A 57,671-nucleotide genomic window follows, 5' to 3' on the forward strand; every position below is an offset into this window, starting at 1 on the left:
AAGTATATTAATCGATAGGTGGGCTACAGATAAAAAGTTATGTATTGTCTAGGGTGTGTATTATAAGGGGCTATTTACAAATAATTAAGGGTTTATGCTATACTCATTGTTTTCAGAACAATAGATACTAAACTTTAGTATAGTGTCGATTTTATACCTTTGTACTAAAAGCTGGGGACACCTGTTTCGAATAAGAAGATATTAAAGCGAATGCTAAAATAAATCAGCTTTATTAAGAAGAATTACTTGGAAAGTGGGAATTATAATTTGAGAATAATCGTGAGGAAATTACAGCACATAGTTTGTTATGGTATAAGAAATGATCGCTCAAAAAACATGACTAATCATTTCTTATACCAGATTTTTTCAAACTATGTTATTCGTGGTTGCTCACATTTGATTTGGGTGAACAAATTTCCTTACAGTGAGTGTTTTTCATTTTATTTTACATCTAACTGAAATTTTAGATCATAAAAGGAGAATTATTAAATTGCCCAATTCCCATTACGAAACAGTGGTTCTTTTGTTCCGTCAGGTAATATACCGTCAATATCCATATCAGCGGTACCTACCATAAAGTCTTCGTGAAGTACACTTGTATTTACTCCGTTTTTCTCTAGCTCTTCTTTATCCATCGTAGTGCCAGCCTCGATACATGTTGGGTATGCACTGCCAATAGCTAAATGATTAGAGGCATTTTCATCAAATAATGTATTATAAAAAATAATATTAGAATTTGAAATTGGAGAGTCATGTGGAACTAATGCGACTTCCCCTAAATAATGAGACCCTTCGTCTGTTTCAATAAGACGTTTTAATGTTTCTCCACCTTTTTCAGCTTTGCAGTCAACAATCTTGCCATTCTCAAAGGTTAATGTAAAGTTTTCAATCAAACTACCACGGTAATTAAACGGTTTGGAACTCGATACATAGCCATTTACACCAGTTTTTAGTGGCATAGTAAATACTTCTTCTGTCGGGATATTCGCAATGAAATACGTACCATCTTCATTTTTGCCTCCACCCCCAAGCCAAATATGGTTCGTAGGTAGTTCTATGGTGAGGTCTGTATTAGATGCTGTATAATGTAACGCTTTATATTTCTTTTCATTTAGAAACTTTACACGAGCTTGTAAAGTTTCGTCATGCTCTTGCCATTGTTGAACTGGGTCTTCTAAATCAACACGTGTTGCTTTAAAAATGGCATCCCAAAGCAAGTCTACCTGCTCTTCCTCTTTTGCATCAGGAAATACTTTTGCCGCCCATTCTTTCGACGGAACAGCGATAACAGTCCAACTAACTTTATCTGATTGGATATAGTTTCTGAACTTTTCTAATGCTTTACCTTGTGCTTTTTGTGCAGCAGCGACTCTATCAGGGTTAACACCTTGTAATAAGTCTGGATTTGTAGAAGTAATCGATAAGAATGCTGCTCCATCTTCAGCCATCTCTTCTCGTCCTTGAGCTTTCCAAAGTGGAAACTCTTTAAAAGCTTCATCTGGAGCGAGGTCGTATTTCATTCTTGTAATCGTATCGTCTCCCCATTCAACATGAACATTTTTTGCACCAGCTTCATAGGCTTTTTTAGTAACAAGACGAACAAACTCAACTGTTGAAATTGATGCTGATATATATAGGGATTGTTTTTCTTGAATATTCACACCAATTTTCACAGCTAATTCTGCATATTTTTCTAAATTACGCTGAAAATTTGCCATCATTAGATTCTCCTTTGTCATAATATTTTTTTGGTATGTGAGGACATGATATACTTATGTAAGAAAATGATCCTTTCATCATTGTACACTAACTAAGTTGGGTACGCATAATGAATAGATCGAAGGAAATACAGTTAAGTACTACTGTTTTATTTTCACGAATATTTTCTTATTATATCATTATCTTCCTATAAATTTTCAAATGTCTAAACATATAAAAGTCTGTTTTACATACTAAACAATAATCTCGTATTCAAGCCCTTAAATGATGAAAGCTCGATACAAGTCATCTGTTTTTTTAATATATTTACAATAGCAACAAAGTATACAAAAAAGCTAATAGAAATAAAGAGGTGTCAAATGGTCGGTGTAATGGCTACAACAAAAAGAGAACTAAATAAAAGACTGATGAACAGTCCTGTTGGACCAATTTTATTAATAGCATCTGAAGAGTTTTTATATGAAATTATCTTTGTTTCGTCAAGTACCTTCAATGAAGAGCATTATGATTCAATGAGTAACAATGAAAATAATGATATTTTAAATGAATCTGTAAAGCAACTAGAAGAATATTTTCGTGGACAAAGAATACAATTTGATCTTCCGTTGAAAGTGGAAGGAACTTCATTCCAAAAACAGGCATGGGAAGCACTAACAACGATTCCTTTTGGACATAAGATAAGCTACCAAGAACAAGCTCAAGTGTTAGGTGATCCGAAAAAAGCTAGGGCGATAGGTGGAGCTAATAGTAAAAATTCATTACCTATCATTATCCCTTGTCATCGAGTGATTGGGAAAAATGGTAAACTAACAGGGTTTGCTGGTGGGATTGATATTAAAGAGGCATTACTAAAGCATGAAGAAAAATATAAGAACGTAACTCATCCTTAAGATGGGGAGTTACGTTCTTAGCTATATCCTAACTTTTTTCAGCTACTAAATTTTCTAACGTTTCGATCATATCTTCTAATTTCTTAAAACTTGAAACGATATTTTTAATACGATTATTTTGTTCTTCCATATGTGCCAGTATCTCTTGAGATGAAGCAGAGCTTTGTTGTGTAATGCTTGAGATTGACAAGATTTCATTTGAAATACGGTGACTATCCCCTAAGATTTCGGCAAGCATGTCATTAACTTTCCCAGATTGTTCTTCTACTTCTTCACTCGTATTTTTAATTGTTCTGAAAGTCTCTTGGACGACCTTCATTACTTGCTCACTTTGTAAAATTGCATTTTCTCCGAGATTTGTTTGTTCTGCAGCATGCAGTGTTTTCTCTTGTATACCATTTAAAATAGAAGTAATTTCTGCGGTCGAGTGTCGAGAGTCCTCCGCAAGCTTTCTCACTTCATCAGCAACGACGGCAAAGCCTTTTCCGTGCTCCCCTGCACGAGCTGCTTCTATTGCCGCATTGAGAGCTAGCAGGTTTGTCTGCTCAGAGATACCAGTTATTTTATTTACAATCCCTTCTATCTTATGATTTTGATTGCTTAAGTCATTCATAACAGCTACCGTCGCATTTATTATTGTGTGAACTTTCTCTATTTCTCCGATTAAAACTTCAACATTGTTGTTGCCATTTTGTATCGTTTTCAGTGTCTCTTCTGATAGGTTATTCATATGGTTGGAGACGGATGTTACATTCTCTATAGAGCTATCTGCTGATTGGATAGCTTCATTTATATCAACAACACTAGCAGCTTGACTTTCTATCCCTTTAGTTACCTCTAAAAATGAAACAGTTATTTCTTCAGAAATTCCTTCTGTTTTTTTGGAGTGATTTTCTAAGTCAGTTTCAAATCTATGTAAAAATTCAACTGTAGATTTAATGTTCCTAAGTAAAGAGTCAGTATGTTCCTTCGCTTGTAAAACTTGTTCATAAGTTTCTTGATTTTCTAAGCGCATATGTTTACTAAATACACCTTGAATAATATTTACCAATATAATAAGTATAATCATCGCATCGATACCGATAATATCTGTTTTATTAATTGCAGCAAAAGCAGTAGAATCATGATTCGTCAAAAAGAAATAATTGGATATCGCAATATTTGAAATAGCGGTTAAAATAATAGGTATATAATTTTCATATAGTGAGATCACTGTTACGTATAGAACAACTAGGAAAAACATAATAATTGATGGATCTACACTAAAAACGACATATGTAGTAATAACAGAAGAAAGAACGACTAGATACATCGTATAAAAGATGAATTTCCTTTTTAAAATTAATACAGTGATAATCGTGTTAATAATTAGATCAGGTATGGATTGTATAAGACTTAAGCGTAATCCAGCATGAAAAAAGTTCCATAAAAAAACACATGTAAATGTAAACCATAGTATTGAAATAAGTAGTTTATTTCTTTTTTCAACTAATTCTATGTTTGTCATATGTATGAACCCCCTTACCTAAAATGCCTCTAGGGCTCTTTGATTTTACCATTTTTTATATAATTAATTCATTAAGATATAAATCGGTTTTTGACATATTTGTGACAATAGAATTTCCACTTCATATATTGAGAAGGCTATTTGATATAATAACAATATAAATAACTAGGCTCTTTTTTAAAGTAATGTTGCTATTTATTCTAAACTAGAAGATAATGAAGTTGTTTTACTCAACAGTCATTCTTTTTTAGAGAAAAAGATGCCATTTAATCTATTGATATACCGTATTATTTTTTTGTATGAAAAAACAATCTATGCGAAAGCAGCCAAAAATTATTACAGCGTCCAACCAGAGGTGATCATAGTGGATGTTGGGGCTATTATCTTAGCAGGTGGCCAATCTAAGAGGATGGGCACAAATAAAGCATTACTAAGGATTGAAGGAAAATACAATATTGTGAGAATGAAAGAAGCGTTACAATTGATGTTTGAAGAAATCATCCTTGTAACAAATCAAGAACAACAATACAAGTTTTTAGAGATTCCCATTGTCCCTGATCTTGTAGATGCAAAAGGACCTCTTGCTGGGTTGCAAGCTGGTTTACAAGCGGCCAAAAATGATAAAAATGTTGTTGTGGCTTGTGATATGCCATTTATATCGACATCGGTTACATCATATTTACTTTCGCAAGCGCATGGTTGTGACGCAGTCGTCCCTATTATTGATGGCAAAATCCACCCATTGTATGCAGTATATAGTAAAAGTGCATTGCCAATTATTCATTCGAGCTTAAAGGAAAACCAATTAAAAGTTGTAGATGTATTATCTCGTCTTCAAGTTCGTTACATTGATGAAAAGGAGTTAATGGCGTTAGAAGACATTGATTTAGGAAAATCATTTTTTAATATGAACTATCCGATGGATTATGAAAAGGTAAAACGTTGGGTAAAGGACAAAGATACTAATAAGTAGTTCGTTTTTTTAGGTGAACATGATAAACTACATTTAGTAGTTATCTCTAACAATATGTGCATGCTCATAAAAAGGAGATGGTATGAATGTTAACAAACATCGGAATACCTGGATTAATATTAATTCTCGTTTTAGCTTTAATAATTTTTGGACCGAAGAAATTACCTGAGATTGGTAGAGCTACTGGGGAAACATTAAAAGAATTCAAAAAATCAGCTCGTGAGCTAACTAGTGACGTAACAGATGAAGTAAAAGAAGTGAATCAAATCGTCAAAAATGAAGAGAAAAAGTAATATTTAGGTTGATCCACCTTTTAAGGAGAGTTGGGTTAACCTTTTTTTTTGCCTTTTTCGCATAAGTTGTTACTTTTTTTAAGATATAAGCACGTTCGTGGCATTTTTTCTAGTTTTACAATTATTTAGCTCTCATAAAACTCTTCAAGTTTATGGAAAGGGACTTTTTTTAGTCTACGCCTTCTCAAATTGGTGATCAGGGTGTCTGCGTCTTTCTTATTTGTTTTGTTATGTTCCCTATTACCGGTAGGCCATATTCAATATGTCATCCTAAGAGGCCCTCACAGATCGAATGACTTTCTTTCTATACCTCGATTAGATAGCTAGTTAGCGTCAATTGACTAACTCTAGCTTCAGGCATTCCACATGAAGGGGGTTGGTACCTTCATGTGGGATAAAACTCTTTATAATGGTCATTTTGCAAATCCTTTGTTGTAAACAAAGCTGCTTTCAACCTAAAAAGATTACTACATATTCAACTGCAGTTCTTGATATAACGATGCGGCCCCGTTAAATCCTCATCCTAACAGTACTTATTAAGTAAAATAACAACCAAGCTTACGAAAAGAAACATTTAAAAACATTGAAATGAAATGATTCTTTGTGCATCAATGCCAAAATAGACCCACCTTACTCCAGTCCATCTATACCCTGACACTGATTTTCTTCCAATAAATGTAGGATAAAACCAAAATGACCTTCTACCTCGAAGCCAAATATACGTGTAGCGATATAAACATCTAACAAGTGCTCGTGGGTCAATAGCTTGTAAGTCAGGTTGATGTTGCTGAGGTACAAAAGAAGGTGGTGGAGCAGAAGGAGCGTGATGTAGAGTTTGGGTGCCATGAAATGGCGTCGATCCTGGGAAGGGTAACATACTTCCTCCTGGATGAATATGAGGGTGGGGACGTGGTGGTGGGAATCTAAAAAAATGCATGATAAATAATCTCCTTTCAACTAGTTAGAATTAGAACAATATATGTATTACATTTTGGATTTGTGCCTACATTATTAGGAAAATTATTTATTAACTCATCCTCTTTTCTCCCTCTTTTTTACGCATGTTATTTTCTAAATAATACCAAATAAAAATATAACAAAAGATACTACAAAACTATAACAGATATAATAATTAATAGATATTTTAAAAAGGAAATTTATTGTATTATTCTGAAAAAATGATAATTATGGTTACGTATTCGTAATAAGGCGAAATATATAAATGAAGAGTGAATTTTATATTATGTAAGCATACTAGAAAATGATTTTGTTTTATAATGAGTAGGAGAATTAAAAATGATACAGAATATAATTATTCAATAATACAGTTTTGGACGGTAGAGATTATACTCATTTTAAGAATGTAATAAACATTTGATATATTTTTCAAACGTTCATTTTTTTGGTAAAATTAATTTCATACAATACTTAAAAAGTACAAAAGGTGAAATTATGGAAAAAAATAAATTAAAAAAAGTAATTGAGGCAGCAAAACTATATTACTTATTAGATTATAATCAAAGCGATATTGCAAAAAAGCTTGGTGTATCAAGGCCGACGGTATCTAGGCTTTTGCAACAAGCAAAAAATGAAGGGATCGTTCAAATAAAAATCAATGACCCTACAGAGGATGTTGAATCTTTATCTGAAGAACTTGAACAAAAGTTCAAATTAAAAAAAGCGGTTGTAACATCTATTCCTCATTATGAAAAAAGCGTCATCCATAACAGTCTAGGTGAACAAGCTGCAATTTATTTACATGAAACAGTCAAAGATGGTGATATTATAGGCCTCACATGGGGTAGAACCTTATATAATATTGCTAATAAGTTAAATCAACAAAACTTAAAAGATGTGCAAGTTGTTCAGCTGAAAGGGGCAGTTGGTCACTCAGAGACAAATACTTACGCAGATGAAATTCTTCATTTATTTGGCAAAGCCTTTAACACTACCCCGCATTATTTACCAGTTCCAGCGATCGTTGACCATGTGGTTGTTAAACAAGCAATGGTTGCAGACCGTCACATCCACCGAATCTTGGAGCTTGGTAAAAATGCTAATATAGCTTTATTTACTGTAGGTCCCATTCGATCGGAATCTTTGTTATTCAGGTTAGGCTATTTTACTGAAGAGGATTTAGACATGATTTTCTCCAATGCAGTAGGAGATATTTGCTCTCGGTTTTTTACAAAAGATGGGAAAATATGTAATGAGAGCTTGAATGCTAGAACTCTAGGTATTGAATTAGACGATTTAAGAAATAAAGAACAGTCCATTCTCGTTGCAGGTGGAGCTGATCGACTAGAAGGAATTTATGGTGCGTTAATGGGAAAATACGCCAATGTGTTAATTACAGATCAAATTACCGCTAAATCTTTGCTGGAAAAGCTATAAATAAACCTCGAATATGGTAAGTTATTCAAATGACACTTGTGTGTTATTTAGCAGGACGTGAATATGATATATCGCAAAAGACTATGAAATATAAAGAGTCACTCGTTTTGACATAGGGACGAGTGACTCTTTTTTTATTGGTCATTATAACATTGTCAAATAATTGACATAACGTTTGTTCAATATTGTGTTTACATTTGTTCAATACCTTGATATAGTAATATCGAAATTAAATTTTGTTCAATTTATTTTAGAGCATGCAGCTATTACAATATGATTCTCTTTTAGTGTAAACCTGTTTTTTTAGAAATGAAAACGGTTTATGTTAATAGAACAAGATTTGTTTTTATCTCGTATTCTTAAATGTTTGTGAACAAATGTTCACAATTGATTCAGTGTTTAACAAGTAATTATAAATCCACTATAGTGATTAAAAAATAATTATTTAAGAATACTAAGCATCGTAAGCATCAAGAAAACTGTCTTAGGGGTGTTCTTCATGAATTTTTTATGGGGTATCATTGGTGTCCTTGTAGTATTAGGAATCGCATTCTTGTTTTCAAGTAGTAAAAAATCAATTAAGATCCAAACTGTTTTGATTGGTTTGTTAATCCAGTTTACATTTGCTTTTGTAGTACTAGAATGGGAAGCTGGAAAAAGAGGTTTGCAAACATTTTCTGAAGGCGTTCAAGCAATCATTAATTACGCTAACGAAGGTGTTAACTTCTTGTTTGGTGGATTATTTGCCGCAGAAGAAATTACATTTGTCTTTGCCTTTAACGTTTTAACAATTGTAATCTTTTTCTCTTCTTTAATATCGGTGCTTTATTATCTAGGTATAATGCAACTCGTGATAAAATTTATTGGTGGGGGACTTTCGAAACTATTAGGAACAAGTAAAGCTGAATCACTCTCAGCAGCTGCCAATATTTTTGTTGGACAAACAGAGGCTCCACTAGTTGTTAGACCGTTTTTAGCGAAGATGACTCAGTCAGAGTTGTTTGCGGTAATGACAGGAGGTCTTGCTTCAGTTGCCGGATCAGTTTTAGTCGGATATTCATTATTAGGTGTTCCGCTAGAGTATTTGCTTGCTGCAAGTTTCATGGCTGCTCCTGCAGGTCTGATCATAGCAAAAATTATGATGCCAGAAACAGAAAAATCTGAGACGACTGATGATATTAAGATGGAGAAAGATGTAGAATCCACTAATGTCGTCGATGCAGCAGCACGAGGAGCAAGTGTTGGTCTTCAGCTTGCGTTAAATATTGGTGCAATGCTACTTGCATTTATTGCATTAATTGCGTTACTGAATGGTTTATTAGGTTGGGTAGGAAGTGGCTTAGGCTTTGAAGGTTTGACGATTGAAACAATTTTAGGGTATTTATTTGCACCAATCGCTTTCGCAATAGGTGTACCGTGGGCCGAAGCTGTAACTGCTGGAGGATTTATCGGTCAAAAGTTAGTGTTAAATGAATTTGTGGCATATGCTTCTTTCGCTCCACAAATTGAAGACCTAACTCCGAAAACAGTTGCTGTTATAAGTTTTGCACTTTGTGGATTCGCAAATATATCTTCACTAGGTATTCTATTAGGTGGGCTAGGAAATTTAGCGCCAAATCGTCGTGGAGATATCGCAAGAATGGGATTGAAGGCAGTGTTAGCTGGAATGCTTGCGTCATTGCTTAGTGCCGCTATCGCTGGAATGTTATTATAGATTAGAATATACAAATAGTTAGAGGGCTTAGTACTTTAATAAATGGAGGAAAATATTGTGAATAATAATTTAGCAAAAATGATTGATCATACTTTATTAAAACCTGAAACGCATCGTGAGGATATCGAGAAATTAGTTAATGAAGCGAAGGAATACAAATTTGCTTCAGTATGTGTAAATCCAACGTGGGTAAAGCTATCAGCTGAAATGTTAAATGAAACGCCAGAAGTAAAAGTATGTACAGTTATTGGATTCCCGTTAGGGGCAACTACTCCTGAAGTGAAGGCATTTGAAACGAACAATGCGATTGAAAATGGAGCAACAGAAGTTGATATGGTTATCAATATTGGCGCATTAAAAAGTGGGAACGATGAACTAGTTGAAAAAGATATTAAAGCAGTTGTTGAAGCTGCAAAAGGGAAAGCATTAACAAAGGTTATTATTGAGACATGCTTATTAACTGAAGAAGAGAAAGTCCGTGCTTGTGAATTATCCGTTCGTGCGGGAGCAGATTTTGTGAAAACTTCAACAGGCTTTTCAACAGGAGGCGCAACTGTCGAGGATATCGCACTAATGCGTAAAACGGTTGGACCTAATATCGGTGTGAAAGCATCTGGTGGTGTTCGAAACTTACAAGATGCTGACGCAATGACAGAAGCTGGTGCTACTCGTATCGGAACGAGTTCTGGTGTAAAACTAGTAAAAGGCGAAGAATCAACGACTTCATATTAAGTCTCATTTCTTTAGTGTATGTTCAAAATATTTGAAAAGAAGGGTTAACAATGAAAGAACTAGTCTTAAGTTTATTAGCTGGTATGATAATCGGCATTGTATTTAAAGCATTAAAACTTCCATTACCAGCTCCACCTGTTTTAGCAGGCGTGTTAGGAGTATTCGGTGTGTATCTTGGGGGAATTGTAGCAAACTGGTTATTCGGTATGTTTTTCCAAAGCTAAATCAAATTTAGAAGGTTTATTTCTTATCTAATAGTGGGTGTTCAAAAAGAGTGCAAATGGAAAAGTAAGTCCAACTAAGAGTCGCATCTTTCAATGGCAAAAAAGAATTATACAATTTTGACCATGCTGATCATGTTGCATGACTTTTGAACAAACTCCAAAAAAGGGTTGAAGGGATGAGTCAGATGAACAAAGAAACTCTCATTCAAGAGGCGAAAAAGGCGAGAGAGCGCGCGTATGCGCCTTACTCAAAATTTAAGGTTGGCGCTGCTTTATTAACAAAGGATGACAAAGTCTATCATGGGTGTAACATAGAAAATGCTGCATACAGCATGTGTAATTGTGCTGAAAGAACAGCCCTTTTTAAGGCTTATTCTGATGGTAATAAAGAGTACAAAGCGTTAGTTGTAGTCGCTGATACTGAACGACCTGTTCCACCTTGTGGTGCTTGTCGACAAGTCATATCAGAATTGTGTAACCCAGATATGGAAGTTGTATTAACCAATCTAAATGGTGATGTTCAAGAAACCACTGTACAGGATTTATTGCCAGGTGGATTCTCACCAAAAGATTTAGAAAAACAATAATATGCAACAAAACTAATAGGCAGACCTAATAACAATAGGTCTGCTTTTTGTATGGAAAATGTTAGTTAAGAATTTGAAGAAGTCTTCTTTCGGCATAGATTGTTGATTTTCCCACAAAGAATAAGCAAGCACAACTGTTCATTTGTCCATTTTTAGCGAAAATTGCAACAAGGTTTACGAAAAGAACCTTGATGAATAATTAATTTTACCATCGGTAAAAATGGTTGAAAACTTTTCTCCATGTTTTGAAACTAATTGCCTTAACGATACGTATAAAAGATAACAGGAATAAACTTGTTTACAAAATGTAACAATGCTAATATAAGGGAAAAATAACCTTAATATTCGAATTTTTTATGTGCAGTGTTACATTTTGAACTCTATAGTTAGGAGAAGAGTGAACATGAAAAAATTGATCCTTCATACTATAAGAATAGCTATTTCATTTAGTATAAGTGTTGTTAGTGCGGTTGTGCTTTTCTTTGTGACTGATTATATATGGTGGGCAGCTATTTTAGGTGGGGGTGCCACTTACTTTCTCGTTTCGGCAATATTTCGCAGAAAATTTTTACCGGCTAGTAAGGACGTTGTAAAAGAAGAAAGGGCGTATGTTAAGAAAAACATTCGTGAGATAAAGCCTAAAATTAAAGAAATTGGGAGCTATCGATACAAAGTACGCTCTATTAGAGTATATCAAACAGTGAGTAAGGTTCATAAAATTCTTAAGCAGATTTTAGAGATAGCTGAAAGAGAGCCACAGCGATATAGAAACGTTCAATCTGTTTTTACGACATATGTGGACTCAACATTACTTATTGTAAAAAAATATTCTGAGTTGGCTTCACAACCAGTCAAAAACAAGGAATTGTATATATCGATGAGAGAAGTTGAGGAAACACTTGAAGAGTTAGCAGCATCCATAGAAAAAGAACTCCTACAAATCCTTTCAGAGGACATTACAGACCTTGATATAGAATGTAAACTAGTAAAGCAGTCTCTCCAAGAAACCGGTTATTCATTTGAAGCGCGTACGAAAGAACAGACTGCTTCAGCAAAAAACAACATTATTAAATGAGCGATATTGCTTAGCGCTACTCGCTATAGTAGAAGAAAGGGGAAAAAAGAATGAATGAAAAAGAATTAAACCTTCAAATGAATCGATTAGATACAGCTAATATTGATACACTACTAGAAAATCCATTTGGTGACCCACAGCGTTCATTAATGAATGAACAAAGTACTGAAACAGTAGAACCAACAAAGCTTATTTTAACTTTGAAGCCCGAACATCAAGTAAAGGCCAAATCATTAGCTGAGCAAATAGACCCTACTAACCAGCAAGCAATTGTTCAATACGGTGTAGCGGCTCAGGCAGAGTTATCTAAGTTTTCTCATGATATGTTAAATCATGTTCAAACGAAAGATGCAGGTCCAGTAGGCGAAGTAATAACAGAATTAATGAGTAGAATTAAAGAGGTAAATCCAGAAGACTTCGAAGTACAAAAACGTGGTTTCTTCTCTCGAATATTTGGCTCTTTTGCTCAATCAGTAAATAATATACTGTCGAAGTATCAGAAGATTGGACTTGAAATTGATAAAATAGGCGATAAGCTTGAAAAGAACCGACAAATGCTATTTCGTGATATTATGATGCTTGATACTTTATACGAGAAAAATAAGGAGTATTTTGAAGCATTAAACATATATATTGCCGCTGCTGAAGTGAAGCTAGAAGACCTTCGAACGAATACAATCCCCATCTTGCAACAAAAAGCACAATCATCTGGTAATCAAATGGAGATTCAAGAAATAAATGACCTTATGCAATTTGTTGATCGATTAGAAAAGCGAACTCATGATTTAAAGTTGAGCAGGCAAATTACAATTCAAACTGCTCCACAAATTCGAATGATTCAAAATATGAATCAGACATTAGTTGAACGAATTCAGTCTTCAATACTTACTGCGATTCCACTTTGGAAAAATCAAATTGTTATAGCGATTACTCTTTTCCGCCAAAAGAAAGCTGTTGAGGCACAAAAGCAAGTAACAAAAACAACGAACGAGTTACTATTAAAAAACTCTGATATGCTTAAAGCAAATACAATTGATGTTGCGAAGGAAAATGAAAAGGGAGTAGTAGATATTGAAACACTAAAGCAAACACAAACGAATTTATTAACAACATTAGAAGAAACGTTAAAAATTCAGCAAGAAGGCAGAATGAAGCGCCAACAAATTGAAAAGGATATTACAACGATGGAACAGGATTTAAAAAACAAGTTATTATCGATGAAAAATGCATAATGTGCTTGAAAGGTTCTATTTGTAAACTTTGTTGCTTTAGTTGCAGTATTTGAACAGGCAATGTAAAAATGAAAACTATAAAAGGTCAGCCTATAATAAGGTACAAGCTAGTCGTTGTACCTTATTGTAGGCTGTTTTGTTTTGACCTGCTTTTATATTTAATTCTTACCATATGCACCATCGTGATATCCAAATAAAACCATTATAAGCAAACAATTATGAAAATAGCATTTGTTTATTTTGACTATTGTCGCCTTAATTGTTGATTTACTTATTAAGGTATTGAAAGCAATTGTAGGCAAGTGGATAGAATAACCATTTAGCTGTTCTAATTTAGTTGGAATTTCAACAAATTTTACCAACAGACCCTTTATTTAAGAACTTGTAAAATAAGCTGTAATTTGAATAAGTGAGGGGGAATATATATAAGTAAATAGGACAAGTAAAGGGACTGAATAACAATGAAAAAGGGGATAAGAATAACGCTGTTTGTTATTGTACTATTCGGTTGTATAGGTGGATACTATTATATTAAACTTAAGCCGGTAAATCATTTTGCTGAAAATAACATACCGCAAATAGCAACACCTGAAAAGATAGGCGAATTAAAAGTGCAAGACAGTCTTCAAAGTGAGGAAGAAGGAGAGAAACGAGAAGAAAATGCTGATATCACAAAAGGTAGGAAGGCTATTCACTTACAAAAAAAGAATCTAGATAAGAAATACAAACAAGTTGATAGCTTTAATTTGTTACTTCTAGGCCTTGACGCACGTGAACAAGAAGCATCACGTACAGATGTAATTATGCTTGCAAATATCCATCCCGAACAAGAGAAGATAACGGTTTTATCTATTCCGCGCGATACATTAGTTCAAGTAGAGGGTGTAGGTGCCACTAAGATTAATCACGCTCATTTACTTGGAGAGCTTAAAGGCGGTAATGGATCTGGGACGGAAGCTACAATACAAACGGTAAGTAACTTATGTAAGTGCACAATTAATTATTATGTGAAGACAAATTTTGAAGGCTTTATAGATGTTGTGGATGCCGTGGGTGGTATTGAAATAGAGCTAAAGGAACCTATAACATTGACAGATAAAAATATTACGCTTGATAATAATAATGTTCTTTATCTTGATGGGGATCTAGCTTTGTCACTTGTTAGAGAACGTAAATCATTGTCTGAAGGAGATTTTGGGCGCCAGCAACATCAAGCACTCGTACTAAAATCATTAGTCAAGACAGCCCTCCAGCCAAAGAATATTCCAAAGGTACCCACCATTTATCGAAACGTTAAACAAGCAATAATTGATACAAACGTATCTGAAAGTGATATCTTTAGTATGGCTATGCTTTTTAAAGGTATTACAACCGAAGATATCTCCTATTTTCAATTACCAGGAAATGAAGGATATGCGATGGATCCTTTAGTTAATTCGCGATTGTATTATTGGATACCTGATGTGAATGAGATGAATGAACTATTGAAACATTTCAATAAAGAATAATATATTAGTAGTAATGATATGAAAGTTGATAGGTGGTTTTGTATGATAATACTTAATAATGACTGGTCACAATTATTAGCAGGAGAATTTAACAAGTCGTATTATAAAAAACTACGTCAAACATTGAAACACGAATATAGTACAGAAACGATTTACCCTGATATGTATAGTATATTTAATGCTTTACATCATACGCCTTATCATAAAGTGAAAGTTGTCATTATTGGACAAGACCCTTATCATGGTCCAAATCAGGCACATGGCTTAAGCTTTTCGGTTCAACCTGGTATTCCTGTTCCACCCTCGCTAAAAAATATATATAAAGAATTACATAACGACATAGGGTGTACTATACCGAACCATGGATATTTATTAAAGTGGACACAAGAAGGGGTATTGTTGTTAAATACAACATTAACTGTGAGGAAAGGACAGCCTAGCTCTCATCGAGGACTTGGGTGGGAATTGTTCACAGACAAAGTAATTGAAGTATTAAATGAACGTGAAAAGCCGGTAATTTTTATCCTTTGGGGTAGACATGCTCAAGAAAAACAAAAGCTAGTTTCAAATAGTTATCACTATATAATTGAGTCACCTCATCCAAGTCCTTTTTCTGCTAATCGTGGTTTTTTTGGCAGTAATCCCTTTTCAAAAGCCAATAGTTATTTAAGGCAAATTGGTAGCGAAGAAATTGATTGGCAAATCGACCCGCTAAATGCTTAGGTAAAGGCTGTTTACGCATTGATTGTTGTTTTTCGTACTAAGGGGAAAAACACGCACACAATCTAGCGTTAGCGGCAATTTTTTTTACTATAAAAATTTTGTGGCTTGGATAAAATGTATCTAATTGTAAAAAGTTTAAAATAAATAAAATGAGTTTACGAAAACACCCTAGGTATACTATTAAAGGTATAATTGCTGAACCGTGTAGATGATAGTGATACAATAAAAACACAATATAATTAATGGGGAGCATAAAGGGTGAAATAATATGAGTGACCAAAGAATAAATTGTTTTAATTGTACACATTTTTACACAACGTGGGATCCAAAATTCCCAAGAGGCTGCAAAGCTTTTAATTTTAAAACAGACATTATTCCATCCTTACGTGTATTCCAATCATCAGGGAAGTCGTGCATGAAATTTCAGGAGAAGAGAAAAAGAGGATCTTGAAAAAAGGAGGGGCGTGGTGAAAGTATCCAAACATATCGTTATTTCTTTAATAGGAATGACGATAATTATTATAGTTGGAGGACTTGGGTTTGCCTTTCTTGAAGGGATAAGTTTTTTCGATGCTTTGTGGATGACAGCAATTACCGTATTGACGGTAGGTTACGGTGATATCATACCTCAAACAATAGGTGGGCGTATATTTGGCTTGCTCATTATACCTGTTGGAGTTGGACTAGTAGGGTATACACTAGCAGCAATGTCGGCTGCAATTATTGAAGGAAAGTTATCACAAAGTGTATGGAGGCGGCGTATGCATCAACAAATTGAAAATCTATCAAATCATATGATTATTTGCGGAATAGGTCGTGTAGGTGAACAAGTGCTGCAGAGATTTGTTCAAGAAGGTGTTCAAGTTGTTGTTATTGAACGTGATAAAGAAAGATTGGAACAAATAGAAGAGAATTTCCTATACATAGTAGGTGACGCAACTGAGGATCGGGTTTTATATAATGCAGGGATAGAACGAGCAAAAGGGTTAGTAGCAACGCTACCTGATGATGCTTCAAATGTATTTGTGTCATTAACTGCAAAAGGATTAAACCCAAATATTCAAATTGTGGCTAGAGCAGAAAAAGTTGAATCTGAAGAAAAGCTTCGCATTGCTGGAGCAAGCAAAGTTATTAATCCTTCCTCTCTAGGGGGGAGAAGGATGGCAATGTCAGTTGTAAAACCCATCAGTGTTGACTACATAGATACGATTCTCCAATTAGGTAAAGACGAATACGGGGTCGAAGAAATTATGATCCAACCTAGATCAAAAGTTGTCAATATCTCTTTACGAGATAATAACATTCGCAGTGTGTACGGTGTTACGATTGTAGCGATAAAAAGAAAACATAGGCTAATTAGTAACCCTCACCCGGATGAACTATTAAAAGAAGGCGACTTAACAATTGTGTTTGGTACAGAGGGTCAATTAGTGAAATTTGAAGAAGCTACAAAACCTAGTATATAATAATCATTTATTCTGTACTTTTTGAACTTTCTTAAAGGCTGTTTTCGCATTAATTGTTGCTTTTCGTACTAAGAGCCAAACACGTACATAATTAGTGTTCGTGGCATCTTTTCTTCTGTACAACAATGACTAACCAAGTAAAACCACTTTTTCTTTGTACAAATTGAATAACAATAGCAACAAAGTTTATGAAAAGAGCCTTCTCAAAAAATATAACCACAGGAGGTGGGGAGTTTGGAGGTACCAGTTCAAATGATACTTGATAAAATTGGTGAGGAGCTGTCAAAAGCAAACCAGTCAAATGATGAGGGCAGATTTCGAGAACATATTGCTAGCATCCACTCTTTGTGTGATGTCGTATTATCATCTAATTCTATAGAGGGCAATCGCAAAAAAACGATACCAGAAATACAACAAATGTCAACTAAACAACATAAGAAAGTAAATGTAGAAGAAGCAAATGGAGATTCATTGCTAGATTTTTAAAATAGGGGGACTAACAAACATGAAAATATTGCTAATGATTGGAGCAATTAATGGTTTTTTAGCGGTAGCACTAGGAGCATTTGGTGCACACGGTTTAGAGGGGAAAATTCCAGCAAAGTATATAGAGACATGGAAAACTGGCGTGACTTATCAAATGTTTCATACTACAGCAATCATGATTATCGCTTTGATTGCAGGGAAATTTCCAAATACACCTTCCCTTACGTGGGCTGGTTGGTTTATGTTAATTGGAATTATTTTATTTTCCGGAAGCCTTTACGTTCTAAGTGTTACTCAAGTAAAAGTGTTAGGAGCAATCACACCATTAGGAGGTGTGGCTTTCTTAATTGGATGGGTACTGCTCGGATATGCAGTCATGAAACATATATAAAAAAGGGGGGTGTCTTAGTCGAATTTCGACAAATAGACTCCCCTTTTCTATTGGTAAAGCACTTTTCATAAGGCTTTTTTCACATTGATTGTTGCTTTTTCGTTCAAAGGTATAAGTACGTATATATTATTTGTGGCATCTTTTCTTCTGTACAAAGATGGCTAACAATAAAATTACTTTTTATGGTGCTAATTTGATAACAATAGTAAAAGAGTCTACGAAAAGAGCCTTTCATAAACTTTATTGCTTTTTTTCACTGCCTAGGGTTACGTGTTTTATGGCTATTTACTCCAACCGTTGTCTTAGCGAAACCTCTCGAGTCCATCAAGGTCACTTCACCATTCCATCCGAAGGCAAAATGCGCCTTCATCTGAAATGTCTAGAATGCTTGTTAGGAGAAGTCGTGGTTGATGACATTTCACCTAGGAGAGTAGCTTACAATTCTATCTGGGTAATATTCTATTTCTTCATCAAAGGTAATATAATCTAGATACACCATCAATAATACATAGCGCTTTTCCGACTCAGTATCGCTAAGTATGATATGGTCACGTCCAGCAGCCTCAATCATTCCTTTAAATATTTGTGTTCTTCCTTCTCGACCATTTTCAAAGGTCATATAAACAGTTGCTACCTTCCCTTTATTTAATCGTAGTATATTTTCAATATAAGATTCTTCAAGTGGTAACATATCTGGTACTTGTGGACCTGTTGTTGGGGCAGAAGTTGGTTGTGGGACTTGTTGTTGTTGTCCATATTGATACGGGTATCTATATGGGTATGATGATTGGGATTGATAAACTCCATAGTTCCCCTGATTATAATTATTTGTCATCAAATTCCTCCTTTACACCAAAATAGGTTTAATACACTTTAGGACATTCCGACTGAGTCGGTGCAAAAAAACAATGGGATTTGAAACGTCCGGTATTCCATTGATTAAACCATTGTGCTGGGCAATCGCCTTCAGGCCTAAAAAACCATAATGTATTTGTTGCAGGGTGAAATCTTTCTCCATTTATGAGTCTTCTAGCTAGCTGTTTGTCAGATTCTCTTGCGCGCTGATAAAAGTATCCTTTTATGGTTGCTTCAAATCCACCTGGGCGCTGAAAGACCATTTTTTGTATTGATGTAATGTCTCTAAAATCTAAACAACTGGCTCTAACTCGGTTCACACTAGTATTACCGGCCATTAACATACCGAGTTTGCCATCTCCCTCTGCCTCTGCACGAATTAAGCGTGCAAGTAAATCTACATCTTTTTCTGTATAAGGAATTACCGCCATCTTCTCACCTCACTTACAAATAGGTATCCACCTACAATTTCGTACAATATTACTCTATTTAAGTAAGAGAAAATGGTTCCTTATTTTTGAAAAATGATGATTTCTATTTAATAGATATGAGTTGAGCATTTTAGATATGCATTAAATTCAAGTAAAAAGAAAATGACCCATATATGTATGTGAGCCATTTTCCTTTTACTTGAGTGATTATAGATATTACACGTGTAGTAGTTGATTTAATTTTTCTTCATTTAAAATGTTACCGACAAAAAACGTTCCAAACTCACCATAACGAGCACTTACTTCATCAAAACGCATTTCGTACACTAACTTTTTAAATTGTAAAACATCATCTGCAAAAAGTGTTACACCCCATTCGTAATCATCGAAGCCGACAGAACCTGAAATTACTTGTTTAACTTTTCCTGCATATTTCCGGCCTATCATGCCATGTGAACGCATTAATGCTCGACGTTCCTCCATCGGAAGCATATACCAATTGTCATTACCTTGACGACGCTTATCCATAGGATAGAAGCAAATATGATTTGCTTTAGGTAAGGTAGGGTATAGCCTTTTTAGGATTTCAGGGTTTTGATACGGGTCTTCATCAGATGGTAAATAGTTACTTAACTCAACCACTGACACATACGAATATGTAGGAATTGTATACTCAGCAAGTTTAGTTTTATTAAATGCATTTTCTATTTCATTAATTTCTTCCATTGTAGGCCTTAAAACCATGAGCATAAAGTCTGCTTTTTGCCCAACAATTGAATAGAATGCATGGCTACCCTGTTGGTTTTCTTCAACAAGACCCCATTTTTCAAGTAAACCAACAAACTCATGAATTGCGGTTTGACGCTCATCACTTGTTAGTCGTTTCCAAGAAGACCAGTCAATTGCACGTAAATCATGTAGACAATACCAGCCATCTAACGTTTTAGCTGCTTCACTCATATTGATACCCATCTCCTTCATTATGTATGATATGACAATTATAGTTTACTCTAATTAGATCATGATATAAAATATATAGCATTTCTAATATACCACAGTTTATACATTACTAAGAAACACGAAACATTTTGTTAATTAGTGTTTCGTACTAACACGTACATTAACTAGAGTTCGTGGCCAGCTATCCTTCTTTAAAACAGCTGACACTTACATGAACTTTCTTTGGTTATTATAATTCAGCAAAATAGTAATAAAGAGCTTTCTGAAAAAGCTAACTCTGTGATATGTGTGAACGAAGTGTGACTACGCATATAGTTTTGACAAATTTACTCCAACATACGTATAAATGTGTTTTTTTTGTGAATTATGAAAAGATAAACTTCTTTCATGTAAGCGTTATTTTAAGATAGATTTATTGATTTTCAGTAATAGTCAAGTATTCTAAATATAACGAGTAATGATGAGAGCAAAGGAGGAAAAACATATGTCACAATTATTCAACATATTAGAAGAGAAAATTAAGGGTGAAAACATCCGTATTGTCTTTCCAGAAGGGAATGATAATCGAATCTTAGAAGCTGTAAGCCGTTTAGCACAAGAGGAAATTATTAAGCCAATCATTATTGGGAATCCAGGTGAACTCCAAGCAAAAGCTGAAGCACTAAAAGTATCGTTAAGTGGGGTAGAAATATACGATCCTAAACAATATGATGAAATGAGCACGTTAGTCGAAGCTTTTGTTGAGAGAAGGAAAGGCAAGGTTACAAAAGAACAAGCTTACAAAATGTTACTAGATGAAAATTATTTTGGAACAATGCTAGTATATACAGAAAAAGCTCATGGGTTAGTAAGTGGTGCAGCCCATTCTACAGCAGATACAGTTCGTCCGGCATTACAAATAATTAAAACAAAAGAAGGTGTTAAGAAGACATCAGGTGTATTCATCATGGTTCGTGATACCGAAAAGTATGTATTTGCTGATTGTGCAATTAATATATCGCCAGACAGTCAAGATTTAGCTGAAATTGCAATAGAGAGCACCCATACAGCGCAAATGTTTAATATTGAACCAAAAGTTGCTATGCTCAGCTTTTCCACAAAAGGTTCAGCTAAATCACCTGAAACCGAAAAGGTAATAGAGGCAGTTCGTTTGGCAAAAGAAAGAAACCCTGAATTAATGGTTGAGGGAGAATTGCAATTTGATGCAGCATTTGTACCTTCTGTTGCACAAAAGAAAGCACCTGATGCACTTATTCAAGGTGATGCTAATGTGTTTATATTCCCGAGCCTTGAAGCAGGGAATATTGGATATAAAATTGCTCAAAGACTAGGGAATTTTGAAGCGGTAGGCCCAATATTGCAAGGGTTAAACAAACCTGTCAACGATTTGTCCCGAGGTTGTAACCAAGAGGATGTTTATAAATTAGCTCTTATTACAGCGGCTCAAGCACTGCAAAAATAATGAAAATATGTTAGGGGACGCATATTATGTATACTCAGTCAAAGAGCTTATTAGAGCAAAACAGATGGAGAATCATTGATCAATCTAGTGTAGGTCCACACTTTAATGCGCTCCAATCCTTTGCTATTGATGATACGTTATGCTCTTCTGTAGGGAAAAATGAATCTGTGACAACAGCACGTACATGGGTTCATCACAATACGATTGTGCTGGGTATTCAAGATACAAAGCTCCCTTTCTTAACTGATGGAGTTCGTTTTTTGCAGTCGCAAGGATATCGAGTGATTGTAAGGAATTCAGGGGGCTTAGCAGTTGTTTTAGATGAAGGAGTTTTGAATATATCTCTCATTTTCCCAGATACAGAAAAAGGGATCGATATAAATAGGGGCTATGATGCCATGGTGGAACTAGTAAAGCATATGCTTTCTCGTTTTTATTTACAGATCGAGGCTAAGGAAATCATCGGTTCATATTGTCCTGGAAGTTACGACCTAAGTGTAGCAGGAAAGAAATTTGCAGGAATTTCTCAACGAAGGGTTAGAGGTGGAGTAGCTGTACAAATTTATCTTTGTGTGACTGGTAGTGGGGGAGTGCGTGCAAATTTGATTAAGGATTTTTATAACAAATCAATCAAAGGCATCGAAACAAAATATGTTTACCCTGACGTAAAGCCTGAAACAATGGCTTCATTAAACGAATTGACAGGCGAATCAAGCACAATTCAAGATATGATGCTAGCATTGTTAACAACACTAAAGAATATGAGTACGTCTATCTATTCTTCTCAATTAACAGCAGATGAATTAGTATTATTTGAACACAATTATAAGAGAGTCATTGAACGCAATGAAAAAGCACTTAACATCTAGGTTAGGTGCTTTTTCATATATCTAGTTCCATTGTATATCCTCTCGAGTCACTTCAGCATTTCACATGAAGTCAAATAACACCTTCAAGTGAAATGCTTCCAGTGCTTGTCGGGGATGACCAAGGCGCTTGCGCTTTTCTACTTGTCTAGCTCCAGGCGCCATCGGCTCGAGGTCATAAGCCAAACCGACGAGAAGGTTAAAGAACAATCTTCTAGTCGGCTCGCCTTATGCTTGTCGCCGATAAGCGGGCACCTTGCGCTTTTCTTTTAGTCCAGCTCCGCCTCCTTGCCTCTCGAGTCGTTTCACCTTTTCAGCAGAAGACATAAAGCGTCTTCAGTTGAAAAGGTTCCAACGCTTGTCGAGGCAGTTCAAGTCGGCTTCGCTTTTCTTCCTACTTCGCCATTTTTTCTAGGTTACCGTTTTTATCCATCTTAAATGCTGTGGTCGGGCTTTGTTCTTCCTCAATTAAAACTAGCTTTCTTGCGCGATTCATGATTTTCATGAGTGTGTCGTAATCTTCTTGTATTGATATAGAACTTTGCTGTAGTTTTGAAATGTTTTCTGAAAATGTTTTATTTTGTTTAGACATTTCTTCATTTTCTTTTCGTAATCTTTCATTTTCTTTATGTAGAAAATCGATATTACTAGTGTTTTGTTGTAATGATTGTAAGAAAGAGACCACCTGATCGAGTGTAACGTCTTTATTACTTTCTATAGCATTTATACCTAAGTCTTTAATAGAAGGAACAGTCGGTTTATATAATAGAGTCTTTTTAACTTGTTGGTGCTTTCCTAAAGAGCGTTGTCGTTGCTTACGTTGTTTTCTTGCTAACTCTAGCGCTTTCTGATAGTTGTTACGTACGACTGCATTCCAACGAAAGCCACAAGCTGCCGATGTGCGGTTTAATTTGTCTCCAACCTCTTCAAAGGCATTTAACTGTGTACTACCTTCACGAACATGTCTTAGTATTGTTTCAGCTAATAATAAATCATCTTCTTCTGTCCATGCATCCTGTCTTTCTTTCATACTCTCAACTCCCAATTTTTATAAAATATTTTATTAATAGCTTTGACAAATTCAAATTTCTTTATACTTACTATTTTATGTTTTGGTTGCTTTCGGGCTGTTTATTTCTTTAGTAAGCTTTATTCGCATTAAATGTCCCTTTACTCAAGAGCTAAGCACTAATATAACAGACGTTGGGGCACCTTTGATTCTATAAAAATCATATTTTACACATCAGCTACTCAAATGTAAGGGAAGAAAATCAATAAAGTTATTGCGAAGTTTATTCTCTATATTCCGAGTAGATTAAGATAATATCTCTGCCAAATGGTGTAATTAAAACTCAGCACTTGCATTACCAATCAATTAAATGTACAATACCCTTTAGCCATTGACGAAATGATATATATTTATATTGTTATTCATGAAGAAGGTTTTAGAAGGGGCTGTACTGTATGGCAAATGAATTTCGTATTTGTGATGATTGTCAAGCAACAAATATTAAAACATTACTACCTCGTTTAAAGAAAATAGATCCAAATGCTAGCATAGATGTAGGTTGTCAGTCCTATTGTGGACCTGGGAGAAAAAAAGCATTTGCATTTGTAAATAATCGTCCTATTTCCGCAAAGGATGAAAATGAGTTGCTCGAGAAGGTAGAGAAAAAAATGAAGAAAAAGTAAAAATCACCTTTGTTTCATGAATAAGGTGATTTTTACTTTTGTAACGGATTATTCCCATGTGCTTATAAATTTCTTTAGTGTGATAAATAATGATAAAATCAAGAGTTTTTTTGTCATTGATTAGGAGATATAATATAAAATATGTCAAACGAAAAGAGGGAATTGGATGACATATGCCAATGAAAAACTGACGGAGGAAAAGGTGTTTAAAGACCCTGTCCACCGATATGTCCATGTACGCGATAAAGTCATCTGGGATTTAATAGGAACTGCAGAGTTCCAGCGTTTGAGGAGAATTAAACAGTTAGGTACAACTTATTTAACTTTTCATGGTGCAGAGCATAGTCGGTTTAGTCATTCACTGGGAGTTTATGAAATTATTCGTAGAATTATAGATGACGTATTTGACGGCCGCCCAGAATGGAATAGTGAAGAGCGGCTACTCTGCTTGTGTTCGGCACTGTTACATGATTTAGGTCATGGTCCATTTTCACATTCTTTTGAAAAGGTTTTTCACCTTGATCATGAAAATTTCACCCAATTAATTATTCGTGAGGATACAGAGGTTAATCGTGTTTTGCGAAAAGTTGGCCAACATTTCCCAAAACAGGTCGCTGAAGTTATAGCTAAAACATACGAAAATAAGTTAGTAGTCGGTTTGATCTCAAGTCAAATAGATGCAGATCGTATGGATTACCTTCAGCGAGATGCATATTATACGGGCGTTAGCTATGGACACTTTGATATGGAACGAATACTTCGTGTGATGCGCCCAAGAGAAGATCAAGTAGTAATTAAACAAAGTGGTATGCATGCTGTAGAAGATTATATTATGAGTCGTTATCAAATGTATTGGCAAGTATATTTTCATCCGGTAACTCGCAGTGCTGAAGTTATTTTAACGAAGATATTGCATCGAGCTATGCACTTATACAAGGACAACTACTCATTTAAAAGTCAACCTGTTCATTTTTACTCATTTTTTGAGAATAAACTTGCGCTTGCTGATTATCTGAAATTGGACGAAGGCGTGATCTTATACTATTTTCAGGCGTGGCAAGAGGAAGATGATGCTATTTTACGTGATTTGTGTCAACGTTTTTTAAATCGAAATTTATTTAAGTATGTCGAGTTCAATCCATCGAATGACGAAATGACTAAATTAATTGAGTTAACAAAACTTTTTAATGAAGCAGGCATTAACGCTGAATATTATTTAGTAGTTGATTCCTCGTCAGACTTACCTTATGATTTTTACCGTCCTGGTGAAGAAGAGGAAAGATTACCTATTCAATTATTAATGGCAAACGAAGAAATTCATGAGCTATCGAGAGAGTCAGAAATTGTTGAAGCGATTTCTGGAAAGCGTAGAACTGACCATAAACTTTATTTCCCTCAGGATTTATTAGAAGATCGTTCATCCAATCCAAACATAAAGAAAAAAATAACAGAATTGCTATATACGAAGGTTAAGTCATAGATGTATTTAAAAGGGACGACAATATTGTCGCGAGTATATCCTATATAAATTTAGCCATTTTTCCATTTTTCCAATCTTTTTTCAAGGTGTGTTAAAAGGGCGTTAGGAGATGAACGGAATTGTTATTAGAACATGCAAAAGTTATGAAAGCATTCTCGGAAGCAGGAGAGATTGTCGGACGTAAAAAGCTTCAAAAGATGATTTTTATCGCAAAAAAAATGAACGATCCATTTTATGAAAAATATAATTTTCATTTTTATGGACCTTATTCGGAAGAGCTTACATTACGAGTTGAAGAGCTTTGTAATTTGGGTTATATTCATGAAGAAATTGAGAAGAAAGCAGGGTACTCTCAGTATCGATATTCACTAACTGAATCAGGAGAACAATTCTTGAATCACTATGAATTGGACATGCCTTTTTTACAAAATTGGATCTGTGATTTAAATGAGCAAAATGCGAGATTTTTGGAGCTTGTCTCTACAATTATTTATTTTGAAGATTTAAGTAAGGATGAAGTGAAGGAAAAGGTATTTACGCTAAAAAGTAAGCAAAACTATTCAGAGGCAGAATTTGAAGAAGCAGTAACATATATTGACGTCTTAAAAAAGTCAGTAACAAGCTAAGGCTGTTTTCGCATTGCTTGTTTCATGACACTTTTCTATTAAAAATAGAATTGACAGAGTTTATGAATAGAGCTTAAAGGAATGGGCTTATAACTCATCCCTTTAATGTCTACCTTTTATTCATCACTTAAACGTTTTCCACCAACAGCATAATGACTTTTAGTCATCTCATCTATAAATACTACAATTTTTTCAGCAGGTGCACCCGTTGTTTCGGAAACAGCAGCAGTTACTTTTTCAACAAGCTGTTTCTTTTGTTCTTCTGAACGTCCCTCAAGCATTTTGACAGTAATATATGGCATTTGATGTCTCTCCTTTTTACAGTTGTAAGGTATATAAAAATTAACATGTAAGTGCTTTGCGGAGGAGCTATATTCATAGTATGGACGCTATCCATAGCGAAGGGCTTTTTTAGTTTAGCTACAGAGCTCAAACCACTCCATGCATAAGGGTTCCGCGGTTTTTAAGAAATTAAGATGTATCCACATTGCTTTAAGCTCCTTATACTTGGGCTCACTTTTCCCTAACGCTCTAAGGTAAAAAGTACACTTATGTATTAAGGCTGTAGTGCTTGTTAGAAATTCTCCGCTTTTTGTTTTAATTCTACCACGTTTAATTTAACAATTCGAATTTTCATAGTCAATTGTGTATACTATTATTGCATGTATAAAAAGTGAACAAAAAGGAGAAACAAAGTGAGCAATTTTTTAGCATTTCCTATTGAACAAATCCCATATGTAGTAATTGCTTTAGTAATAGCATTCACCTTACACGAATTTGCTCATGCTTATGTCGCATATAAATTTGGTGATATGACAGCAAAAAATCAAGGCAGACTTACACTTTCACCACTTTCACATTTGGATCCAATAGGAACTTTATTAATATTTATTGCAGGTTTTGGTTGGGCTAAGCCAGTACCCGTTAATCGTTACTTCTTTAAAAATCCTCGTTTAGCTGGTGTCTTAGTATCAATAGCTGGACCGTTAAGTAATTTGGTAATAGCTTTTGTTGGGCTATTCATTTTGAATGCTATGGTTCATTTTGGTATCATTGGCCTTTTACCAATAGGTTTTGGTGACAGCTTATATTCGTTTTTTATTATACTAATAAATTTAAATGTTCTTCTATTCGTATTTAACTTGTTACCATTTCCACCACTTGATGGATATCGTGTCATTGAAGATTTATCACCACCTGATATTCGGGCAAAATTGACACAGTATGAAAATTATGGAGCGCTCATTTTTTTAATATTAGTTATAACACCTTTAGACAGATATACAATTCAACCGATTTTTAATACGTTTATTCCTTTTGTTAATAACATACTAGCAATCATAATGAATATTATATTTTAGTGTATTTTGCAAGGCATGTTACTACAGTGTAATGAAGTAACTTCAATATAGCAGTTTCGCAAAGGAGGAAGATATGGTATGGAAAAAGATAACAAGAAAAAAGTTGGGTTTACAATTATAAAAAAAAGTGATTCGACAGATGGCCACGGTGGGTTTGGAGTAGGTGTATTAAGCTTAGATAATATATCGCCTGTTATTATTGATGCAGAAGAAAAATCTGCTGTTGTTGATATCGGTGCAATGCATGCACGTAGTGATGTAGAAAGAGGGATAAAATTTCTACCAAACAGAGATGAAGTACCTAATGGAAAACTATATTGGCTCGTTTGGGTTACGATAGAACAAAATGAGGAAGGACCGTTTTATACAGGTGTAACTGCATGTGAAATGACTGTTGATCGTGACATACGCCGTGGGTATAAATCTCTCCCTGAACATGTAAATAATATGGATAAATCGCTTAAGCGCCACATTATTGTTGAACACATGGATGTATCTTCAAAGCAAGTGCTAGCAGAATTTTTACAAGAGCATAATATTGATATGTGGAATAGATCTGGTGAGCAGCTAAAGAATGATTTACAATTATAATGCAATTATATCCTCTTGAGTCATCACAATTTAAGATTGTTTTCTCAGTGATTGGTGTTTCGTATTAAGAAGTAACCATACTACTAGAGTTCGTAGTTTCTTTTTCTGTTATAACGATAGCTGTTACTTACCGTATCTTCTCATCTTGATTAATAAGCGCCAGATTTTATAATGATTAATCTTGATGTTTTAAACGAATCGGAGTAAACTTAGTTTTAATGTTATTCACATGTAAAAACTAGGACAAAAACCCTTAACTATGTATTATTAGTTAAGGGTTTTTTACTTATTTAATAGGTAGGCTTGTTTGTAGGAGTAAGTTTGTTAGCTTACTTATAATTGCCCTTTTCTTAAAGATTGTTGCTATTATCAGCAAGTTGCACATCATTTATAGAAGAAAAGATGCCACGAACCCTAGCTGTTTTTATTTTCTAAAACTTAAAACAACAATTCAAAAAAACAGCCTAATTAAACCAGTCAATAAAACGTTTAAACCAACCTTTATCCTCAATAGGTGTTTGTTTTTTATCAAGTGGCGGCTTATCTGAATGTTCATCACAATATTCCTCTGGTTCAGTTCCTTTAACATAATACATTTGTAATGTAATAGGACAATCTTTTGTGGCTAACTTTCCGTTGTCCGGGTTAATATACACTTTTTTAAGATTCCCAGTTGAGTTTCGAAAAGTGAGCACAGGTTCCTTTATTAATGATTGTTCCATAAAATTAGCCCATATACGTTTTGAATAAGCTCTTTCATCTACTTTGTCGATGGTGTAATCTCTGTCATAACCTGTCCATATGCCAGTTACAATTTGTGGTGAATAACCAATCATCCAGCTATCGGTCTTTGTAGTGCCAGATTTGCCAGCATATAGCTTAGTTAAATCATTTTGAATAATGCTACCTGTTACATTCGTATAATCGTTTAATTTCTCATCAAACATTCCTTTCATTAACTGCGTTGTAACAAATGCTAGGTCTGGATCAAGAACTTGTTCAGATGATGGAGCCTTTTCAAAAATAATATTGCCATGATGATCAATAACCTTTGTGATGTACGTAGGGTGTATCTGCTTTCCATTGTTAGCAATAGTAGCGTACGCTTGAACCATGTCAATCATCCTGACAGGAGAAGTACCAAGAGCTAATGACGGTACATTGTCTAGTTTACTTGTAATACCCAATTTTTTTGCAGTTTCTACAAGAATATTAGTCCCTAAATATAAATTAGTTTTTACTGCATATACATTATCGGACAGAGCCATTGCTTGTGCTAATGTAATCGTATCATCGGCGTAATAATTATTATAATTATGAGGTGTATAAGTTGCTCTTCCTTCATCAAAGATAAAGGTTGTTTGTTCACTTCGTAACTTAGTTGAGGCAGTAAAACCTTTTTCTAAAGCAGCATAATATAAAAAAGGTTTAAAAGTTGACCCTGGCTGCCTTTCTGCTTGAACAGCCCGATTAAAGGGACTTTCATCATAATCTCTTCCTCCAACCAATGCTTTTACTTCACCTGTATATTGATCCAAAGCTACGAAACTCACTTGTATATCAGATGAAGGATTAATGGTGTTAGAAATTGATTCCTCAGCTAACTTCTGTAGCTCTATATCGAGTGTTGTATAAACGTGAAGTCCGCCCATTTCAATAATCCGTTCATCAATGTTTAGTTTGTTCACTAGTTCATTTTTTACAATGTCCTGGAAATAGAGTCCTACTTCTTCATGCTTAACCTTTTGCTGTTCGACATATTGTACTTGTTGATTATAGGCTTTGCTTGCTTCATTTTCTGTAATGTAGTTGTTATTAACCATAGCATTTAATATAGTCCATTGCCGATCTTTTGCTTTTTCTTCGTTAATAAGTGGTGAATAATGTGACGGTCCTTTTGGAATACCCGCTAACATACTTGCTTCACTTAACATTAAATCTTTAGCTGACTTCCCAAAATAGTATTGAGCAGCTGCTTCAATTCCATAAGTCCCATGTCCATAGTATATGGTATTTAAATAACCTTCTAAAATGTCATTTTTGCTATAGTTCATTTCTAAACGAATGGTATAAAGTGCTTCATGGAATTTTCTTTTCCATGTTTTATCATGCTCTAAAAATAAGTTTCTTGCATATTGTTGTGTAATTGTACTTGCTCCCTGAACCTTGGCTAACGCTTTTATATCTGCTATCGCAGCACCTGCAATTCGCTTAAAATCAAATCCAGGGTGTGAAAAAAAACTTTGATCTTCTATAGCAATCGTTGCTGCGATTAAAGAAGGAGAAATATGATCAAGTGAAATCCAGTATCGCTTTTCTTTGCTATGGCTTTCACCTATGATGACATCGTCATTTGCATAGTAAATTGTAGATTGCGGTACTGTTAACGGCGGGGCACCTTTAACGGTTGCATACGTAAAAAGAGAAATTAAAGTTATCGACATTAAGATTAGTAGTATAAGAGTAACAAAAATAAGAGCTCTAAAATATTTAAGCGCTTTTTTAAAACGTTGATTTGTGATGATTTCCAATACTAATCACCTCATCTTTCTATCACAAAAACAGTATGGGGTGGATTTTTCTTTTTTATACCTTGCTAAAAAATTTGCTTGCAATTTTGCTAGATTCATCTATAATTTTTTTAGCTAATATCTTGCTGACGGTATAAAGTGCCTCATAAGATTTGGATGACAACATTCCACCGTTACTCGTAAGGTGTGAGCAACGGTGGTATTGCGCGTTGTGCTTTTCTTATTTACATTTCCTGATCATGTTTGGGAAAACTAATAGAAGCTTAAAGATAGAAAGGAAGAGGAACAAATGGAACTATGGTTTACAGAAAAACAAACTGCGAGTTATGGAATAACAGCGAAAATTAAGCGTACTTTACATACAGAGCAAACTGACTTTCAAAAATTAGATATGATCGAAACTGAACAATTTGGAAATATGCTCGTTCTCGATGGCATGGTTATGACAACTGAAAAGGACGAATTTGTTTATCATGAAATGGTTGCCCATGTACCGTTATTTTCTCACCCTAATCCAGAAAATGTACTAGTTGTAGGGGGTGGAGATGGTGGGGTAATCCGTGAAGTTCTTAAGCACCCAAGTGTCAAAAAAGTCACTTTAGTGGAAATAGATGGTAAAGTTATTGAGTATTCAAAGAAATACTTACCGAGCATTGCGAGCCACTTTGACAATCCACGAGTAGAAGTCATAGTCGGTGATGGCTTCATGCATATTGCCGAAAGTGAAAATGAGTATGATGTTATTATGGTAGACTCAACTGAACCAGTTGGTCCTGCAGTCAATCTATTTTCAAAGGGTTTTTATGCAGGGATTTCAAAAGCCTTAAAAGAGGATGGGATTTTTGTTGCACAGACAGATAATCCATGGTTTAAACCAGAGTTAATTGCAACTGTACAAAAAGATGTGAAAGAAATTTTCCCACTAACTCGTCTATATACTGCAAATATCCCGACTTATCCAAGCGGTCTATGGACATTTACATTAGGTTCAAAGAAATATGATCCACTTCAAGTAGAAGATGGTAGATTTCATGATATTGATACGAAATATTATACGCAAGAGCTTCATAAAGCAGCTTTTGTCCTTCCGAAATTTGTTAGTGACTTAACGAAGTAGTTTACAATATTGAAGTATCTTTAGAATGGGGGAAGCAAAATGCGTTTTGATGAAGCTTATTCAGGAAATGTTTTTATTAACAGCCATCCACTGGTAGAAGAAAGTGATGCTGTGATTTATGGAATGCCGATGGACTGGACAGTTAGCTTCCGACCAGGATCAAGATTTGGTCCTGCTCGTATTCGTGAAGTGTCACTTGGGCTAGAGGAGTATAGTCCGTATGTAGATAGACATTTAGATGAAGTAAAATATTATGATGCTGGAGATATTCCACTTCCATTTGGAAATCCTGCGAGAAGTCTACAAATGATTGAAGAATTTGTAACCAAAGTACTACAAGCTAATAAGTTTCCACTTGGGTTAGGTGGCGAGCATCTTGTTTCGTGGCCGGTTTTTAAAGCGATGTATAACAAATATCAGGATATGGCGATTATTCATATTGATGCACATGCTGATTTACGAGAAGAATATGAAGGTGAGCCTTTATCACATTCGACGCCAATTCGAAAAGCATGTGAACTGATTGGGGCAGAAAATGTATATTCTTTCGGCATTCGTTCAGGAATGAAGGAAGAATTCCAATTTGCAAAGGATTCAGGCATGTATATGGCTAAATTTGATGTGGTTGAGCCATTGAAAGAAGTATTACCTAAACTTGCTGGTCGGAATGTATATGTAACGATAGATATTGACGTCTTAGACCCTGCTCATGCTCCTGGAACAGGTACTGCTGAAGCTGGGGGAATTACTTCAAAAGAGCTATTGAATGCCATTACACTTATTTCAAATTCTAAGCTAAATATTATAGGCACCGATTTAGTTGAGGTAGCACCTGCGTATGATCCGACTGAGCAAACACAAATTGCTGCTAGTAAATTTGTGCGTGAAATTTTACTCGGTTGGGTAAAGAAGTAATGTTTCAAAGACAGTAATTACTTAATCTGCGCTTTGATGTCATTGAATTTAAGTCCATTCAAAATTTGTGTAAAAGACTGAACTATTTGTTAAAAAAGTTCAGTTTTTTCTTTAATATCGAAATGAGGTTTGGACAGTAGAGAAATGAGTTTGGACAGTAAAACGCCGATTTTGGACAGTAGAGAAATGAGTTTGGACAGTAAAGCACTGATTTTGGACAGTAAAGCGCCGATATTGGACAGTAAAGAACTGAATTTGGACAGTAAGAGGTATAATTCAGCTAATAAAAGCATCAGGGATATTTTAGTAAATCAATGACCTGGTATTACTACTAATTTGAAATGATAACATTAAGATTAACTGGAAAAGTTGATAATGGTTATTGAACAATCGTATAGAAACAGCAAATCCGAGTGAAAACTAGCAAATGTATTTGAACTTTTTTTTAAGAATCATTATACTATTTAAGTCAATAACGTACGTTTGAGGAAGTGTATATTTTGGTTCAATCAGATGGAAAAGGTATTCCGATTAAAGTTAATTTTGTTTCTGAAATAAAAGATGGCTCAAAAAGCGATCGTGTTGCTTTTACGACAAATGGTTTATACTACATAAAAGGAAAAACTACATATTTGTCTTTTAATGAAAGTGAAGCACCACATGAAATCAAAACGATTGTTAAAATAAATGAACATGGTGATGTGCTGATTATGCGTAAAGGTGCCGTATCAATGAAGCAGTATTTTCAGCAACATAAGGAAACATACGGAAAGTATCGAAATGAAATCGGCTTATTTGAAATGGTTACGACAACTGAACAAATAAAGTACGAGTGGACTGAAGATAAGAAAAGTGGATACTTGTTGCTAACATATTTGTTACGAATACAAGGAGAATTAGCTGGACGGTACAATGTAACGATACAATTTAGGGAGGAACAAATATGAACATTGTTGAGCAAGTAAAGGATCGATTGAAGGATGAAATATCTGAAGCTGTCGTTAAGGCAGGGTTAGCTACAAGAGAGCAACTTCCAGAGGTTATTCTAGAAATACCTAAAGAGAAGGTACACGGTGATTATTCTACAAATATGGCAATGCAGCTTGCTAGAATCGCTAAAAAAGCTCCTCGAATGATTGCAGAAGAGCTAGTGAATAATTTCGACAAATCAAAGGCATCTATTGAAAAAATTGACATAGCTGGCCCAGGATTTATTAATTTTCACATGAATAACAGCTATTTAACCGAGTTAATTCCAACGATATTAAAGGCTGGTGATTCATATGGAGAGACAAATGTTGGTCGAAAAGAAACCATTCAAGTAGAGTTCGTATCAGCGAATCCAACAGGCGATCTTCATTTAGGTCATGCACGCGGCGCAGCGGTGGGTGATACATTATCTAATGTTTTGGCAAAGGCAGGATATGATGTTAGTAGAGAATATTATATAAATGATGCTGGCAACCAAATCAATAATTTAGCTTACTCTGTAGAAGCACGGTACATGCAGGCACTTGGGATGCAGCAAGACATGCCAGAAGACGGTTATCATGGGGAAGATATTATTGGAATTGGAAAAGAGCTTGCAGAGCAACATGGTGATAAATTTGTTCATATGGATGAAAATGAACGATTTACATATTTTCGCGAGTATGGTTTACAGTTTGAGCTTAGTAAACTGCAAAAGGATCTTGAAGCGTTTAGAGTTTCCTTTAACAAATGGTTCTCAGAAACTTCATTATATGAAAACGGTAAAATCGATACAGCACTTAATTCATTGCGTGAAAATGGACATGTATATGAAGAGGATGGTGCAACATGGTTCCGCTCCACAACTTTTGGTGATGACAAGGATCGCGTGTTAATCAAAAATGATGGCTCATATACGTATCTAACTCCAGATATTGCTTACCATCAAGATAAGTTGGATCGTGGCTTTGAAAAGCTGATTAATATTTGGGGAGCAGATCACCACGGTTATATTCCGAGAATGAAAGCAGCTATACAAGCACTAGGGTATGAAAATGATACACTTGAAGTAGAAATCATACAAATGGTTAACTTATTTAAAAATGGGGAAAAGGTCAAAATGAGTAAACGTACTGGTAAAGCTGTTACAATGCGAGAGCTCATTGATGAGGTTGGTCTTGACGCAGTTCGTTATTTCTTTGCGATGCGCAGTCCAGATTCACACCTTGATTTTGATCTTGATTTAGCGGTATCAAAGTCTAATGAAAATCCCGTATACTATGCCCAATATGCTCATGCACGGATTTGTAGTATGCTACGTCAAGGTGAGGAGCAAGGCTTATTAATTGATGAAGAAATTGCTTTACAACACATTACATCTGAAAAGGAAATTGACCTTCTCAAAAAGTTAGGGGAATATCCGATAGCTGTAAGTGAAGCAGCACAAAAGCGCATTCCACATCGTATAACAAATTATATTTATGAACTCTCTACTGCACTGCATAGTTTTTATAATGCTGAAAAAGTGATAAACATAGAAAATAAAGAACAAAGTAAAGCTCGCCTTGCGCTTATGAAAGCAGTGCAAATAACTTTACGTAGTGCACTATCTATAGTAGGAGTTTCAGCACCTGAGCAAATGTAGTTTATCGCAAGTGGTCAACGATTTTTATAGTATATTATATTAACGAAAGGATAGTAAAAATACTATCCTTTCGTTTGTTTATGCTTCAGTGTCTATTTGCTGGGTTGTCTATGGATTTGTCGCTTCATCATTTCACATGAAGTCATATAGCGCCTTCTTATGAAATGCTTCCAGCGCTTGTCGGGGGAGTCATGGATGGCGACATTCCACCATTGCCCACAAGACGTGGGAGGCTTATAGGTGGAATTGGGTCGGCTTCGCTTTTCTTTCTGTCCAGCTACAGGCGCCATCGGCTCGAGGTCATAAGTCAAACCGACGAGAAGGTTAAATAGCAACCTTCTAGCCGGCTCGCCTTATGCTTGTCGCCGATAAGCAGTCGCCTTTCGCTTTTCTTTCTGTCTAGCTCCAGTGCCTATCCCCTCGAGTCGCTTCACCATTTCTCATGAAGTTAAAAAGCGACTTCTTGAGAAATGCTTCCAGCGCTTGTCGGGGATAAACAAGGCACTTTCGCTTTTCTTTTTGTCCAGCTCCGCCTCCTTGCCTCTCGAGTCGTTTCACCTTTTCACCAGAAGACATAAAGCGCCTTCCATTGAAAAGGTTCCAGCGCTTGTCGAGGCAATACAGTCGGCTTCGCTTTTCTTTCTGTCCAGCTACAGGCGCCATCGGCTCGAGGTCATAAGTCAAACCGACGAGAAGGTTAAATAGCAACCTTCTAGCCGGCTCGCCTTATGCTTGTCGCCGATAAGCAGTCGCCTTTCGCTTTTCTTTCTGTCTAGCTCCAGTGCCTATCCCCTCGAGTCGCTTCACCATTTCTCATGAAGTTAAAAAGCGACTTCTTGAGAAATGCTTCCAGCGCTTGTCGGGGATAAACAAGGCACTTTCGCTTTTCTTATAAAAAACCGTTGATTAATGTTGAAAAAGATTCTTTACCTTGATCTAGTAACGAGCGTTTTGTAAAGTAATCAATCGTTAATGGTTCGGCAAGTTGAATGTCTTCTTTTATTGTCGTCTTCACTTGTTCATTAAATTTCTGATCATAAATAAAACAGTTGATTTCATGATTGATAAAAAAGCTCCTTTTGTCAAAATTTGCAGTCCCGATATCACATATGTCATCATCGATTGCTACGACCTTTGCATGATAGAATCCGTTATAAAAACGATATATATGACAACCAGCAACGAGCAATGGCTTAAAGAATGGATATGCAGCTTCTTTAACAAATGGATGATCAGCTTTCATTGGGACGAGGATATTGATGTTCACACCTCTCTCTGCTGCAGCAAGTAATTCATTGACAATTTCTTTACCAGGAATAAAGTAGGGGGTCCCTATATAAATTTCTCTTTTAGCTTGTTTTATCATTGTAATGAAAGATTCTTTTAGAAATGCACCATCCGAAGGTACGATACGGTGTAATACAATGGAATCATTGTTTAACTTTACCTTCCTTGGTTCGTCTTTAAGCTTTTCTTTTGTTGCTGAATACCAATCTTTATTAAACTGTTTTTGTAAGTCAGCAACTCCTTCCCCGATAATTTTTAAATGGTAATCACGCCAAAATCCCATTTTAGGATCTCTCCCTAAGTATTCTCTTCCGACGTTAAACCCACCTAGATAGCCAACTTTTCCATCTATAATTGTTATTTTTCGATGATTACGTCTATTTAGTGTATAAAAAAAGAATGGGAACTTAGGAGTGTTGCTATAAGAGAAGGAGATTCCATTTTCACGTAAAGACCGTACAATTTGTTTAGAAACTTTAAAACCACCGAGCCAGTCTACTTGTAAACGAACTTCAACGCCTTCCCTTGCTTTTTGCTTTAACAATGAGAAAAATTCTGAACTAATCTCATCATTTTTAATAATAAAAAATAGTACATGAATTTGTGTTTCTGCGTTTCTAATGTATTGAAAATAGTCATTGAAGAATTCATGACCATTTGTAAACAAGCTTAACTCACCTTGATGTAATGGATATGTTTTATCCGTTACTTTTCTCATATACTTATGTCGTCCAAGTTTTAAATCCAAACGTACCCACATAATTAAGAGTAACAACAAAATTGCAAGAAAAAGAACAAATTTCATTCATTTATCCCTCCATCCAATACATCATTGTGTTATTTTTACCGATTTTAGCTGATTTTATTTTTTGTAAAAAATAATAAGAGTATATTATTTATATAAAAAATATTGACTGAATGCTCATTCATTATATAATGGAATTATAATATTAGTCAGAAAATTAATTATTTGAGGGGAGATTACTACCGTGGAGAATCTACTAATTATTAATTTAATAGCATTCCTACTTGTAACCGCTTACGGTTTATATTTATTTGCATACCTTGTGAAAACAAGAATTGCGTATATAAAGCTAGGGAAGAAGGTTGAATTTGATAAAAAATATAAAGAACGCCTGAATAAAATATGGGTAAACGTGTTTGGGCAAAAAAAATTATTGAAGGATAAAAAAAGTGGCGTGATTCATGTCATGTTCTTTTATGGTTTTATCCTCGTTCAATTTGGAGCGATTGACTTTATTTGGAAGGGATTAAAACCGGGTTCTCATTTACCGCTAGGGCCTCTATATCCTGCGTTTACTTTTTTTCAAGAGATTGTTACTTTAGTCATTTTAGTAGCTGTTATTTGGGCATTTTATCGCCGTTATATCGAAAAGCTTGTTCGTTTAAAAAGGGGATTTAAGTCAGGTTTAGTGCTTATTTTTATCGGTGGCTTAATGGTTTCAGTTCTTCTTGGTAATGGCATGGGGTTAGTATGGCATGGTGAAGAGTTATCGTGGAGTGAGCCAATTGCTTCTTCGTTAGCATACCTTTTTGGATGGATTGGTGAAACAGCTTCAATCGTTGTCTTTTATGTGTCATGGTGGATTCATTTACTTATTTTATTAACGTTTTTAGTTTACGTACCACAATCTAAACATGCTCATCTTATTGCAGGTCCTGCCAATGTATTTTTTAATCGTTTATCAAACCCTGGAAAGCTTGAAAAGATCGATTTTGAAGATGAAACGCAAGAAACTTATGGGGTAGGGAAAATTGAAGACTTTACTCAAACACAATTAATTGATTTATACGCATGTGTTGAGTGTGGACGCTGTACGAATATGTGTCCTGCAACAGGGACAGGAAAAATGCTCTCACCGATGGATATCATTTTAAAGCTGCGAGATCATTTAACTGATAAGGGAGCAGCTATTACTTCACAAGCTCCTTGGGTGCCAACATTTGCATTTTCAAATACTCAAGGGAATCAATTAGCTGTATCTGGCGCTGGAAAAGGTGTGAATGAATCTGCAGCAGCTGTAGAGCTTGCATATAACCCGAGCTTAATTGGTGATGTCATTACGGAGGAGGAGTTATGGGCATGTACAACATGTAGGAACTGTGAAGATCAATGTCCTGTAATGAATGAACATGTAGATAAAATTATTGACCTTCGCCGTTATCTCGTTCTTACAGAAGGAAAAATGGATGCAGATGCTCAACGTGCAATGACGAATATTGAGCGACAAGGTAACCCATGGGGATTAAACCGTAAAGAAAAAGACAAATGGCGTGATATTCGTGAAGATGTGAATATCCCAACAGTGAAAGAAATGAAAAAATCTGGTGAACAGTTTGAATATTTATTATGGGTTGGATCGATGGGAGCATTTGATAATCGTAGCCAAAAAATAACACTATCATTCGCTAAGCTATTGAATGAAGCAGGAGTAAAATTTGCTATCCTTGGTAACAAAGAGAAAAACTCAGGTGATACGCCAAGACGCTTAGGTAACGAATTTTTATTCCAAGAACTAGCTACGAATAATATAGCAGAGCTACAAAAACATGATGTGAAGAAGATTGTAACAATCGACCCACATGCTTATAATACTTTCAAAAATGAGTATCCGGACTTCGGGTTAGAAGCTGAAGTATTCCATCATACTGAAGTTCTAGATCAATTAGTAAAAGAAGGTAAGTTAGTTCCTAAGCACGAAGTAAAAGAAACAATTACATTCCATGATTCTTGTTATTTAGGTAGATACAATGAAGTGTATGAACCACCTCGTGATATTTTAAAAGCTATTCCTGGTGTGGAACTTATTGAGATGGAACGTAAGCGTGAAACAGGTATGTGTTGTGGAGCAGGTGGAGGACTGATGTGGATGGAAGAAACGACAGGAAACCGTGTAAATGTTGCTAGAACTGAGCAAGCATTAGCTGTGAATCCAACTGTCATTAGTTCTGGATGTCCATACTGTTTAACAATGTTAAGTGATGGAACGAAGGCGAAGGAAGTTGAAGAGCGTATTGGAACTTATGATGTAGCAGAACTTCTAGAAAAATCAGTCATTGGTAGTGCAGAAGAAGTAGCATCTTAATTTTAGTAATGTGAAACAGATAGAAAATTTAGTAAAGTATTTCTATTTTGACTATTTTTCAGTACAATAGAGTTATAAATTAAGACTCTTTTCGTAGACTTTGTTGCTATTGTTATCAATTTAGTACCACAAAACTGGATTTATTTTGTTAGTCATCTTTGTACAGAAGAAAAGATGCCACGAACACTAGTTGAGTACGGTCTATTTCTTAATACGAATAACAACAATCAATGCGAAAACGGGCTAAATCAAAGTTAGTATTTTAGAGGTGTGCTTAAGTACACCTCCTTAAAATGGAGATGAGTGAGCGAGCGTTCAGTCAGCTATACAGAGCAGCTCTTTTGGCAAGCATATGGTGCTGGTGCATGTGCAAGCTGTACTGAGTCGCTTCACTCTAAAACTCCTAAGTAAAAAGTCGGTGCATAAAAGTAATTATAGTTGACGACATACTACCGTTGCCGACAAGACGTAGGTAGGTTTTAGATAGTATGGGAAGCATTGCGCTTTACTAATTCGGCTCTTTTCGTAGCTTTGTTGCAATGATCATTCATTACGACAGCAAAGCATATTCCATATGATTGACATCGTTATTAGGAAGAAAAGATACTTCGAATTCATGTAAAGACATTGTTAACGCAAAATGAAAACGCTTACTAAATTAATAACAAAATTTGTGGAGGGGATTTACATGGGGAAAACAGTTATTTTAAGTGGGGTACGTACACCTTTTGGAAAATTTGGAGGTAGTTTAAGTTCAAAAAAAGCTGTTGATTTAGGGGCCATAGCTGTCAAGGAAGCACTAGTACGTGCGAATGTGGAAGCTACAGATGTAGATGAAGTAATTCTAGGATCTGTGCTACAAGGGGGACAAGGTCAAATTCCTTCACGCCAAGCTTCTAAATTAGCTGGAATCCCTTGGGAGGTAAAAACTGAGACCATAAATAAAGTTTGTGCTTCAGGGCTGCGCAGTGTTACTTTAGCTGATCAAATTATTCGTACTGGTGATGAAGAAGTGATCGTTGCTGGTGGGATGGAATCGATGAGTAATGCACCTTACATGATGCCAAAAGCTCGGTGGGGTATGAGAATGGGTGATGCGGACGTTAAAGATTTGATGATTCACGACGGCTTAACATGTAGCTTCACTGGAGTGCATATGGGTACATATGGAAATGGTGTAGCTACAGAATTTGAACTTAGCAGAGAAGAGCAAGATCAATGGGCTTTCAGAAGTCATCAACGCGCTATTTCGGCAATTGAATCAGGTAAGCTTGCTGAAGAAATTGTATCTGTTGAAGTACCTCAACGTAGAGGAGAACCTATCATTGTTGAGCTAGATGAAGCACCTAGAAAAGATACATCTATTGAAAAGTTATCAACTTTAAAGCCAGTATTTGACCAAACTGGCACGATTACAGCAGGCAATGCTCCAGGTGTTAATGATGGAGCTGGAGCTCTAGTTCTTATGAGTGAAGAGAGGGCACAACGTGAAGGCAGAGAACCTCTTGCAACAATCGTTGGGCATGCAGCTATCGCTGTTGAAGCTAAAGACTTTCCGAAGACACCTGGTTTAGTCATAAATGAAATCCTTAAGAAAACTGGAAAAATAGTTGACGATATCGATTTATTTGAGATTAATGAAGCATTCGCCGCTGTGGCGTTAGCAAGTGGAAAAATAGCATCACTTGACCAAGAAAAAGTGAACGTAAATGGGGGTGCAGTAGCACTTGGGCATCCAATTGGAGCTAGTGGAGCTAGGATTATTATTACACTCATCCATGAGCTAAAGCGTCGTGGAGGTGGTTTAGGAATTGCTGCTATTTGTAGCGGTGGAGGCCAAGGGGATGCAATCATGGTTGAAGTTAAATAAGGTCAATAAATGCTGTTAACTAAGTTTTAGGTATGGGGGTATAGAAATGAATATAAAAAAAGTTATGGTCATTGGAGCAGGACAGATGGGGTCTGGTATTGCTCAAGTATGTGCGACAGCAGGCTTCTCAGTCATACTCAATGATATTAAAGAAGAATTTGTAAATCGCGGCTTAGCTAATATTTCGAAAAATTTATCGAGACAAGTAGAAAAAGACCGCATGTCGTTAGAACAAAAACAAACGATATTAGATCGAATTACTCCTTCAGAGCAATTACAAGATGCAAAAGACATTGATTTAGTCATTGAAGCAGCAGTTGAAAATATGGAAGTGAAAACACAAATTTTTGCTGAGCTCGATCAAATTGCTCCTGAACATGCTATTTTAGCAACAAATACATCATCACTTCCAATTACTGAAATAGCTGCAGCAACGAAACGCCCAGAACAAGTGATTGGTATGCATTTTATGAATCCTGTACCAGTTATGAAGTTAGTAGAAATTATACGTGGTTTAGCTACAAACGACGAGGTGTACGAAGCGATTGAAGCGATGACACACCAACTTAATAAAGTCCCTGTAGAAGTGAATGATTTTCCAGGGTTTGTTTCAAATAGAATTCTCATGCCTATGATTAATGAGGCGATTTATACGTTATATGAAGGTGTAGCATCCGAAGAGGCAATTGACCAAGTGATGAAGCTAGGGATGAATCATCCGATGGGTCCTTTAACGCTTGCAGATTTCATTGGTTTAGATACTTGCTTGTACATTATGGAGACATTACACGAAGGGTTTGGTGATGATAAATACCGTCCATGCCCATTATTAAGAAAATATGTGAAAGCTGGGTGGTTAGGTAAGAAAACTGGCCGTGGCTTTTATGTGTATGAGTAATTAGTGATAAGGGGGAACAGAAAATGAACCTGAATTTTACAGAAGAACAAGAAATGATGCGGAAGATGGTTCAAGATTTTGCACAAGCAGAAATTACCCCGTCCATTGAACAAATGGAGCAAGGAGTATTTCCTCGCCACATCATAAATAAAATGGCGGATCTTGGTCTCATGGGGATTACTATTCCTGAACAATATGGCGGTGCTGCGATGGATTTTACATCGTATATTATTGCCATTCACGAACTGTCTAAAGTAAGTGCTACGGTTGGAGTCATTTTATCTGTGCATACTTCTGTCGGAACAAATCCGATACTATATTTTGGGAATGAAGAGCAAAAACAAAAATATATACCTAAGCTTGCATCAGGGAAATATTTAGGAGCGTTTTGTTTGACTGAACCGAGTGCAGGGTCTGATGCCGCTAGTTTAAAAACGAGAGCAGAAAAGCAAGATGATTATTATATTATCAATGGTTCGAAAATTTTTATTACAAATGGCGGGGAAGCAGACACGTATATCGTATTTGCCCGCACTAATAAAGATCATATAGGCAGTAAGGGGATTTCAGCGTTTATCGTTGACAAAGATACACCTGGTTTAATAATTGGTAAAGATGAACACAAAATGGGTTTATACGGGTCGAGAACAGTCCAGCTTTCTTTTGAAGATATGAAGGTCCCTGCTGAAAACTTGTTAGGTGAAGAAGGTCAGGGATTTAAGATTGCAATGGCAAACCTTGACGTAGGAAGAATTGGCATTGCTGCTCAATCACTAGGAATTGCAGAAGCAGCTTTAGAACATGCAATTGCTTATGCCAAAGAACGACAACAATTTGGTAAGCCGATAGCTGCCCAGCAAGGGGTCGGATTTAAACTTGCAAATATGGCTACAAATGTTGAAGCTGCAAAACTATTAGTCTATCAAGCTGCATTTTTACGGGAAAATCAGTTGCCATGTAGCAAGGAAGCATCGATTGCTAAGTTGTTCGCTTCCAAAACGGCTATGGAAAATGCAACAGAAGCCATTCAAATATTTGGTGGATATGGATATACGAAGGAGTATCCTGTCGAAAGATTATTTCGTGATGCCAAAGTAACTGAAATTTATGAGGGAACTAGTGAAATACAACGGATTGTAATTAACAAACATTTGTAAACGTTTTCTATTAAATTTAAGGGGGATTTTGATATGCATTTCAAATTATCTGAAGAGCATGAAATGATTCGCAAAATGGTCCGAGACTTCGCAAGAAATGAGGTTGCGCCTACTGCTGCAGAACGTGATGAAGAGGAACGATACGATCATGGTATATTTAAAAAAATGGCAGAGTTAGGTTTGACAGGTATTCCTTGGCCAGAGGAATACGGAGGAATTGGTAGTGACTATTTGGCTTATTGTATCGCGATAGAGGAGCTATCTCGGGTATGTGCTTCTACAGCAGTGACATTATCTGCTCACACATCTTTAGCAGGTTGGCCAATTTTTAAGTTTGGTAATGAAGAGCAAAAACAAAAATACTTAACACCAATGGCGCAAGGAAGTGCGGTAGGTGCTTATGGTTTAACAGAACCAGGATCTGGGTCGGATGCAGGAGGTATGAAAACGACTGCAAGACTTGATGGTGACAGCTATGTACTAAACGGCTCCAAAATTTTCATAACGAATGGTGGAATAGCAGACTATTACGTTGTTTTTGCAATAACTGATCCTTCTCATAAACATAAAGGCACGAGTGCGTTTATTGTTGAAAAAGATTTCCCAGGGTTTTCTATAGGTAAGAAGGAGAGTAAGCTTGGTATTCGTTCCTCACCAACAACTGAAATAATTTTTGAGGAATGTCGTGTACCTAAGGAGAATTTATTAGGTCAAGAGGGAGAAGGCTTCAAAGTTGCTATGATGACACTGGATGGTGGGCGAAATGGCATTGCTGCGCAAGCAGTTGGTATTGCTCAGGGAGCACTTGATGCGGCGACTGAATATGCAAAGGAAAGGTATCAATTTGGTAAACCGATAGCTGCCCAGCAAGGGATAGGCTTTAAGCTAGCGGACATGGCAACAAGTATTGAAGCAGCTAGATTATTGACTTATCAAGCAGCTTGGTTAGAGTCAGAGGGTTTACCATACGGTAAGGAGTCTGCTATGTCTAAGTTATTTGCAGGAGATGCTGCTATGAACGTGACAACTGAAGCTGTACAAGTATTTGGTGGGTATGGTTATACGAAGGAATATCCAGTTGAACGTTTTATGAGAGATGCAAAAATCACCCAAATATATGAAGGAACACAAGAAATACAACGCCTTGTAATATCACGCATGTTAACGAAATAACTAATTAGGTAACTACAATGTAATGGCATAATACCAATTTATGGTGTGAGTAGATTCATCCTCACACCACCTTTTTAAATAATCGTAGTAGAGGTAGGGTATATACTCTTCAAACGATGCTTTAGATATATCTCGGCTGAAGGTTGTGATTCAATGAATAAACGAGAGGTGCTTGCTTCTGTTAAGGATGAGCAACTCGTTAAAAAGAGACGAAGCCAAATGATTAAAGGAGCAGTAACACTTTTCAAGGCGAAAGGCTTTCATAGGACAACTACAAGAGAGATAGCAAAGGCTTCTGGTTTTAGTATCGGAACTTTATATGAATACATCAGAACGAAGGAGGATGTTCTCTATTTAGTATGTGACAGTATTTATGATGAGGTGCATAACCGCTTAGAAGAAAATATCGATACAAAGCAAGGGACCACTGAAAGCTTAAAACTAGCTATTTCATCTTATTTTAAAGTCATGGATGAAATGCAGGATGAAGTGCTCGTTATGTATCAGGAGGCTAAATCACTTTCTAAGGATGCGTTGCCTTATGTGCTAAAAAAAGAAATAGAGATGGTTGGTATGTTTGAAAGTGTTATCAATCGCTGTGTCGAAAACAATGAATTTCATCTAAGTGATAGGGCGATAAAGTTGCTAGCACATAATATCTTTGTGCAAGGCCAAATGTGGGGCTTTCGACGCTGGGCACTTCAGAAATTATATAGTTTAGAGGAGTATATAGAACTTCAGACGGAATTATTACTAAAGGGAATAAGAGGAGGGCACCATGGGTACTGAACAAGTATATCGTCCAACAAACCATATTCGTTTTGTGACAGCCTCCAGTTTGTTTGATGGGCACGATGCATCAATCAACATTATGAGGCGAATTCTCCAAGCGAGTGGCGCAGAGGTCATTCACCTTGGTCATAACAGATCTGTGGAAGAGGTAGTAAATGCTGCTGTTCAAGAGGACGTTCAAGGTATAGCGATATCTTCTTACCAAGGTGGTCACGTTGAGTATTTTAAGTATATGTACGACTTATTGAAAGAAAAAGGAGCTTCACACATCCGTATATACGGGGGTGGTGGCGGAGTAATCATTCCAAGTGAAATAAAAGAGCTACAAGAGTATGGAGTTGCTGGAATATTTTCTCCTGATGATGGGAGGAATTTAGGGTTACAAGGAATGGTTAACAAAATGTTAGCAGAATGTGATTTTCCTACGTTGTCGACTTCATTAGCAGATGAAGTAGAAGAGGTTAAATCAAAAAATAGTAGGTCAATAGCAAAAATGATTTCTGCTGCCGAAATAAATGTAAATGAATCCGAAGAGTTAGTTTCTACTACTCTAGAACGCATAAAGGATTTAGGACAGCATGTACCTGTTATCGGGATAACTGGTACTGGAGGTGCAGGGAAAAGCTCGTTAACCGATGAGCTTATTCGTCGTTTTATAAATGAAATTCCAAATATAAAAGTAGCTGTTTTATCAATAGATCCTACAAAACAAAAAACTGGAGGAGCACTCTTAGGAGATCGTATACGCATGAATGCAATTTTCTCTCCTAATGTCTATATGAGAAGTTTAGCTACAAGAGGTTCAAAATCTGAGCTGTCATTAGCTATTCATGATTCAATAGCTATTGTGAAGGCAGCTGGGTTTGATCTTATCATCGTAGAGACGAGTGGAATAGGTCAAGGAGATGCTGAAATTTCAGAAATTTGTGATCTTAGCATGTACGTAATGACTAGTGAATTTGGCGCACCTTCACAATTAGAAAAAATTGATATGATAGATTTTGCAGACATGGTAGTCATTAATAAATTTGAAAGAAAAGGATCCGAGGATGCTAGACGACAAGTACAAAAGCAATATCAACGTAGTCATATGTTGTATGATAAAGAGCTAGATGAAATGCCAGTTTTTGCTACAATGGCTAGTCAGTTCAATGATCCTGGTACGAATACATTATTTGTTGCTTTAGTTAACAGAATTAATGAAAAATATAGTACCAATTGGACTACTGATTTGCAAATGGTAACAGATATTGAAAAGCAAAATGTAATTATTCCGAATGATAGACGTCATTATTTAAGGGAAGTTTCTGATACAGTGCGAGACTACCATCAAAAGGCTGAACAGCAAGTGCAAATTGCTCGTAAGCTCTATCAACTTGATGGTGCAATAACAAGTGTGAAAGAAAAAGAAGGAAATGAGGCTGTTATTTCCTCGCTAAAAACGATTAAAAATGAATATGATTCTATGCTAACGAAGGAATCAAAGGCTATTTTAGAAGGTTGGGGCGAACGAAAGAAAAAATATTCTTCTAAACAATTTACATCATTGATTAGAGGAAAAGAAATAGTAACTGAGTTAACTACGAAAAGCTTGTCAGGCTTAGATATACCTAAAATTGCTTTGCCGAAATACGAGGATTTTGGAGAGATTTTACGCTGGGTTTACAAAGAGAATGTACCTGGGGCATTTCCATATTCAGCTGGAGTATTTCCTTTTAAGCGTCAAAGTGAAGATCCAAAGCGTCAATTTGCTGGTGAAGGGACACCTGAGCGAACAAATAAAAGGTTCCATTATTTATCAAAGGATGATGCGGCAAAACGGTTAAGTACAGCATTTGATTCAGTTACTTTATATGGGGAGGACCCAGATTATCGCCCAGATATTTATGGGAAAGTCGGAGAAAGTGGTGTAAGCATTTGTACACTTGATGATATGAACAAGCTATATAAAGGGTTTGATCTATGTCATCCTTCCACATCTGTCTCTATGACTATTAATGGCCCTGCTCCAATCATTTTAGCTATGTTTATGAATACTGCAATTAGCCAACAAGTCGAAAAAATTGAACATGAATTATCCAGGAAATTGACAGAACATGAGCTTGAAGAAGTTAAAATGAAAACATTAGCCAATGTCCGTGGAACTGTTCAAGCAGATATTTTAAAAGAAGACCAAGGTCAAAATACGTGTATATTTTCAACAGAGTTTGCTTTACGAATGATGGGAGATATACAAGAGTATTTCATAAATAATAATGTACGAAATTACTATTCTGTTTCAATTTCTGGCTATCATATTGCTGAGGCAGGAGCAAACCCTATTTCACAACTAGCCTTTACGTTATCCAATGGATTTACGTATGTTGAGTATTATTTGAGTCGTGGTATGAATATTGATGACTTTGCACCAAATCTCTCTTTCTTTTTCAGCAATGGTCTCGACGCTGAGTATACTGTAATTGGAAGAGTTGCCCGTCGTATTTGGGCGACTGTTATGCGTGATAAATATGGAGCAAACGAAAGAAGTCAAAAGCTAAAATATCATGTTCAAACATCAGGGCGCTCATTACATGCCCAAGAAATTGACTTTAATGATATCCGGACTACTTTGCAAGCACTGATGGCACTTCATGATAATTGTAATTCATTACACACTAATGCCTATGACGAAGCGATAACAACTCCAACTGAAGAATCTGTACGACGTGCAATGGCGATTCAAATGATAATTACGAAAGAACATGGGTTAACTAAAAATGAAAATCCGATGCAAGGGTCTTTTATTATAGAGGAACTCACAGATTTAGTAGAAGAAGCTGTTCTACAGGAATTTGATCGTATTAACGATCGTGGTGGAGTGTTAGGTGCCATGGAAACACAATATCAGCGAGGTAAAATCCAAGAGGAATCGATGTATTATGAGATGAAAAAGCATTCAGGAGATTTGCCGATCATTGGTGTAAATACGTACGTGAATCCTAATCCTCCATCTGAAGATGATATTAATAATATGGAGCTAGCTCGAGCGACTAAAGAAGAGAAAGAAACGCAGATTCATAATTTAACAAGCTTCCACAAACGGAACGAAAATGCTGTAGATAAAGCGCTGGAAAATTTGAAGTCTACTGCAAAAAACGGAGGAAATATCTTTGAAGAATTAATGACAACCGTAAAAGTAGCAAGTCTAGGCCAAATTACAAAAGCACTCTACGAAGTAGGCGGCCAATACCGTCGTAATATGTAAAAAGAAAAGCGAAGCCGACTGAATTGCCTCGACAAGCGTTGGAACCTTTACAACTGAAGACGCTTTATGTCTTCTGGTGAAAAGGTGAAACGACTCGAGAGGCAAGGAGGCGGAGCTGGACAGGAAGAAAAGCGGAACCGACTGTATTGGCTTGACAAGCGTTGGAGCCTTTACAACTGAAGACGCTTTATGTCTTCTGGTGAAAAGGTGAAACGACTCGAGAGGCAAGGAGGCGTAGCTGGATAAAGAAAAGCGAAGCCGACTGCTAACTCCCGACAAGCACTGGAGTCATTTCATAAAAAGCGCTTTTTGCCTTCAGATGAAATGATGAAGTGACCTCGAGAGGCAAACGCTGGAGCCTCGACACAAAAAGGTGTATTTTACCTTCAGGTTGTATAGCTGAAGCGCCTTCGAGGGAACTGTCTCTATGACTTTTCGTTCTATTAATTAACATTTTTCACAAATACATAGAATTGAGTAGCATAAAGTGGTTGAATTTGTTTATAATGAATGGTATTACTTAGAGTGGAAGCAATGAAAGGAAGTGTCCCTTTTGAGTTTAAAACAATATTCGTTGGACCAATTAAAAGAAATGTCACTTATCGAAATTGCATTTGACATTTTATCAAGCAGAAAGAAGCCTATTACATTTAAAGAGTTAATGGATGAGATTACAGCTTCTCTTCATTTATCCCAAGATGAAATTAACACAAAAATTTCTCAATTTTATACTGATATAAATATTGATGGGCGGTTTATTTGTGTTGGTGAAAATCTATGGGGATTAAGGTCTTGGTACCCTTATGAAAAAATTGAGGAAGAAGTAACTCCTACGGTAAAATCGAAAAAGAAAAAATCGAAAAAAGCAGCTGACAAAGATACTAAAAAAGTAGAAGAAGAGAGTTTTGATGATCCTGACGATTTTGAAGAAGAAGATATCGAACTGGATCTAGATGACATCGATGACATTGATGAGGAAACTGATGAAGATCTAGAAGAAGACTTCGACCTCGAAGATGATGATGAAGATCTTGAATTAGATGAAGAGGAAGATTTATAATACGCTTGACTTTTATAAATGAACTAGGTAGAATCTTTTTTGGGCTCTTTAAAAAAGAACTTATCTTAACTATTAAAATATCCTGCTCCCTTACGAATATTCGTAAGAGGGGCATTTTTTATTTTTTAGGATAAGAAATCCATGGTGCTGTGCACTAAAAATGATTATCCCCTGTTATAAAGGTTTTGCCGTTTTATACAATCTAGCGGACCTATTAAGAAAGGTGAACGAAAAGCAATGATACTAAATAGTAATTTTTATCGTGCTTTTTGAACATCCTCATATATATAGGATTTTGAAAGGGGAAAAACAATGACAAAATATATTTTCGTTACTGGCGGAGTTGTATCATCATTAGGGAAAGGTATTACAGCAGCATCATTGGGAAGATTATTAAAAAATAGAGGATTAAACGTAACGATTCAAAAATTTGATCCATATATTAATGTCGACCCTGGAACGATGAGTCCATATCAACATGGAGAAGTTTTTGTTACTGATGATGGAGCTGAAACAGATTTAGATTTAGGTCATTATGAACGATTCATAGATATAAATTTGAATAAATACAGTAATGTAACAACAGGAAAAATTTATTCAACTGTATTAAAAAAAGAACGACGTGGTGATTATTTAGGTGGAACTGTTCAAGTTATACCACATATCACCAATGAAATTAAAGAACGTGTCTTTAGAGCTGGGCGAGAAACAAACGCTGATGTTGTAATTACAGAAATAGGTGGAACAGTAGGGGACATCGAATCTTTACCATTCTTAGAAGCAATACGACAAATTAAGAGTGATATCGGAAGAGACAATGTAATGTACATTCATTGTACATTAGTTCCATATCTTAAAGCTGCTGGCGAAATGAAAACAAAGCCAACACAACATAGTGTAAAAGAGCTTCGTAGCTTAGGAATTCAACCTAATGTTATCGTTGTTAGAACAGAAATGCCGATATCTGATGATATGAAAGATAAAATTGCATTGTTCTGCGATATTGATTCGAAGGCTGTTGTAGAAATGCGTGATGCGGATACATTGTATTCTGTGCCACTTGCAGTTCAAGAGCAAAAGCTGGATCAAATCACATGTGACCACTTGAAGTTATCTTGTAAACCTGCTGATATGACTGAATGGGAAGATCTTGTTAATAAGGTGAAAAACCTTTCGAATAAAACAACAATTGCCCTTGTTGGTAAGTATGTTGAATTACAGGATGCATATATATCAGTTGTTGAGGCAATGCGCCACGCAGGTTATGCATTTGATACAGATGTCAATATTAAGTGGATTAATTCAGAACATGTGACGAAAGATAATGTTGTTAATCTACTATCAGAAGTAGATGGTATTTTAGTACCTGGCGGTTTCGGTGACCGAGGTATTGAAGGGAAAATTTTAGCAATTCAGTATGCACGTGAAAATAAAGTTCCATTTTTAGGAATATGTTTAGGGATGCAATTAGCTTCTGTTGAATTTGCACGTAATGTTGTTGGCTTGCAAGGTGCTCATTCTGCAGAAATAGATCCTGAAACACCGCATCCTGTCATTGATTTATTGCCTGAGCAAAAAGATATTGAGGATTTAGGTGGCACATTAAGATTAGGTCTTTACCCATGTAAATTATCAGATGGAACAAAAGCCTCTGAGGCCTATAAAGATGAAGTTATTTATGAGCGTCATCGTCATCGCTATGAATTTAACAATCAATATCGCCAAATGCTTGAAGAAAAAGGGTTTGTATTTTCTGGGACAAGTCCTGATGGACGTCTTGTAGAAATAATCGAATTAAAAGATCACCCTTGGTTTGTTGCATCACAATTTCATCCGGAATTTACGTCACGACCAACAAGGCCTCAACGATTATTCCATGACTTCATCCAAGCTTCAATAGTAACAAAAGCGTAGTCGACTGGTAGTCCTGACAAGCGCTGGAAGCATTTCATATGAAGGCGCATTTTGCCTTCGAATGCAATGCTGAAGCGACCTCGAGGGAGTAGGAGGCGAAGCTGGAGGATAAAAGCGTAGCCGACCCGAACACACCGTTGCTTATGTTTAAGCAACGGTGATCAGGGTAAATTGTGACAATCCGTTAGTTTTCGTCGATAATTTCTTCAATTGTATAAGCTAGACCATAGTAAGCAAACAAAGCTGCCATCATTGTAGGTAGACCAAAGCGCGTGCCATCACTATTTGGAATTAATGGTTTGATAAGTTTTGTATCGATGTGTACATCTACTAAATCAGTTAATGAAGTTTCATTTTCTTTTGAAGAGTCTGCTGATATAGCTACAATTGGTATACTAAGGTTCATAAGTGATGATGCACTTTCAATTGCCTTTTCATCAGTCGAATATCTTGTGACTAAGAGTACTCGATCTGTTTGATGAATTGAAGTAAAATCATCATGCATAGACAATCTTTTGATTTTAGGTAAAGGTTCTGTTCCGATAGATGCTTCTATTGCAATAGCTTCCATTTCATGAATTCCGAGCACATATATTGAGCCATCTCCAATAATAGCTTGTGCAAGCAGTCTAGCCCCATCTTCTATGTGATCTTCTTCGTTATCTGTTATTTTTTTGAATAATCCTGTTAGCTGAGTAGTAAATATTTTTAACATGCAGTGTAAATCCTCCAGTGATTTATTAATTCAAGCTTGAAAGTCAATCCGCTAGAAAATTTCGAACTAATCCCTCATTACTTAACTTTTCTTTAGCAAGTTTAACTGTAATAGTAATTAAATTCAAATTCCTAAATTGGTTAGTTTCAGCTATTTAAACATTGCTGTTTTTTCATAAGTTGTTTTATATTAAGAGATAAACTCAAATACAAAACTAACGGTTGAACACCTTTTCTTATTTACAACTGTGTAAATCTTATAAAAGTTCATTCAACAGAGGTAATTTAGTAAAAATAGCGATAAAGTTAACGACAAGAACCTTTGCTTAAAATTGAATAATCTAGGAAGGAATGTAAAATAAAATCAATATAAAGAAGGAAAATGTGAAATTAACGAGAAATAAAAGTAGTTAAGTAGGGAAACTTATTTTGAGGAGTGAAAAAGAATGGGGCACAAAATACTAATTGTCGATGATCAGTATGGCATTCGTATATTACTCAACGAAGTATTTCAAAAAGAAGGTTATGTAACATTTCAAGCTTCTAATGGAGTTGAGGCATTAGATATTGTGAAAAAGCACTCTCCTGACTTAGTATTGCTAGATATGAAAATTCCAGGGATGGATGGAATAGAGATATTAAAGAGAATGAGGGTAGACGATCAAGATATAAAGGTCAAGGTCATTATTATGACAGCGTATGGTGAGTTGGACATGATTCAAGAAGCGAAGGATTTAGGAGCGATTACTCATTTTGCTAAGCCTTTTGATATTGATGAAATTCGTGTAGCTGTGAAAGAACAATTGTCAATTGGTTCTGTTAAACAATGACTTTTTAGTGAAAATTGCTATGTAAGCGATTACTACTCGAACGAAACTATTGAGCTTTGACAAGTAAGTTGGTATGCTATGAAATGTAAATAAGTTATGATCAAATGTGAGTATTCTTCAAACGATAACAATTGCACTGTTCCATAACTTTTGTGAATGTCTCTAATAACATTTGGACAGTACATAGTATTTGATGAATATGGATACTCTACATATGATGAACTTATAGGAAAATATACTAATTAGCTGCCTTAAGGAGGATAATGATATGCCTTTAGTTTCTATGACCGAAATGCTTAACAAAGCAAAAGATGAAGGATATGCAGTTGGACAGTTTAACCTGAACAACTTAGAATTTACACAAGCAATTTTACAAGCTGCTCAAGAAGAAAATTCACCAGTTATTTGTGGTGTTTCTGAAGGTGCTGCTCGTTATATGGGTGGATTTAAAACAGTTGTAAAGATGGTTGAAGGATTAATTGAAGATTATAACATTACAGTTCCTGTGGCGATTCATTTAGACCATGGTTCAAGCTTTGAAAAATGTGCTGAAGCAATCCATGCAGGTTTTACTTCTGTTATGATTGATGGATCTCACCATCCACTTGAAGAAAATATTGCTATTACGCAAAAAGTTGTTGAACTTGCACACATACACGGAGTTTCTGTGGAAGCGGAATTAGGCCGTATTGGTGGTCAAGAAGACGATTTAGTAGTTGATGATGCAGATGCAATGTATGCAATTCCATCTGAATGTGATCAACTTGTTCGTGAAACTGGGGTAGACTGCTTTGCACCAGCTCTAGGATCTGTCCATGGTCCATACAAAGGCGAACCTAATCTTGGCTTTGATCGCATGAAAGAAGTTATGGAATTAACAGGTATTCCTTTAGTGCTTCATGGAGGGACAGGAATTCCTACGAAAGATATTCAAAAGGCTATTTCATTAGGAACATCAAAAATTAATGTAAATACTGAAAACCAAATTGCTTCAGCTAAAGTCGTTCGTGAAGTGTTAGCTGAAAAAACAGAAGAGTATGATCCACGTAAATACTTAGGACCAGCTCGTGAAGCTATTAAAGAGACTGTTAAAGGTAAAATGAAGGAATTTGGTTCATCAAATAAAGCGTAAGTCTTACCAAAGGAATGACACATCAATTCTATATTGCGTGTTTTTCTTAGCTATTAGAACATTTTCATATAGTGATTGTTCATATGATATGGTAGGCTAGCCAAATAATCTCTATACACGGAGAAACCGCCTTTGCACAACTATTGTGCATTATTTCATTATCTTTGTAGATACTTGAAATGAAGGGCGGTTTTGTTTTTTTCTTCGGCTTCTTTTCATAAGATTTGCTGCGATAGCTCCTTATTACGTGTAATATGACCAGAACTCATGTATATTTATTAGTACGAAATACAACGAAAAATGCGAAAAAATTGTTTTATTATATTTATTTAGGAGGAATAATGATAATGAAATTTTTTATTGATACTGCAAACATTGAAGAAATTCGTGAAGCTCATTCAGTTGGGATTTTATCTGGAGTAACGACAAATCCAAGTTTAGTTGCGAAAGAAAAAAATGTTTCCTTTCACGATCGTCTACGTGAAATAACTTCACTCGTACCCGGCTCAGTTAGCGCTGAGGTTATTGCTACAACAGCACCAGAGATGATTGAAGAGGGAAAAGAGCTTGCTAAGATCGCTCCAAATATTACGATTAAAGTTCCGATGACTATTGAAGGCTTAAAAGCTGTGAAAGCTTTTTCCGATGAAGGAATCAAAACGAATGTTACGCTCATTTTTAATGCAAATCAAGCGTTGCTTGCAGCAAGAGCTGGAGCTACTTATGTATCACCTTTTCTTGGCCGTTTAGATGATATAGGCCATAATGGTATGGACTTAATTGCAACGATTGCAGAAATTTTTAATGTGCACGATCTAGAGACGGAAATTATTGCTGCTTCTATTCGTCACCCAATGCATATAACAGAAGCTGCGCTAAATGGAGCTCATATTGCTACTGTCCCTTTTAACGTTATTATGCAACTTTGTAATCATCCATTGACAGATCAAGGTATTGAAAAGTTTCTAGCAGATTGGAATAAAAAAAATGACTAGAAAATATTTTTAAAAGGATCATTTCCATACATTATTTTTGCTTTTTCGTGTAAACTATTAGATAATACTTAATTTATATGGATAAATATACCAATTTATTATAAATCTATATTTAGTTTACTTCGCTATGGTGGATGAAAAGGGAGGCAAAAAATAAGTGTTGGAGGAATATATCGAACCGAGTTTTTTGAGGAACTTTTGATGATCCGCTTAGAAGGGAGAAAAACATGGAAAAGTTAAAAATAGCCGGTGGTTATCCGTTAAAGGGATCAGTAAAAATTAGTGGAGCTAAAAATAGTGTCGTTGCTCTAATTCCAGCAACGATCTTGGCGGATTCACCTGTCACAATTGAAGGTATACCAAATATATCTGATGTGCAAATGTTAGGTGGTTTATTAGAGGAAATCGGTGGTAACGTAGTACTTAATGATAAAGAAATGACTATTGACCCTACTAATATGATTTCTATGCCTTTGCCAAATGGTAAAGTGAAAAAATTACGTGCCTCTTATTATTTAATGGGTGCGATGCTTGGTCGGTTTAAAAAGGCTGTAATTGGCTTGCCTGGAGGGTGTCATTTGGGACCTCGGCCAATTGACCAGCATATTAAAGGCTTTGAAGCACTTGGAGCTCAAGTAACTAACGAACAAGGTGCGATTTATTTACGTGCTAATGAGCTAAGAGGTGCCAGGATATATTTAGATGTAGTAAGTGTTGGTGCAACGATTAATATTATGTTGGCAGCTGTCAGAGCAAAAGGAAGAACGATTATTGAGAATGCAGCAAAAGAACCTGAGATTATTGATGTTGCCACTTTACTCTCTAGTATGGGTGCAAAAATCAAGGGTGCAGGAACGGACGTTATCCGAATTGATGGGGTAGAGCATCTTCGCGGGTGTCGTCACTCAATCATACCAGATAGAATTGAAGCTGGTACATATATTATCATTGCAGCGGCAACTGGAGAACAAGTATTGGTAGATAATGTAATTCCGTTACATCTCGAATCACTTATTGCTAAGCTACGTGAAATGGGTGTTTCAATTGAAACGAGCAATGATCAAGTGCTAATTTCTAGTTCAAATAATTTAAAGGCAGTCGATTTAAAAACACTTGTGTATCCTGGCTTTCCGACAGATCTACAACAACCTTTTACTTCTTTACTAACAAGGGCACAAGGTACAAGTATTGTTACTGATACGATTTATGGAGCACGCTTTAAGCATATTGATGAATTGAGACGTATGAATGCGAATGTCAAAGTAGAAGGTGGCTCCTCCATTATTTCTGGTCCAGCTCGATTACAAGGTGCAAGAGTGCGAGCGAGTGATTTGCGAGCAGGTGCTTCATTGGTTGTAGCTGGTTTAATCGCTAATGGCATAACAGAAATAACTGGATTAGAGCATATTGATCGTGGGTATAGTCACCTTGAAGATAAGCTTTCAGGTCTCGGTGCAACGATATGGAGAGAGAAAATGACCGAAGAAGAAATAGAACAGTTACAGAACCTATAATTACAGTGTTTACATTATTTGATTATTGCTAAGACAAAAACAAATGATCATCAATAAAAGTTATAGCCACTATATAAAACGTAACTAACTGTTTAAAAGTAGGAAAAAATAGCTACAAGCTGTACGAAAAGAATCTTTGATAAAGTTTAATATATGCTCACTGCTTTTCAACTTACGTTTTTTAAAGTAAACTGTAAAGTTGAAAGGCAATTTTTTGGGGGGAAGCACGTATGGAACGAAGTTTATCTATGGAGCTTGTTCGGGTAACTGAAGCAGCTGCTTTAGCATCAGCACGATGGATGGGTCGTGGGAAAAAAGATGAAGCAGATGATGCTGCAACTTCTGCAATGAGAGACGTATTTGACACTGTACCAATGAAAGGTACTGTTGTAATTGGAGAAGGTGAAATGGACGAAGCACCGATGTTATACATTGGTGAAAAGCTTGGAACTGGTTATGGACAACGTGTCGATGTTGCTGTTGATCCACTCGAAGGCACTAACATTGTTGCTTCAGGTGGATGGAACGCGCTTGCAGTATTAGCTGTTGCTGATAATGGAAACCTATTG

The 57,671-nt window shown here is 35.8% G+C and carries 51 protein-coding genes and 1 pseudogene (2 of these 52 running past the window's edge); 41 read left to right on the top strand and 11 right to left on the bottom strand.

The window, feature by feature from the left end; translation table 11 throughout:
- A protein-coding gene (locus SLH52_RS00480) for a hypothetical protein (RefSeq protein WP_320207349.1) crosses the window boundary here: on the top strand, nt 1–18 show its 3' portion. It extends 771 nt beyond the left edge of the window; only the last 18 of its 789 coding nucleotides appear in the window; the start codon falls outside the window, past its left edge; its stop codon occupies nt 16–18.
- A 467-nt stretch (nt 19–485) separates the two neighbouring features.
- Here SLH52_RS00480 and SLH52_RS00485 read toward each other — a convergent pair whose 3' ends face one another.
- Complete coding sequence (locus SLH52_RS00485) at nt 486–1,718, bottom strand: aminopeptidase (protein WP_320207350.1); 1,233 nt, start codon at nt 1,716–1,718, stop codon at nt 486–488.
- A 360-nt stretch (nt 1,719–2,078) separates the two neighbouring features.
- Between SLH52_RS00485 and SLH52_RS00490 the strand changes: the two genes are divergently transcribed.
- Entirely contained in the window at nt 2,079–2,609 is a 531-nt protein-coding gene (locus SLH52_RS00490; protein WP_320207351.1) for a methylated-DNA--[protein]-cysteine S-methyltransferase, read from the top strand.
- Nucleotides 2,610–2,637: 28 nt separating this feature from the next.
- Here the strand turns inward: SLH52_RS00490 and SLH52_RS00495 are convergent, their stop codons facing one another.
- On the bottom strand, nt 2,638–4,116 hold the full coding sequence (locus SLH52_RS00495; RefSeq protein WP_320207352.1) for a methyl-accepting chemotaxis protein: 1,479 nt from the start codon (nt 4,114–4,116) through the stop codon (nt 2,638–2,640).
- Between the two features lie 259 nt (nt 4,117–4,375).
- On the opposite strand from SLH52_RS00495, the gene SLH52_RS00500 reads away from it, so the two are divergent.
- Both SLH52_RS00500 and tatA read left to right on the top strand, forming a co-directional pair.
- Nucleotides 4,376–5,089, top strand: coding sequence for a molybdenum cofactor guanylyltransferase (locus tag SLH52_RS00500; RefSeq protein ID WP_320207353.1), 714 nt, complete (start codon nt 4,376–4,378; stop codon nt 5,087–5,089).
- Between the two features lie 86 nt (nt 5,090–5,175).
- Nucleotides 5,176–5,382 (top strand): twin-arginine translocase TatA/TatE family subunit, encoded by a 207-nt coding sequence (tatA, locus tag SLH52_RS00505; RefSeq protein ID WP_320207354.1) that lies wholly within the window; start codon nt 5,176–5,178, stop codon nt 5,380–5,382.
- 574 nt (nt 5,383–5,956) lie between these two features.
- On the opposite strand, the gene SLH52_RS00510 is transcribed toward tatA, so the two are convergent.
- The gene (locus SLH52_RS00510) at nt 5,957–6,319 is read right to left on the bottom strand and encodes a hypothetical protein (protein WP_320207355.1); all 363 of its coding nucleotides are present in this window, start codon (nt 6,317–6,319) and stop codon (nt 5,957–5,959) included.
- A gap of 515 nt (nt 6,320–6,834) precedes the next feature.
- Between SLH52_RS00510 and SLH52_RS00515 the strand changes: the two genes are divergently transcribed.
- From SLH52_RS00515 to SLH52_RS00570, 12 genes are all read left to right on the top strand, one after another.
- Entirely contained in the window at nt 6,835–7,776 is a 942-nt protein-coding gene (locus SLH52_RS00515) for a sugar-binding transcriptional regulator (protein ID WP_320207356.1), read from the top strand.
- 499 nt (nt 7,777–8,275) lie between these two features.
- On the top strand, nt 8,276–9,490 hold the full coding sequence (locus SLH52_RS00520) for a NupC/NupG family nucleoside CNT transporter (protein WP_320207357.1): 1,215 nt from the start codon (nt 8,276–8,278) through the stop codon (nt 9,488–9,490).
- 42 nt (nt 9,491–9,532) lie between these two features.
- Complete coding sequence (deoC, locus tag SLH52_RS00525; protein ID WP_320207358.1) at nt 9,533–10,222, top strand: deoxyribose-phosphate aldolase; 690 nt, start codon at nt 9,533–9,535, stop codon at nt 10,220–10,222.
- A 50-nt stretch (nt 10,223–10,272) separates the two neighbouring features.
- Entirely contained in the window at nt 10,273–10,446 is a 174-nt protein-coding gene (locus SLH52_RS00530; protein ID WP_214480932.1) for a XapX domain-containing protein, read from the top strand.
- A 185-nt stretch (nt 10,447–10,631) separates the two neighbouring features.
- Complete coding sequence (locus tag SLH52_RS00535; protein WP_320207359.1) at nt 10,632–11,033, top strand: cytidine deaminase; 402 nt, start codon at nt 10,632–10,634, stop codon at nt 11,031–11,033.
- Between the two features lie 403 nt (nt 11,034–11,436).
- Nucleotides 11,437–12,108, top strand: a complete 672-nt coding sequence (locus tag SLH52_RS00540) for a 5-bromo-4-chloroindolyl phosphate hydrolysis family protein (protein ID WP_320207360.1) — start codon at nt 11,437–11,439, stop codon at nt 12,106–12,108.
- Nucleotides 12,109–12,158: 50 nt separating this feature from the next.
- On the top strand, nt 12,159–13,340 hold the full coding sequence (locus SLH52_RS00545) for a toxic anion resistance protein (RefSeq protein WP_320207361.1): 1,182 nt from the start codon (nt 12,159–12,161) through the stop codon (nt 13,338–13,340).
- A gap of 461 nt (nt 13,341–13,801) precedes the next feature.
- Nucleotides 13,802–14,848 carry an LCP family protein gene (locus SLH52_RS00550; protein WP_320207362.1) on the top strand — a complete coding sequence of 349 codons (1,047 nt, stop codon included), beginning with the start codon at nt 13,802–13,804 and terminating at the stop codon, nt 14,846–14,848.
- 42 nt (nt 14,849–14,890) lie between these two features.
- Nucleotides 14,891–15,571 carry a uracil-DNA glycosylase gene (locus SLH52_RS00555; RefSeq protein ID WP_320207363.1) on the top strand — a complete coding sequence of 227 codons (681 nt, stop codon included), beginning with the start codon at nt 14,891–14,893 and terminating at the stop codon, nt 15,569–15,571.
- A gap of 506 nt (nt 15,572–16,077) precedes the next feature.
- Nucleotides 16,078–17,037, top strand: coding sequence for a potassium channel family protein (locus tag SLH52_RS00560; protein ID WP_413785481.1), 960 nt, complete (start codon nt 16,078–16,080; stop codon nt 17,035–17,037).
- A gap of 234 nt (nt 17,038–17,271) precedes the next feature.
- The gene (locus tag SLH52_RS00565) at nt 17,272–17,523 is read left to right on the top strand and encodes a YwdI family protein (RefSeq protein WP_320207365.1); all 252 of its coding nucleotides are present in this window, start codon (nt 17,272–17,274) and stop codon (nt 17,521–17,523) included.
- A 19-nt stretch (nt 17,524–17,542) separates the two neighbouring features.
- Entirely contained in the window at nt 17,543–17,914 is a 372-nt protein-coding gene (locus SLH52_RS00570) for a DUF423 domain-containing protein (RefSeq protein WP_320207366.1), read from the top strand.
- 418 nt (nt 17,915–18,332) lie between these two features.
- On the opposite strand, the gene gerQ is transcribed toward SLH52_RS00570, so the two are convergent.
- From gerQ to hemQ, 3 genes are all read right to left on the bottom strand, one after another.
- Nucleotides 18,333–18,749, bottom strand: a complete 417-nt coding sequence (gene gerQ / locus SLH52_RS00575; RefSeq protein ID WP_320207367.1) for a spore coat protein GerQ — start codon at nt 18,747–18,749, stop codon at nt 18,333–18,335.
- 28 nt (nt 18,750–18,777) lie between these two features.
- Entirely contained in the window at nt 18,778–19,200 is a 423-nt protein-coding gene (locus tag SLH52_RS00580) for a cell wall hydrolase (protein WP_214480922.1), read from the bottom strand.
- A gap of 216 nt (nt 19,201–19,416) precedes the next feature.
- The gene (hemQ, locus tag SLH52_RS00585) at nt 19,417–20,160 is read right to left on the bottom strand and encodes a hydrogen peroxide-dependent heme synthase (protein WP_320207368.1); all 744 of its coding nucleotides are present in this window, start codon (nt 20,158–20,160) and stop codon (nt 19,417–19,419) included.
- Between the two features lie 484 nt (nt 20,161–20,644).
- Here hemQ and pta point away from each other — a divergent pair, with 484 nt between their 5' ends.
- Nucleotides 20,645–21,622, top strand: a complete 978-nt coding sequence (gene pta, locus SLH52_RS00590; RefSeq protein WP_320207369.1) for a phosphate acetyltransferase — start codon at nt 20,645–20,647, stop codon at nt 21,620–21,622.
- A 26-nt stretch (nt 21,623–21,648) separates the two neighbouring features.
- Nucleotides 21,649–22,491, top strand: a complete 843-nt coding sequence (locus SLH52_RS00595; protein WP_320207370.1) for a biotin/lipoate A/B protein ligase family protein — start codon at nt 21,649–21,651, stop codon at nt 22,489–22,491.
- A 391-nt stretch (nt 22,492–22,882) separates the two neighbouring features.
- Here the strand turns inward: SLH52_RS00595 and SLH52_RS00600 are convergent, their stop codons facing one another.
- A complete protein-coding gene (locus SLH52_RS00600; protein WP_320207371.1) occupies nt 22,883–23,518 on the bottom strand; it encodes an RsfA family transcriptional regulator in 636 nt (211 codons plus the stop codon).
- A 434-nt stretch (nt 23,519–23,952) separates the two neighbouring features.
- Here SLH52_RS00600 and SLH52_RS00605 point away from each other — a divergent pair, with 434 nt between their 5' ends.
- The 3 genes from SLH52_RS00605 (at nt 23,953) to SLH52_RS00615 (ending at nt 26,286) form a co-directional block, all read left to right on the top strand.
- A complete protein-coding gene (locus tag SLH52_RS00605; protein ID WP_320207372.1) occupies nt 23,953–24,180 on the top strand; it encodes a DUF1450 domain-containing protein in 228 nt (75 codons plus the stop codon).
- 166 nt (nt 24,181–24,346) lie between these two features.
- Nucleotides 24,347–25,660, top strand: a complete 1,314-nt coding sequence (locus SLH52_RS00610) for an HD domain-containing protein (RefSeq protein ID WP_320207373.1) — start codon at nt 24,347–24,349, stop codon at nt 25,658–25,660.
- Between the two features lie 119 nt (nt 25,661–25,779).
- Nucleotides 25,780–26,286 carry a YwgA family protein gene (locus SLH52_RS00615; RefSeq protein WP_320207374.1) on the top strand — a complete coding sequence of 169 codons (507 nt, stop codon included), beginning with the start codon at nt 25,780–25,782 and terminating at the stop codon, nt 26,284–26,286.
- Nucleotides 26,287–26,402: 116 nt separating this feature from the next.
- On the opposite strand, the pseudogene SLH52_RS00620 reads toward SLH52_RS00615, so the two are convergent.
- Nucleotides 26,403–26,630, bottom strand: a pseudogene (locus tag SLH52_RS00620) (2-hydroxymuconate tautomerase); the annotation flags it as partial.
- Between the two features lie 351 nt (nt 26,631–26,981).
- On the opposite strand from SLH52_RS00620, the gene SLH52_RS00625 reads away from it, so the two are divergent.
- Both SLH52_RS00625 and SLH52_RS00630 read left to right on the top strand, forming a co-directional pair.
- Nucleotides 26,982–27,647, top strand: a complete 666-nt coding sequence (locus SLH52_RS00625) for a site-2 protease family protein (protein ID WP_320207375.1) — start codon at nt 26,982–26,984, stop codon at nt 27,645–27,647.
- A gap of 78 nt (nt 27,648–27,725) precedes the next feature.
- Complete coding sequence (locus SLH52_RS00630; protein WP_320207376.1) at nt 27,726–28,238, top strand: YwhD family protein; 513 nt, start codon at nt 27,726–27,728, stop codon at nt 28,236–28,238.
- 464 nt (nt 28,239–28,702) lie between these two features.
- Here the strand turns inward: SLH52_RS00630 and SLH52_RS00635 are convergent, their stop codons facing one another.
- A complete protein-coding gene (locus SLH52_RS00635) occupies nt 28,703–30,769 on the bottom strand; it encodes a PBP1A family penicillin-binding protein (RefSeq protein WP_320207377.1) in 2,067 nt (688 codons plus the stop codon).
- A 289-nt stretch (nt 30,770–31,058) separates the two neighbouring features.
- Here SLH52_RS00635 and speE point away from each other — a divergent pair, with 289 nt between their 5' ends.
- The 4 genes from speE (at nt 31,059) to argS (ending at nt 35,415) form a co-directional block, all read left to right on the top strand.
- The gene (speE, locus tag SLH52_RS00640) at nt 31,059–31,886 is read left to right on the top strand and encodes a polyamine aminopropyltransferase (protein ID WP_320207378.1); all 828 of its coding nucleotides are present in this window, start codon (nt 31,059–31,061) and stop codon (nt 31,884–31,886) included.
- 39 nt (nt 31,887–31,925) lie between these two features.
- Nucleotides 31,926–32,801, top strand: a complete 876-nt coding sequence (speB, locus tag SLH52_RS00645) for an agmatinase (RefSeq protein WP_320207379.1) — start codon at nt 31,926–31,928, stop codon at nt 32,799–32,801.
- A 500-nt stretch (nt 32,802–33,301) separates the two neighbouring features.
- Nucleotides 33,302–33,748 (top strand): DUF1934 domain-containing protein, encoded by a 447-nt coding sequence (locus SLH52_RS00650; protein WP_214480908.1) that lies wholly within the window; start codon nt 33,302–33,304, stop codon nt 33,746–33,748.
- Nucleotides 33,745–35,415, top strand: a complete 1,671-nt coding sequence (argS, locus tag SLH52_RS00655; protein ID WP_320207380.1) for an arginine--tRNA ligase — start codon at nt 33,745–33,747, stop codon at nt 35,413–35,415. The genes SLH52_RS00650 and argS overlap by 4 nt, the downstream gene beginning before the upstream one ends.
- A gap of 889 nt (nt 35,416–36,304) precedes the next feature.
- On the opposite strand, the gene cls is transcribed toward argS, so the two are convergent.
- Nucleotides 36,305–37,507, bottom strand: coding sequence for a cardiolipin synthase (cls, locus tag SLH52_RS00660; RefSeq protein WP_320207381.1), 1,203 nt, complete (start codon nt 37,505–37,507; stop codon nt 36,305–36,307).
- Nucleotides 37,508–37,691: 184 nt separating this feature from the next.
- On the opposite strand from cls, the gene SLH52_RS00665 reads away from it, so the two are divergent.
- The 9 genes from SLH52_RS00665 to SLH52_RS00705 all read left to right on the top strand — a co-directional run bounded on the left by SLH52_RS00665 (nt 37,692) and on the right by SLH52_RS00705 (nt 51,917).
- A complete protein-coding gene (locus SLH52_RS00665) occupies nt 37,692–39,809 on the top strand; it encodes a (Fe-S)-binding protein (RefSeq protein ID WP_320207382.1) in 2,118 nt (705 codons plus the stop codon).
- 688 nt (nt 39,810–40,497) lie between these two features.
- A complete protein-coding gene (locus SLH52_RS00670) occupies nt 40,498–41,679 on the top strand; it encodes an acetyl-CoA C-acetyltransferase (protein ID WP_320207383.1) in 1,182 nt (393 codons plus the stop codon).
- Between the two features lie 46 nt (nt 41,680–41,725).
- Nucleotides 41,726–42,577 carry a 3-hydroxybutyryl-CoA dehydrogenase gene (locus tag SLH52_RS00675; protein ID WP_320207384.1) on the top strand — a complete coding sequence of 284 codons (852 nt, stop codon included), beginning with the start codon at nt 41,726–41,728 and terminating at the stop codon, nt 42,575–42,577.
- A 23-nt stretch (nt 42,578–42,600) separates the two neighbouring features.
- Complete coding sequence (locus tag SLH52_RS00680; RefSeq protein WP_320207385.1) at nt 42,601–43,734, top strand: acyl-CoA dehydrogenase; 1,134 nt, start codon at nt 42,601–42,603, stop codon at nt 43,732–43,734.
- Between the two features lie 33 nt (nt 43,735–43,767).
- Nucleotides 43,768–44,907 (top strand): acyl-CoA dehydrogenase, encoded by a 1,140-nt coding sequence (locus SLH52_RS00685; protein ID WP_320207386.1) that lies wholly within the window; start codon nt 43,768–43,770, stop codon nt 44,905–44,907.
- A 153-nt stretch (nt 44,908–45,060) separates the two neighbouring features.
- Entirely contained in the window at nt 45,061–45,696 is a 636-nt protein-coding gene (locus SLH52_RS00690) for a TetR/AcrR family transcriptional regulator (protein WP_214480899.1), read from the top strand.
- On the top strand, nt 45,686–48,943 hold the full coding sequence (gene icmF, locus SLH52_RS00695) for a fused isobutyryl-CoA mutase/GTPase IcmF (protein WP_320207387.1): 3,258 nt from the start codon (nt 45,686–45,688) through the stop codon (nt 48,941–48,943). Before SLH52_RS00690 ends, icmF begins: the two co-directional genes overlap by 11 nt.
- 553 nt (nt 48,944–49,496) lie before the next feature.
- Nucleotides 49,497–50,003 carry a DNA-directed RNA polymerase subunit delta gene (gene rpoE / locus SLH52_RS00700; RefSeq protein WP_320207388.1) on the top strand — a complete coding sequence of 169 codons (507 nt, stop codon included), beginning with the start codon at nt 49,497–49,499 and terminating at the stop codon, nt 50,001–50,003.
- A 312-nt stretch (nt 50,004–50,315) separates the two neighbouring features.
- Nucleotides 50,316–51,917 carry a CTP synthase gene (locus SLH52_RS00705; protein WP_320207389.1) on the top strand — a complete coding sequence of 534 codons (1,602 nt, stop codon included), beginning with the start codon at nt 50,316–50,318 and terminating at the stop codon, nt 51,915–51,917.
- Nucleotides 51,918–52,101: 184 nt separating this feature from the next.
- Here SLH52_RS00705 and SLH52_RS00710 read toward each other — a convergent pair whose 3' ends face one another.
- Entirely contained in the window at nt 52,102–52,632 is a 531-nt protein-coding gene (locus tag SLH52_RS00710) for a DUF2529 domain-containing protein (RefSeq protein WP_320207390.1), read from the bottom strand.
- A 445-nt stretch (nt 52,633–53,077) separates the two neighbouring features.
- Here SLH52_RS00710 and SLH52_RS00715 point away from each other — a divergent pair, with 445 nt between their 5' ends.
- From SLH52_RS00715 to glpX, 5 genes are all read left to right on the top strand, one after another.
- On the top strand, nt 53,078–53,461 hold the full coding sequence (locus tag SLH52_RS00715; RefSeq protein WP_214480893.1) for a response regulator: 384 nt from the start codon (nt 53,078–53,080) through the stop codon (nt 53,459–53,461).
- A gap of 268 nt (nt 53,462–53,729) precedes the next feature.
- The gene (locus SLH52_RS00720; protein WP_320207391.1) at nt 53,730–54,593 is read left to right on the top strand and encodes a class II fructose-bisphosphate aldolase; all 864 of its coding nucleotides are present in this window, start codon (nt 53,730–53,732) and stop codon (nt 54,591–54,593) included.
- Between the two features lie 347 nt (nt 54,594–54,940).
- Nucleotides 54,941–55,588, top strand: coding sequence for a fructose-6-phosphate aldolase (fsa, locus tag SLH52_RS00725; RefSeq protein ID WP_320207392.1), 648 nt, complete (start codon nt 54,941–54,943; stop codon nt 55,586–55,588).
- Nucleotides 55,589–55,815: 227 nt separating this feature from the next.
- Nucleotides 55,816–57,102 carry a UDP-N-acetylglucosamine 1-carboxyvinyltransferase gene (locus SLH52_RS00730; protein WP_320207393.1) on the top strand — a complete coding sequence of 429 codons (1,287 nt, stop codon included), beginning with the start codon at nt 55,816–55,818 and terminating at the stop codon, nt 57,100–57,102.
- Between the two features lie 230 nt (nt 57,103–57,332).
- A protein-coding gene (glpX, locus tag SLH52_RS00735; protein ID WP_320207394.1) for a class II fructose-bisphosphatase crosses the window boundary here: on the top strand, nt 57,333–57,671 show its 5' end (the start). 624 nt of this gene lie beyond the right edge of the window; the window shows 339 of its 963 coding nt (coding positions 1–339); the start codon lies at nt 57,333–57,335; its stop codon lies off the right edge, out of view.

Source organism: Cytobacillus sp. IB215665 (genome assembly GCF_033963835.1).
In the GTDB taxonomy this organism is placed as follows: Bacteria; Bacillota; Bacilli; order Bacillales; family SM2101; genus Nanhaiella.

Bases quoted from the DNA above. Each gene is read 5' to 3' on its own strand.
- SLH52_RS00485 (WP_320207350.1), bottom strand. From the start codon at position 1,718: ATGGCAAATTTTCAGCGTAATTTAGAAAAATATGCAGAATTAGCTGTG.
- SLH52_RS00490 (WP_320207351.1), top strand. From the start codon at position 2,079: ATGGTCGGTGTAATGGCTACAACAAAAAGAGAACTAAATAAAAGACTG.
- SLH52_RS00495 (WP_320207352.1), bottom strand. From the start codon at position 4,116: ATGACAAACATAGAATTAGTTGAAAAAAGAAATAAACTACTTATTTCA.
- SLH52_RS00500 (WP_320207353.1), top strand. From the start codon at position 4,376: ATGCCATTTAATCTATTGATATACCGTATTATTTTTTTGTATGAAAAA.
- tatA (WP_320207354.1), top strand. From the start codon at position 5,176: ATGTTAACAAACATCGGAATACCTGGATTAATATTAATTCTCGTTTTA.
- SLH52_RS00510 (WP_320207355.1), bottom strand. From the start codon at position 6,319: ATGCATTTTTTTAGATTCCCACCACCACGTCCCCACCCTCATATTCAT.
- SLH52_RS00515 (WP_320207356.1), top strand. From the start codon at position 6,835: ATGGAAAAAAATAAATTAAAAAAAGTAATTGAGGCAGCAAAACTATAT.
- SLH52_RS00520 (WP_320207357.1), top strand. From the start codon at position 8,276: ATGAATTTTTTATGGGGTATCATTGGTGTCCTTGTAGTATTAGGAATC.
- deoC (WP_320207358.1), top strand. From the start codon at position 9,533: ATGGAGGAAAATATTGTGAATAATAATTTAGCAAAAATGATTGATCAT.
- SLH52_RS00530 (WP_214480932.1), top strand. From the start codon at position 10,273: ATGAAAGAACTAGTCTTAAGTTTATTAGCTGGTATGATAATCGGCATT.
- SLH52_RS00535 (WP_320207359.1), top strand. From the start codon at position 10,632: ATGAACAAAGAAACTCTCATTCAAGAGGCGAAAAAGGCGAGAGAGCGC.
- SLH52_RS00540 (WP_320207360.1), top strand. From the start codon at position 11,437: ATGAAAAAATTGATCCTTCATACTATAAGAATAGCTATTTCATTTAGT.
- SLH52_RS00545 (WP_320207361.1), top strand. From the start codon at position 12,159: ATGAATGAAAAAGAATTAAACCTTCAAATGAATCGATTAGATACAGCT.
- SLH52_RS00550 (WP_320207362.1), top strand. From the start codon at position 13,802: ATGAAAAAGGGGATAAGAATAACGCTGTTTGTTATTGTACTATTCGGT.
- SLH52_RS00555 (WP_320207363.1), top strand. From the start codon at position 14,891: ATGATAATACTTAATAATGACTGGTCACAATTATTAGCAGGAGAATTT.
- SLH52_RS00560 (WP_413785481.1), top strand. From the start codon at position 16,078: ATGACGATAATTATTATAGTTGGAGGACTTGGGTTTGCCTTTCTTGAA.
- SLH52_RS00570 (WP_320207366.1), top strand. From the start codon at position 17,543: ATGAAAATATTGCTAATGATTGGAGCAATTAATGGTTTTTTAGCGGTA.
- gerQ (WP_320207367.1), bottom strand. From the start codon at position 18,749: ATGACAAATAATTATAATCAGGGGAACTATGGAGTTTATCAATCCCAA.
- SLH52_RS00580 (WP_214480922.1), bottom strand. From the start codon at position 19,200: ATGGCGGTAATTCCTTATACAGAAAAAGATGTAGATTTACTTGCACGC.
- hemQ (WP_320207368.1), bottom strand. From the start codon at position 20,160: ATGAGTGAAGCAGCTAAAACGTTAGATGGCTGGTATTGTCTACATGAT.
- pta (WP_320207369.1), top strand. From the start codon at position 20,645: ATGTCACAATTATTCAACATATTAGAAGAGAAAATTAAGGGTGAAAAC.
- SLH52_RS00595 (WP_320207370.1), top strand. From the start codon at position 21,649: ATGTATACTCAGTCAAAGAGCTTATTAGAGCAAAACAGATGGAGAATC.
- SLH52_RS00600 (WP_320207371.1), bottom strand. From the start codon at position 23,518: ATGAAAGAAAGACAGGATGCATGGACAGAAGAAGATGATTTATTATTA.
- SLH52_RS00605 (WP_320207372.1), top strand. From the start codon at position 23,953: ATGGCAAATGAATTTCGTATTTGTGATGATTGTCAAGCAACAAATATT.
- SLH52_RS00610 (WP_320207373.1), top strand. From the start codon at position 24,347: ATGACATATGCCAATGAAAAACTGACGGAGGAAAAGGTGTTTAAAGAC.
- SLH52_RS00630 (WP_320207376.1), top strand. From the start codon at position 27,726: ATGGAAAAAGATAACAAGAAAAAAGTTGGGTTTACAATTATAAAAAAA.
- speE (WP_320207378.1), top strand. From the start codon at position 31,059: ATGGAACTATGGTTTACAGAAAAACAAACTGCGAGTTATGGAATAACA.
- speB (WP_320207379.1), top strand. From the start codon at position 31,926: ATGCGTTTTGATGAAGCTTATTCAGGAAATGTTTTTATTAACAGCCAT.
- argS (WP_320207380.1), top strand. From the start codon at position 33,745: ATGAACATTGTTGAGCAAGTAAAGGATCGATTGAAGGATGAAATATCT.
- cls (WP_320207381.1), bottom strand. From the start codon at position 37,507: ATGAAATTTGTTCTTTTTCTTGCAATTTTGTTGTTACTCTTAATTATG.
- SLH52_RS00670 (WP_320207383.1), top strand. From the start codon at position 40,498: ATGGGGAAAACAGTTATTTTAAGTGGGGTACGTACACCTTTTGGAAAA.
- SLH52_RS00675 (WP_320207384.1), top strand. From the start codon at position 41,726: ATGAATATAAAAAAAGTTATGGTCATTGGAGCAGGACAGATGGGGTCT.
- SLH52_RS00680 (WP_320207385.1), top strand. From the start codon at position 42,601: ATGAACCTGAATTTTACAGAAGAACAAGAAATGATGCGGAAGATGGTT.
- SLH52_RS00685 (WP_320207386.1), top strand. From the start codon at position 43,768: ATGCATTTCAAATTATCTGAAGAGCATGAAATGATTCGCAAAATGGTC.
- SLH52_RS00690 (WP_214480899.1), top strand. From the start codon at position 45,061: ATGAATAAACGAGAGGTGCTTGCTTCTGTTAAGGATGAGCAACTCGTT.
- icmF (WP_320207387.1), top strand. From the start codon at position 45,686: ATGGGTACTGAACAAGTATATCGTCCAACAAACCATATTCGTTTTGTG.
- SLH52_RS00705 (WP_320207389.1), top strand. From the start codon at position 50,316: ATGACAAAATATATTTTCGTTACTGGCGGAGTTGTATCATCATTAGGG.
- SLH52_RS00710 (WP_320207390.1), bottom strand. From the start codon at position 52,632: ATGTTAAAAATATTTACTACTCAGCTAACAGGATTATTCAAAAAAATA.
- SLH52_RS00715 (WP_214480893.1), top strand. From the start codon at position 53,078: ATGGGGCACAAAATACTAATTGTCGATGATCAGTATGGCATTCGTATA.
- SLH52_RS00720 (WP_320207391.1), top strand. From the start codon at position 53,730: ATGCCTTTAGTTTCTATGACCGAAATGCTTAACAAAGCAAAAGATGAA.
- fsa (WP_320207392.1), top strand. From the start codon at position 54,941: ATGAAATTTTTTATTGATACTGCAAACATTGAAGAAATTCGTGAAGCT.
- SLH52_RS00730 (WP_320207393.1), top strand. From the start codon at position 55,816: ATGGAAAAGTTAAAAATAGCCGGTGGTTATCCGTTAAAGGGATCAGTA.